General features: G+C 59.0%; 53 protein-coding genes, 4 tRNA genes and 1 pseudogene (2 of these 58 running past the window's edge). 32 read left to right on the plus strand and 26 right to left on the minus strand.

Annotated features, from left to right (window positions below):
* The 6 genes from msrQ to AB4N44_RS12655 form a co-directional block, all read right to left on the minus strand.
* A protein-coding gene (msrQ, locus tag AB4N44_RS12630) for a protein-methionine-sulfoxide reductase heme-binding subunit MsrQ (RefSeq protein ID WP_460108773.1) crosses the window boundary here: on the minus strand, positions 1-594 show its 5' portion. It extends 30 nt beyond the left edge of the window; only the first 594 of its 624 coding nucleotides appear in the window; the start codon lies at positions 592-594; its stop codon lies beyond the left edge, outside the window.
* A complete protein-coding gene (gene msrP, locus AB4N44_RS12635; RefSeq protein WP_460108772.1) occupies positions 594-1,607 on the minus strand; it encodes a protein-methionine-sulfoxide reductase catalytic subunit MsrP in 1,014 nt (337 codons plus the stop codon). Before msrP ends, msrQ begins: the two co-directional genes overlap by 1 nt.
* Before the next feature lie 64 nt (positions 1,608-1,671).
* Positions 1,672-2,529 carry a CDP-diacylglycerol--serine O-phosphatidyltransferase gene (pssA, locus tag AB4N44_RS12640; RefSeq protein WP_016983477.1) on the minus strand — a complete coding sequence of 286 codons (858 nt, stop codon included), beginning with the start codon at positions 2,527-2,529 and terminating at the stop codon, positions 1,672-1,674.
* Between the two features lie 147 nt (positions 2,530-2,676).
* Positions 2,677-3,693 (minus strand): ketol-acid reductoisomerase, encoded by a 1,017-nt coding sequence (gene ilvC, locus AB4N44_RS12645; RefSeq protein WP_007909969.1) that lies wholly within the window; start codon positions 3,691-3,693, stop codon positions 2,677-2,679.
* 48 nt (positions 3,694-3,741) lie between these two features.
* Positions 3,742-4,233, minus strand: coding sequence for an acetolactate synthase small subunit (gene ilvN / locus AB4N44_RS12650; RefSeq protein ID WP_003176102.1), 492 nt, complete (start codon positions 4,231-4,233; stop codon positions 3,742-3,744).
* Between the two features lie 2 nt (positions 4,234-4,235).
* A complete protein-coding gene (locus AB4N44_RS12655; RefSeq protein ID WP_093434972.1) occupies positions 4,236-5,960 on the minus strand; it encodes an acetolactate synthase 3 large subunit in 1,725 nt (574 codons plus the stop codon).
* Positions 5,961-6,359: 399 nt separating this feature from the next.
* On the opposite strand from AB4N44_RS12655, the gene AB4N44_RS12660 reads away from it, so the two are divergent.
* Positions 6,360-6,776 (plus strand): DUF4124 domain-containing protein, encoded by a 417-nt coding sequence (locus tag AB4N44_RS12660; RefSeq protein ID WP_127929789.1) that lies wholly within the window; start codon positions 6,360-6,362, stop codon positions 6,774-6,776.
* A gap of 108 nt (positions 6,777-6,884) precedes the next feature.
* Here AB4N44_RS12660 and AB4N44_RS12665 read toward each other — a convergent pair whose 3' ends face one another.
* From AB4N44_RS12665 to mrcB, 3 genes are read right to left on the minus strand one after another with little or no spacing between them, the layout of a single operon-like run.
* Positions 6,885-7,220 (minus strand): YqcC family protein, encoded by a 336-nt coding sequence (locus AB4N44_RS12665; protein WP_127929790.1) that lies wholly within the window; start codon positions 7,218-7,220, stop codon positions 6,885-6,887.
* Positions 7,220-7,969: a tetratricopeptide repeat protein gene (locus AB4N44_RS12670; RefSeq protein WP_127929791.1), complete on the minus strand. Its 750-nt coding sequence runs from the start codon at positions 7,967-7,969 to the stop codon at positions 7,220-7,222. The genes AB4N44_RS12665 and AB4N44_RS12670 overlap by 1 nt, the downstream gene beginning before the upstream one ends.
* A 16-nt stretch (positions 7,970-7,985) precedes the next feature.
* Positions 7,986-10,310, minus strand: coding sequence for a penicillin-binding protein 1B (gene mrcB, locus AB4N44_RS12675; RefSeq protein ID WP_127929792.1), 2,325 nt, complete (start codon positions 10,308-10,310; stop codon positions 7,986-7,988).
* 118 nt (positions 10,311-10,428) lie between these two features.
* Here mrcB and AB4N44_RS12680 point away from each other — a divergent pair, with 118 nt between their 5' ends.
* From AB4N44_RS12680 to AB4N44_RS12695, 4 genes are all read left to right on the plus strand, one after another.
* Complete coding sequence (locus tag AB4N44_RS12680) at positions 10,429-11,985, plus strand: bifunctional aminoglycoside phosphotransferase/ATP-binding protein (protein WP_095121812.1); 1,557 nt, start codon at positions 10,429-10,431, stop codon at positions 11,983-11,985.
* Positions 11,986-12,075: 90 nt separating this feature from the next.
* A complete protein-coding gene (locus tag AB4N44_RS12685; RefSeq protein WP_127929793.1) occupies positions 12,076-12,420 on the plus strand; it encodes a pentapeptide repeat-containing protein in 345 nt (114 codons plus the stop codon).
* Between the two features lie 266 nt (positions 12,421-12,686).
* Positions 12,687-12,959, plus strand: coding sequence for a TfoX/Sxy family protein (locus tag AB4N44_RS12690; RefSeq protein WP_003228231.1), 273 nt, complete (start codon positions 12,687-12,689; stop codon positions 12,957-12,959).
* 16 nt (positions 12,960-12,975) lie between these two features.
* Complete coding sequence (locus AB4N44_RS12695) at positions 12,976-13,770, plus strand: Crp/Fnr family transcriptional regulator (protein ID WP_127929794.1); 795 nt, start codon at positions 12,976-12,978, stop codon at positions 13,768-13,770.
* Positions 13,771-14,003: 233 nt separating this feature from the next.
* Here AB4N44_RS12695 and AB4N44_RS12700 read toward each other — a convergent pair whose 3' ends face one another.
* From AB4N44_RS12700 to AB4N44_RS12715, 4 genes are read right to left on the minus strand one after another with little or no spacing between them, the layout of a single operon-like run.
* Positions 14,004-14,855 carry a ChaN family lipoprotein gene (locus tag AB4N44_RS12700; RefSeq protein WP_150751679.1) on the minus strand — a complete coding sequence of 284 codons (852 nt, stop codon included), beginning with the start codon at positions 14,853-14,855 and terminating at the stop codon, positions 14,004-14,006.
* A gap of 20 nt (positions 14,856-14,875) precedes the next feature.
* Positions 14,876-15,643, minus strand: a complete 768-nt coding sequence (locus tag AB4N44_RS12705) for a heme ABC transporter ATP-binding protein (RefSeq protein ID WP_460108769.1) — start codon at positions 15,641-15,643, stop codon at positions 14,876-14,878.
* A complete protein-coding gene (locus tag AB4N44_RS12710) occupies positions 15,643-16,626 on the minus strand; it encodes a FecCD family ABC transporter permease (RefSeq protein ID WP_177413920.1) in 984 nt (327 codons plus the stop codon). The genes AB4N44_RS12705 and AB4N44_RS12710 overlap by 1 nt, the downstream gene beginning before the upstream one ends.
* A 50-nt stretch (positions 16,627-16,676) precedes the next feature.
* Positions 16,677-17,549, minus strand: a complete 873-nt coding sequence (locus AB4N44_RS12715) for a heme/hemin ABC transporter substrate-binding protein (RefSeq protein WP_460108767.1) — start codon at positions 17,547-17,549, stop codon at positions 16,677-16,679.
* 165 nt (positions 17,550-17,714) lie between these two features.
* On the opposite strand from AB4N44_RS12715, the gene AB4N44_RS12720 reads away from it, so the two are divergent.
* Positions 17,715-18,032 (plus strand): Rieske (2Fe-2S) protein, encoded by a 318-nt coding sequence (locus AB4N44_RS12720; protein ID WP_127929798.1) that lies wholly within the window; start codon positions 17,715-17,717, stop codon positions 18,030-18,032.
* On the opposite strand, the gene sfsA is transcribed toward AB4N44_RS12720, so the two are convergent.
* Both sfsA and AB4N44_RS12730 read right to left on the minus strand, forming a co-directional pair.
* A complete protein-coding gene (gene sfsA / locus AB4N44_RS12725) occupies positions 18,029-18,742 on the minus strand; it encodes a DNA/RNA nuclease SfsA (protein WP_150751682.1) in 714 nt (237 codons plus the stop codon). The genes AB4N44_RS12720 and sfsA overlap by 4 nt on opposite strands.
* Positions 18,742-19,914, minus strand: a complete 1,173-nt coding sequence (locus tag AB4N44_RS12730; protein WP_150751683.1) for a pyridoxal phosphate-dependent aminotransferase — start codon at positions 19,912-19,914, stop codon at positions 18,742-18,744. The genes sfsA and AB4N44_RS12730 overlap by 1 nt, the downstream gene beginning before the upstream one ends.
* A 334-nt stretch (positions 19,915-20,248) precedes the next feature.
* Here AB4N44_RS12730 and dksA point away from each other — a divergent pair, with 334 nt between their 5' ends.
* The 16 genes from dksA (at position 20,249) to AB4N44_RS12810 (ending at position 41,307) form a co-directional block, all read left to right on the plus strand.
* Positions 20,249-20,692 carry an RNA polymerase-binding protein DksA gene (gene dksA / locus AB4N44_RS12735; protein ID WP_064118688.1) on the plus strand — a complete coding sequence of 148 codons (444 nt, stop codon included), beginning with the start codon at positions 20,249-20,251 and terminating at the stop codon, positions 20,690-20,692.
* Between the two features lie 199 nt (positions 20,693-20,891).
* On the plus strand, positions 20,892-21,788 hold the full coding sequence (gluQRS, locus tag AB4N44_RS12740) for a tRNA glutamyl-Q(34) synthetase GluQRS (RefSeq protein WP_150751684.1): 897 nt from the start codon (positions 20,892-20,894) through the stop codon (positions 21,786-21,788).
* Between the two features lie 77 nt (positions 21,789-21,865).
* The gene (locus AB4N44_RS12745) at positions 21,866-22,042 is read left to right on the plus strand and encodes a hypothetical protein (protein WP_003176118.1); all 177 of its coding nucleotides are present in this window, start codon (positions 21,866-21,868) and stop codon (positions 22,040-22,042) included.
* On the plus strand, positions 22,026-24,980 hold the full coding sequence (locus AB4N44_RS12750; protein WP_162483053.1) for a sensor histidine kinase: 2,955 nt from the start codon (positions 22,026-22,028) through the stop codon (positions 24,978-24,980). Before AB4N44_RS12745 ends, AB4N44_RS12750 begins: the two co-directional genes overlap by 17 nt.
* A gap of 22 nt (positions 24,981-25,002) precedes the next feature.
* Positions 25,003-26,439, plus strand: a complete 1,437-nt coding sequence (locus AB4N44_RS12755; protein ID WP_127929802.1) for a sigma-54-dependent transcriptional regulator — start codon at positions 25,003-25,005, stop codon at positions 26,437-26,439.
* A gap of 734 nt (positions 26,440-27,173) precedes the next feature.
* Positions 27,174-28,577 (plus strand): polynucleotide adenylyltransferase PcnB, encoded by a 1,404-nt coding sequence (locus AB4N44_RS12760; protein ID WP_038369032.1) that lies wholly within the window; start codon positions 27,174-27,176, stop codon positions 28,575-28,577.
* Positions 28,578-28,581: 4 nt separating this feature from the next.
* Complete coding sequence (folK, locus tag AB4N44_RS12765; protein WP_150774954.1) at positions 28,582-29,067, plus strand: 2-amino-4-hydroxy-6-hydroxymethyldihydropteridine diphosphokinase; 486 nt, start codon at positions 28,582-28,584, stop codon at positions 29,065-29,067.
* Between the two features lie 398 nt (positions 29,068-29,465).
* Positions 29,466-30,266: a 3-methyl-2-oxobutanoate hydroxymethyltransferase gene (gene panB, locus AB4N44_RS12770; protein WP_122599704.1), complete on the plus strand. Its 801-nt coding sequence runs from the start codon at positions 29,466-29,468 to the stop codon at positions 30,264-30,266.
* Positions 30,263-31,123: a pantoate--beta-alanine ligase gene (gene panC / locus AB4N44_RS12775; RefSeq protein WP_460108763.1), complete on the plus strand. Its 861-nt coding sequence runs from the start codon at positions 30,263-30,265 to the stop codon at positions 31,121-31,123. Before panB ends, panC begins: the two co-directional genes overlap by 4 nt.
* 211 nt (positions 31,124-31,334) lie before the next feature.
* Entirely contained in the window at positions 31,335-31,715 is a 381-nt protein-coding gene (gene panD, locus AB4N44_RS12780; RefSeq protein WP_003205654.1) for an aspartate 1-decarboxylase, read from the plus strand.
* A 228-nt stretch (positions 31,716-31,943) separates the two neighbouring features.
* Positions 31,944-33,608, plus strand: coding sequence for a glucose-6-phosphate isomerase (gene pgi / locus AB4N44_RS12785; RefSeq protein ID WP_150751688.1), 1,665 nt, complete (start codon positions 31,944-31,946; stop codon positions 33,606-33,608).
* Positions 33,609-33,822: 214 nt separating this feature from the next.
* The gene (acs, locus tag AB4N44_RS12790) at positions 33,823-35,760 is read left to right on the plus strand and encodes an acetate--CoA ligase (protein ID WP_160041860.1); all 1,938 of its coding nucleotides are present in this window, start codon (positions 33,823-33,825) and stop codon (positions 35,758-35,760) included.
* Positions 35,761-35,811: 51 nt separating this feature from the next.
* Positions 35,812-36,684 carry an oxygenase MpaB family protein gene (locus AB4N44_RS12795; protein WP_150774957.1) on the plus strand — a complete coding sequence of 291 codons (873 nt, stop codon included), beginning with the start codon at positions 35,812-35,814 and terminating at the stop codon, positions 36,682-36,684.
* 138 nt (positions 36,685-36,822) lie between these two features.
* Positions 36,823-37,839, plus strand: coding sequence for a class I SAM-dependent rRNA methyltransferase (locus tag AB4N44_RS12800; RefSeq protein ID WP_460108762.1), 1,017 nt, complete (start codon positions 36,823-36,825; stop codon positions 37,837-37,839).
* Positions 37,840-38,059: 220 nt separating this feature from the next.
* A complete protein-coding gene (locus AB4N44_RS12805) occupies positions 38,060-41,011 on the plus strand; it encodes a DUF748 domain-containing protein (protein WP_460108761.1) in 2,952 nt (983 codons plus the stop codon).
* Entirely contained in the window at positions 41,011-41,307 is a 297-nt protein-coding gene (locus AB4N44_RS12810; RefSeq protein ID WP_150751693.1) for a DUF2845 domain-containing protein, read from the plus strand. Before AB4N44_RS12805 ends, AB4N44_RS12810 begins: the two co-directional genes overlap by 1 nt.
* A 270-nt stretch (positions 41,308-41,577) precedes the next feature.
* Here the strand turns inward: AB4N44_RS12810 and AB4N44_RS12815 are convergent, their stop codons facing one another.
* Both AB4N44_RS12815 and AB4N44_RS12820 read right to left on the minus strand, forming a co-directional pair.
* Positions 41,578-41,934, minus strand: a complete 357-nt coding sequence (locus AB4N44_RS12815; RefSeq protein ID WP_127929814.1) for a BON domain-containing protein — start codon at positions 41,932-41,934, stop codon at positions 41,578-41,580.
* Positions 41,935-42,232: 298 nt separating this feature from the next.
* Positions 42,233-42,664, minus strand: a complete 432-nt coding sequence (locus AB4N44_RS12820; RefSeq protein ID WP_034153877.1) for a pilin — start codon at positions 42,662-42,664, stop codon at positions 42,233-42,235.
* A 226-nt stretch (positions 42,665-42,890) separates the two neighbouring features.
* On the opposite strand from AB4N44_RS12820, the gene pilB reads away from it, so the two are divergent.
* From pilB to yacG, 5 genes are read left to right on the plus strand one after another with little or no spacing between them, the layout of a single operon-like run.
* Positions 42,891-44,591 carry a type IV-A pilus assembly ATPase PilB gene (pilB, locus tag AB4N44_RS12825; RefSeq protein ID WP_160041868.1) on the plus strand — a complete coding sequence of 567 codons (1,701 nt, stop codon included), beginning with the start codon at positions 42,891-42,893 and terminating at the stop codon, positions 44,589-44,591.
* A 2-nt stretch (positions 44,592-44,593) separates the two neighbouring features.
* Positions 44,594-45,811: a type II secretion system F family protein gene (locus AB4N44_RS12830; RefSeq protein ID WP_127929816.1), complete on the plus strand. Its 1,218-nt coding sequence runs from the start codon at positions 44,594-44,596 to the stop codon at positions 45,809-45,811.
* A gap of 1 nt (position 45,812) precedes the next feature.
* The gene (locus AB4N44_RS12835) at positions 45,813-46,685 is read left to right on the plus strand and encodes a prepilin peptidase (protein WP_460108758.1); all 873 of its coding nucleotides are present in this window, start codon (positions 45,813-45,815) and stop codon (positions 46,683-46,685) included.
* Complete coding sequence (gene coaE, locus AB4N44_RS12840) at positions 46,682-47,305, plus strand: dephospho-CoA kinase (protein ID WP_122607921.1); 624 nt, start codon at positions 46,682-46,684, stop codon at positions 47,303-47,305. The genes AB4N44_RS12835 and coaE overlap by 4 nt, the downstream gene beginning before the upstream one ends.
* On the plus strand, positions 47,302-47,502 hold the full coding sequence (gene yacG, locus AB4N44_RS12845; RefSeq protein ID WP_007909902.1) for a DNA gyrase inhibitor YacG: 201 nt from the start codon (positions 47,302-47,304) through the stop codon (positions 47,500-47,502). The genes coaE and yacG overlap by 4 nt, the downstream gene beginning before the upstream one ends.
* Before the next feature lie 6 nt (positions 47,503-47,508).
* On the opposite strand, the gene AB4N44_RS12850 is transcribed toward yacG, so the two are convergent.
* Positions 47,509-47,724, minus strand: coding sequence for a hypothetical protein (locus tag AB4N44_RS12850; RefSeq protein ID WP_007909901.1), 216 nt, complete (start codon positions 47,722-47,724; stop codon positions 47,509-47,511).
* A 65-nt stretch (positions 47,725-47,789) separates the two neighbouring features.
* Positions 47,790-48,479, minus strand: a complete 690-nt coding sequence (locus tag AB4N44_RS12855) for an energy-coupling factor ABC transporter permease (protein ID WP_460108755.1) — start codon at positions 48,477-48,479, stop codon at positions 47,790-47,792.
* Between the two features lie 175 nt (positions 48,480-48,654).
* Between AB4N44_RS12855 and AB4N44_RS12860 the strand changes: the two genes are divergently transcribed.
* The 5 genes from AB4N44_RS12860 to AB4N44_RS12880 all read left to right on the plus strand — a co-directional run bounded on the left by AB4N44_RS12860 (position 48,655) and on the right by AB4N44_RS12880 (position 52,086).
* Complete coding sequence (locus AB4N44_RS12860; protein ID WP_127929820.1) at positions 48,655-49,281, plus strand: DUF1780 domain-containing protein; 627 nt, start codon at positions 48,655-48,657, stop codon at positions 49,279-49,281.
* On the plus strand, positions 49,278-49,805 hold the full coding sequence (locus AB4N44_RS12865; protein ID WP_460108754.1) for an MOSC domain-containing protein: 528 nt from the start codon (positions 49,278-49,280) through the stop codon (positions 49,803-49,805). Before AB4N44_RS12860 ends, AB4N44_RS12865 begins: the two co-directional genes overlap by 4 nt.
* A gap of 51 nt (positions 49,806-49,856) precedes the next feature.
* Positions 49,857-50,030, plus strand: a complete 174-nt coding sequence (locus tag AB4N44_RS12870; protein WP_007909875.1) for a DUF3094 domain-containing protein — start codon at positions 49,857-49,859, stop codon at positions 50,028-50,030.
* A 63-nt stretch (positions 50,031-50,093) separates the two neighbouring features.
* Positions 50,094-51,392 (plus strand): NAD(P)/FAD-dependent oxidoreductase, encoded by a 1,299-nt coding sequence (locus AB4N44_RS12875; protein ID WP_127929822.1) that lies wholly within the window; start codon positions 50,094-50,096, stop codon positions 51,390-51,392.
* 286 nt (positions 51,393-51,678) lie between these two features.
* Entirely contained in the window at positions 51,679-52,086 is a 408-nt protein-coding gene (locus tag AB4N44_RS12880; protein WP_127929823.1) for an HvfA family oxazolone/thioamide-modified RiPP metallophore, read from the plus strand.
* Positions 52,087-52,149: 63 nt separating this feature from the next.
* On the opposite strand, the gene AB4N44_RS12885 is transcribed toward AB4N44_RS12880, so the two are convergent.
* From AB4N44_RS12885 to clpB, 7 genes and pseudogenes are all read right to left on the minus strand, one after another.
* Entirely contained in the window at positions 52,150-53,013 is an 864-nt protein-coding gene (locus AB4N44_RS12885; protein WP_460111707.1) for a methyl-accepting chemotaxis protein, read from the minus strand.
* A 39-nt stretch (positions 53,014-53,052) separates the two neighbouring features.
* A pseudogene (locus tag AB4N44_RS12890) lies at positions 53,053-53,775 on the minus strand (MCP four helix bundle domain-containing protein); the annotation flags it as partial.
* A 164-nt stretch (positions 53,776-53,939) separates the two neighbouring features.
* Positions 53,940-54,016, minus strand: a tRNA-Pro gene (locus tag AB4N44_RS12895).
* Positions 54,017-54,113: 97 nt separating this feature from the next.
* A tRNA-Lys gene (locus AB4N44_RS12900) sits at positions 54,114-54,189 on the minus strand.
* Positions 54,190-54,194: 5 nt separating this feature from the next.
* Positions 54,195-54,271 (minus strand) — tRNA-Pro (locus AB4N44_RS12905).
* A gap of 9 nt (positions 54,272-54,280) precedes the next feature.
* Positions 54,281-54,356, minus strand: a tRNA-Asn gene (locus AB4N44_RS12910).
* Between the two features lie 296 nt (positions 54,357-54,652).
* On the minus strand, positions 54,653-56,862 hold the 3' portion of the coding sequence (gene clpB, locus AB4N44_RS12915) for an ATP-dependent chaperone ClpB (protein ID WP_127929824.1). Its footprint extends 355 nt past the window's final position; the window shows 2,210 of its 2,565 coding nt (coding positions 356-2,565); the start codon falls outside the window, past its right edge — the gene reads right to left on this strand; it ends in the stop codon at positions 54,653-54,655.

Genomic DNA, 56,862 nt, shown 5'->3' on the forward strand with positions numbered 1-56,862 from the left:
TTTAGCCAGCAAACGCGGGATCCGCCGCATCACTGGCGGAATGCGCAGCACCAGAAGCACTACACCTATAAAGGCATAGATCGCCCACTCCTCGAGATCAGCACGCACGATCCACAGCATATGCAGCAAACCCAGACCCAGAATCACGTACACCAACCGATGCAACTTCTTCCAGCGCGAACCCAAACGACGTTGACTGTAGCGATTGGACGTCACCGCCAACGCCAACAGACCCAGGAAACCCAACGCCCCCACTATTATGTAGGGCCGCTTACGCAACTCGACTGCCAGCTGCGACCAATCGAAACCCAGAATAAATGCCATATAGCTGCACAGGTGCAAAACCACATAGGCAAAACACCAAAGCCCCAATTGCCGGCGTACAGCAATCCACCCCGCCCAGCCGGTGAGCTTCTGCATAGGCGTCATGCTCAAGGTGATCAGCAGCAGCACCAATGTTCCCAGCCCCAACCGATCCACCAACACCTTGCCAGGATCAGGTCCAAGCGAATCCTCGAGAGCCTGATAAAACCACAGCATCGGCCAGATAGCCGCCGCAATGAAAACGCCTATACGCCATAACGGAAATCGCATCAGTAGTTCTTCCGCAGATCGATCCCTGTATATAAAGAAGCGACTTCATCCGAGTAGCCGTTGAACATTTGCGTATCCCGCACATTTGGCTTGAACAGACTGTTCGGCAGACGCCGCTCGCGCGCCTGCGTCCAGCGCGGGTGATCAACTGTCGGGTTCACATTTGCATAGAAGCCGTACTCATCTGCCGCAATGCTCTGCCAGGTCGTCTTCGGCTGCTCGCTGACCAGACTGATACGCACGATGGATTTGACGCTCTTGAAGCCATACTTCCACGGCACCACCAAACGCAGCGGCGCGCCATTCTGGTTCGGCAACTCACGGCCATACATGCCTACCGCCAGAATCGCCAAGGGATTCATCGCCTCATCCAGTCGCAGACCTTCTACATAAGGCCAATCGATCAAGGCAAAACCAGAACGCTGGCCAGGCATGGTTTTGGGATCCTGCAAGGTTTCAAAGCGTATGTATTTGGCTTTGGACGTTGGCTCGACCTGCTTGAGCAGCGCCGAGATCGGAAAGCCAATCCACGGAATAACCATCGACCACGCCTCGACACAGCGCAAACGATAGATACGCTCCTCCAACTGGTAAGGCTTCATGAAGTCTTCCAGCGCATAGCGCCCTGGCTTACCCACCTCCCCGTCGATCACTACGCTCCATGGTTCGGTTTTCAGTGAGCCGGCATTAGCTGCCGGATCACCCTTGTCGGTTCCGAACTCATAGAAGTTGTTGTAATGGGTGGCGTCTTTATAAGGCGTGATCGCCTCATCCTTAACGTTGACCGCTCCCCATTTAGTAGAGGACAGCTTGTCGTTAAACCATGCAGGTGCCTTGCCCGGCTCGACATCGGCATACCGCGCCGCATCGTCGGCATTGGCCCAACGCGGCAGGCTGCTGACGGCGATACCGGCAGCAGTGGCCCCCAACAATTGGCGGCGAGAGAGATAAATGGCTTCAGGCGTGACATCCGACTCGTGGCAGTCGGACGCTTTGGGGACTTTGATCAACATGGCAACTCCGCAGGCTTTGGAGGACTGATGCACCCATAGACTGCGGAGTATGCGGGAAATTACATCACTCGGCTTTTTTGTGCCGACGAAGATGCAACAGGTACTGCACCGGGCCAGAAGCGGCGTAGGCGAGGAACACCAGCAGCAGAATGCGCGGTGGATCGCTGAAGACCACGGCGAACACCAGCACCACCGCAAGGATCGCCACGAACGGCACGCGACCTTTCAGATCCAGCTCCTTAAAGCTGTTGTACTTGATATTACTGACCATCAGCATGCCGGCCGCCGCAACCATCAGTGCGACCAGGAACGACATCTTCGAACCTTGAATGCCGTAATCGCTGAACGCCCAGACAATACCTGCAACCACACCGGCAGCCGCCGGACTGGCCAGACCGATGAAGTAGCGCTTGTCAGCCGTACCCACCTGAGTATTGAAGCGCGCCAGACGCAACGCCGCGCCCGCAACATAAATGAAGGCGACCATCCAGCCGACCTTGCCCATGTCACCCAGCGCCCAACCGAATGCCAGCAACGCCGGTGCAACGCCGAAAGCGACCATGTCCGACAGCGAGTCGTACTCGGCGCCGAAGGCACTTTGCGTATTGGTCATGCGCGCCACGCGACCGTCGAGGCCGTCGAGCACCATGGCGACGAATATCGCGATCGCGGCGAACGCGAAATACTTGCTCGCATTGGCTGAGTCGCCAGCGCTTAGAGCAGCCTGAGCGCTCATGGAGTTGATGATGGAATAAAACCCTGCGAACAGGTTCGCAGTGGTGAACAGATTCGGCAGCAGATAGATACCACGATGCCGGACTTTACGACCTTCTGCGTCGTGCCCTTCTTCGATGTGTTCATCGATGGGCAGCAGGCTTTCGGCGTCAGAAGCCTTGTTCGGCTCTTCGGGACGTTCGCTCATGGACATTACCTTGCAACGGTTTGGAGAAATTTCGACAGGTGCTTGAGGACGACAGTTCGGCCACAAACGCTGCAGCTTTATACCAGAACCACACGCTCAAACGAAAAAACGCGGCCGAGGCCGCGTTTTCCGTACAAGAAGGACGACTTAGTTTTTGGCTTTGTCGACGATCTTGTTGGCACCGATCCACGGCATCATGGAGCGCAGTTGCTCGCCGATGACTTCGATACCGTGAGCGGCGTTGTTACGACGCTTGGCGGTCATCGAAGGGTAGCCGGTTGCGCCTTCGCTGATGAACATTTTGGCGTATTCGCCATCCTGAATACGTTTCAGGGCGTTGCGCATGGCCTGACGGGACTCGGCGTTGATCACTTCCGGGCCAGTCACGTACTCGCCGTATTCGGCGTTGTTGGAGATCGAGTAGTTCATGTTGGCGATACCGCCTTCGTACATGAGGTCAACGATCAGCTTCAGTTCGTGCAGGCACTCGAAGTAGGCCATTTCCGGCGCGTAGCCAGCTTCAACCAGGGTTTCGAAACCGGCTTTTACCAGTTCAACGGTACCGCCGCACAGTACGGCTTGTTCGCCGAACAGGTCGGTTTCGGTCTCGTCCTTGAAAGTGGTTTCGATGATGCCGGTACGACCGCCACCAACACCTGCCGCGTAGGACAGTGCAACGTTTTTGGCGTTGCCCGAGGCGTCCTGGTAGATCGCGATCAGGTCAGGGATACCGCCACCCTTCACGAACTCGGAACGTACGGTGTGACCCGGAGCTTTCGGCGCGATCATGATCACGTCGAGGTCGGCACGCGGAACAACCTGGTTGTAATGGATCGCGAAGCCGTGGGAGAAGGCCAGGGTGGCGCCTTTCTTGATGTTCGGCTCGATTTCGTTTTTGTACAGGGAGGACTGGAACTCGTCCGGGGTCAGGATCATGACCAGGTCGGCAGCCGCAACAGCGGAAGCAACGTCGGTCACTTTCAGGCCGTGAGCTTCAGCTTTGGCAACGGTGGCCGAACCTTTACGCAGACCAACGGTAACGTCGACACCGGAGTCTTTCAGGTTGCACGCTTGGGCGTGGCCCTGGGAACCGTAACCGATGATGGCAACTTTCTTGCCCTGGATGATCGACAGGTCGCAGTCTTTATCGTAGAAAACTTTCATGAATTTCCCCTTTATATCCAGGCCGTTCAGGCCATTCGCTAATTTGGTTTAGATGCTGAGTACTTTGTCGCCGCGGGCAATGCCGGTCACGCCGCTACGGACGGTTTCCAGAATCGATGCGGTGCCGATGGACTGAATGAAGCTGTCGAGCTTGTCGCTGGTACCGGTCAATTGAACGGTATACACGCTGGCACTGACATCGACGATCTGTCCACGGTAAATATCGGTGGTGCGTTTGATCTCGGCGCGCTGGGCGCCAGTGGCCTTGACCTTGACCAGCATCAGCTCGCGCTCGATGTGAGCGCTTTCCGACAGGTCCACCAGCTTGACCACTTCGATCAGCTTGTTCAGGTTTTTGGTGATCTGCTCGATGACTTCATCGTGGCCCACAGTGGTCAGCGTCAGACGCGACAGGGTCGGGTCTTCGGTCGGGGCCACGGTCAGGCTTTCGATGTTGTAGTTGCGCTGCGAGAACAGGCCGACTACGCGAGACAAAGCGCCGGGTTCGTTTTCCAGAAGCAAGGAAATAATGTGCCGCATGATTAAGTACGCTCCGTCTTGCTCAGCCACATATCGCGCATCGAGCCGTCTTTGATCTGCATCGGATAGACGTGCTCGCTGGTGTCGACCGAAATATCGATCACGACCAGGCGATCCTTCATGGCGAACGCTTCTGCCATCTTCGACTTCAAATCTTTCGATTCGGTGATGCGTACGCCGACGTGGCCGTAGGCTTCAGCCAGCTTGACGAAGTCAGGCAGCGATTCCATGTAGGAGTGCGAGTGACGGCTGCCGTAGCTCATGTCCTGCCACTGACGCACCATCCCCAGAACACCGTTGTTCAGGATGACGATTTTGACTGGCAAGCCATACTGCAGGCAGGTCGACAGTTCCTGGATGTTCATCTGGATACTGCCTTCGCCGGTGACGCAGGCAACGTCGTCATCCGGGAAGCTCAACTTGATGCCCATGGCCGCCGGGAAACCGAAGCCCATGGTGCCCAGACCGCCGGAGTTGATCCAGCGATTCGGCTTGTTGAATGTGTAGTACTGCGCAGCGAACATCTGATGCTGACCCACGTCGGAGGTGATAAAGGCATCGCCCTTGGTCACTTCGCAAAGGGTTTCGATCACGGTCTGCGGCTTGATCAGGCTGCCGTCGCCCTTTTCATAAGGGAACAGGCCGCGATCACCGCGCCATTCATCCACCTGCTTCCACCAACTGGCCACGGACTCCTTGTTCGGGGTCTCGCCGATTTCCTTGAGGATCGCGACCATTTCGGTCAGGACGCTCTCGACCGGACCCACGATTGGCACGTCGGCCTTGATGGTCTTGGAAATCGAAGCCGGGTCGATGTCGATGTGGATGATCTTGGCGTTCGGGCAGAACTTCGCCGCGCCGTTGATCACGCGATCGTCGAAACGCGCGCCGACCGCGAGGATCACGTCAGCGTGGTGCATCGCCAGATTGGCGGTGTAGCTGCCGTGCATGCCGAGCATGCCGATGAACTGACGATCAGTCCCCGGGAAACCACCCAGGCCCATCAAGGTGTTGGTCACGGGCAGGTTAAGCATTTTCGCCAGTTCGGTCAGCGGTGCGGAACCGTTGCCGAGAATCACGCCGCCACCGGAGTACATGACCGGACGCTTGGCCGCCAGGAGCATTTCTGCTGCCTTGCGGATTTGCCCGGAGTGACCGCGAACGGCCGGGCTGTAGGAACGCAGCTTGGCTTTCTTCGGGAAGATGTATTCGAACTTCTCGGCCGGGTTGGTCATGTCTTTCGGGATATCGACCACGACCGGGCCCGGACGACCGGATTGCGCCAGGTAGAAGGCCTTCTTCATGACTTCCGGGATTTCCGAAGCGTGCTTGATCATGAAGCTGTGCTTCACGATCGGCCGGGAGATACCGATCATGTCGGTTTCCTGGAACGCGTCGGTGCCGACCATAGTGCTTGGCACCTGACCGGAAATGATCACCATTGGAATCGAGTCCATATAGGCGGTCGCGATACCGGTAATGGCGTTTGTGGCGCCAGGACCGGACGTCACCAATACCACGCCGGCTTTACCGGTGGCACGGGCATAACCGTCAGCCATATGGGTTGCGGCTTGTTCGTGACGAACCAGAATGTGAGTCACTTCCGGTTCTTTGAACAGGGCATCGTAAACATGCAGGAGAGCACCACCCGGGTACCCGTAGATATATTTGACGCCTTCGTCACGCAAAAAGCGGACGAGCATCTCACCGCCAGATAAAAGCTCCACGTTGTTCACCTCTAAAACGCCAGAATACCGTCCACAAAAAAGGGGCGGGTCTTAATAGGTTTACTTCTCGGCAGAGCATGAGCGACGGTGGTCGCCGACTACGTCAGCACTGACTGAGCAAGTATTGGGATCGTCCCAAGTGTTGCGGGCCTTTCCCACCCAGCGCGAGGTAACGCGTTGCGGGTGTAACAGGTCGGCGCGGATGTGCGCCTCATGATCTACCGAGTGGGTCTGCTTCTGGCAGTCCCTCTACAGCGGACTTTGGATTCTTCTGTTTCGCCCTCTCCAAGTCAAGTCGTCTATGTGGTTAATTGTGGGTAAGCACATGAGAACGCAAGAAAAAACCTGAAAACCGCTACTCTGTTAGTGTCAATTGCGCATTTTTGCCAAGGAATCAGCATGCGAACGCTCCTCCTTACTCTGCTGATCGGCCTCAGCCCGTGGTGCATGGCCGCTCAAATCTATAAATGGGTCGATGCTCAAGGCGTCACGCACTTTGATGCGCAGCCGCCGCAGGGTCAGCCATCGACGACAATGCAGACGCCCTCCTCGCCTCCGCCGAAACCGGCGGCAATGCCGGGCAGTGGCGTGCTTGGTGATCAGAAGGCGATTGATGACAAGGTGAAGAAACAGGTCGCCGACCAACAGGCACAGCTCAAGCAGTTTTGCGAGCAAGCACGCACGAATCTGGCGCAATTGCAGAACAATCCACGATTGAGGGAGGAAGTGGAGGGACAGTTGCGGAGGCTGAATGATGCGCAGCGGCAGGAGCGCATTGTCGAGGCGCAGAAGCAAATCGCGCAGAATTGTGAATAGACACCTGTAGGAGCTGCCGCAGGCTGCGATCTCTTGATTTTGCTTTCAAAAACAAGATCAAAAGATCGCAGCCTGCGGCAGCTCCTACCTATCCGGTGTCAGTCTGGCTCAGCGCGAGGCAGTGATCAGCAGGTCAAACTCTTTGAGCAGCACCTGCAACCGACGATCCTTGCCACCCAGGTTGCGCTGGGCGAAGACCATTTCAGCCATTTCCTGAATCCCCGAGGCATTCGGCAACGGCAGATCCTGCTCGAGGATCATCTTCATGCGAGGCAGGAAGATCCATTGCAGCCATTGCTCGAAGTCCAGCGTATCGACCGAAAACGGCTCGACACTGCTCAACGCTTCGGCCGACGGCGAAACTTCGTCCCACCAACCCTGAGTGCGCAGTTCACGCTCGATCAGCAATAGCTGATCGGCGATTTTCGGGAAACGAGCATCCATCACAGTGAAACCTTGGCCTTCTGACGGGCCAGAGCAGCACCGGCCGAGTCGCCTTGTTTCTCACGGGACTGGGCAATGATTTCCCACAGGTTGGCTTGCAGGTCCGGGCGACCGTTGGCCATGGTCAGCGCGCGGCGGGCAAACTGCTCGGCTTGCGGCGCATCACCTTGAGCCATGCGCACCTGCGCCAGGCGATAAAGCACTTGCGGCTCACGCGGCGCAACGCGCTGTGCACGTTCAAGGCTGGAAGACGCACCGTTGAGGTCGCCGCCGGCCTGCTGCTGTTGCGCGGTGGTCAGCAAAGCGAGAACCGGGCCGTCAAGTTGCTCATCGGCCGACAAGCCGCCACCACTGCTGGCGGAAGGAATCCCGCTTGGCGTGGATGGCATGCTGTAGCTGCCCGTGTTGACCGGCGCCGAGTCAACCGCTGAAGGGTTGTACGGGCCCGCCGTGATACCACCGGATGCAGGGCCCGGCACGATCGGCGAAGAGCTGATCGGCGCGGACGTTGTTGCGCCGCCACCCGGCACCATGACCACCACGCCGGTATCGCCTTGCGGAATCGCTTGAGTTTGCGCTTGCGCAGGACGCTTTACGGTTGTTTGACGGAAACCGCCATTGGCCGAAATGCGCTCGCTGTTGGACACCGCAGTACCGGAATCGACCACCGGAATCGAACCACGCTGTACGGTAGAGCAGCCGCTGAGCAAAGCCACGGCGGTCACCGCTGGAATCAACCACTTGTTCACTTGAAACCCTCTTTGCTTAATTCATCCAGCCCTTGACCCAATCCATCACCGACTCGCCGGAAGCAGGCGTTTCGCTTGCACAGGCAGCGCCGGGTGGCGGTTCGCTGCCGCGAATATACGGCATCTGTACCGCCCCCGGGCAGTTGGCATCGGAGCCCTGCCCGGTACGCGAATCGACCCATGCCTGCACGACGTTGTCCGGTTGCGGCATGTCCAGCGGCAGCGGATCGGCCTTGCGCATGAAACTGGTCCAGACCTGCAGCGCACCAGTGGCACCGGTGAACGGCGTCTTGCCATTGTCATCGCGGCCCAGCCAGACCACTGCCAGCAAGTCCTGACTGAAACCGGCGAACCAGCTGTCACGGGAATCGTTACTGGTACCGGTTTTGCCGGCCAGTGTCAGAGTCTTGGGCAGCACGTTATAAACCGAGCTGCCGGTACCTTCACGCATCACGCGCTGCATGGCGTTCTGGATCAGATAGATGGACGCCGGATCGAAACGCTGTTCGATCTGGAAAGGATAACGCTTGAGCGGTTCGCCCTCAGCGGTCAGCACGCTGCGAATCCCGCGCATCGGCGTATTGAAACCACCGTTGGCCAGCGTCTGGTACATGGTCGCGACTTCGATCGGGGTCATGCCACCGGCGCCCAGCAACATCGACGGGAATGCCGGGAACTCACGCGTCACGCCCAGACGACCCAAGGTCTTGAGCACGTTAGGCACGCCGACTTCCAGACCCAGACGCGAGGTCGACAGGTTGTAGGAATGCGCCAGGCCTTGATAGAGGAACACGGTACCGTGGGAGCGGCGGTCATAGTTCTGCGGTTTCCACACCTGACCGTTCGCGCCTTTGACCGACAACGGATCGTCGGACAGCCAACTGGTCAGTGTGTACTGGCTCGGTTTTTCCAGCGCGGTCAGATAAACCGCCGGTTTGATCAACGAACCGATCGGCCGCACCGCGTCCAGTGCGCGGTTGAAACCGGCATAACTGGCCTGACGGCTGCCGATCATCGCCTGGACTTCACCGGTTTCCGGATTGGTCACGACCATCGCCGCTTCGACATCATCGGAGCCTTTACGCCCGGACAGACGCTTAAAGGTGTCGTTGACCGACGCCTCGGCTTTCATCTGCAGGATCGGGTCGAAGCTGGTGAAGATGCGCAGGCCTTCTTCGGTCAAGTCTTCGTCGCGGTAGTCTTCACGCAACTGGCGCTTGACCAGATCGATGAAGCCGGGGAACGAGCTGTCGGCGAGCTTGCCGCGCGTGGTCACACCCAGTGGCATTTTCTTCGCCGCTTCGACCTGTTCGGCCGTCGCCACGCCTTGCTGCTCAAGCACATCGAGCACCAGGTTACGCCGCTCCAGCGCGCGCTCAGGATTGCGACGCGGGTTGTAGTAGGACGGACCTTTGACCATGCCGACCAGCATCGCCACCTGATGCAGCTTCAGCTCGGACAATGGCTGGCCAAAGAAGAACTGGCTGGCCAGACCGAAGCCGTGCACCGCACGTTGACCGTCCTGGCCGACAAAGACTTCATTGAGGTAGGCCTCAAGGATTTCCTTTTTGTCGTAATGCAGTTCCAGCAGCATCGCCATCATCGCTTCGGTGAGCTTGCGGCTCAGGCTGCGTTCGTTGGTCAGGTAGAAGTTTTTCACCAACTGCTGGGTCAGCGTACTGCCGCCCTGCGTCATCTTGCCGCCAGAGGTATTAACCCAGACTGCGCGGGCAATCGACTTCGGCGACACGCCCCAGTGGCTATAAAAGTCGCGGTCTTCGACAGCGATCAGGGTTTCGAGCAGATACGGCGGCACCTGATCGAGTTTGATCAGAATGCGGTCTTCGAGATTTTTCGGATAAATGCCGCCGATCATCAGCGGTTCAAGGCGCACCACGGACAGCTTCGACCCGTTGGTCGCCGACAGCTCAGCGACGTAATCACCAGAGAAACGCACGCGCACCGGCTGCGGTTTTTCCAGGCCTTCATAGAACTGGAAGCCACGGGTATTCAGATCGACCGTATTGCCACTGACGGCTGCGGCGCCGGGGCCATTGCTCACGGCTTCGCGGCGATAGCCGAGGGCATCGAGTTCGGTAAGGAAGTCGTCCTTGCTGAGCTTTTGTCCGACGAACAGCTCGAGCGGCCGCGCGTAAACCTTGGCCGGGATGGTCCAGCGCTTGCCGGAGAACTTCTCCTGCACCACGGCATCGAGGTAAACGGCGAAGCCGGCCAGCACCACAAGGCCGACCAGACTGAGTTTAATGGCCCAGCTCAACCATGGGCTGAGGCCCTTGGAGGGTGGTTTTTTCTTGGTACGGGGGGATCGAGTTCGAGTCATGGCGGCGGATTATACGCACTTTATTCATACTCAACAGGAGCGCTCCGAGGTTTGCGTCAGGCTGGCGAGCGGCCATAATGGCGACCTCGAATTTCCCCCAGTCTCTGAAGGATCGCCCGTGAGCCAGTCACTGATCGCTGCCCTGCAAAACCCGGCCCTCTACCCGCACCCTGTCGAAGGGTTTCAGGTCATCGAAACGCATATCTCGTGGGTGATCCTCACCGGTCCCTTCGCTTATAAAGTGAAAAAACCGGTTAACTTCGGCTTCCTCGACTTCACCGGCCTCGAATCACGCGCACATTTCTGCGCTGAAGAGCTGCGTCTGAACCAGCGCCTGACTGATGATTTGTATCTGGAAGTGTTGCCGGTAACTGGCAGCGTTGAAGCACCGCAACTGGGCGGCGACGGCCCGGCCATCGAATATGTGCTGAAAATGCGCCAGTTTCCGCAGACCGGTTTGCTCAGCACCCTGCAAGCCAACGGCGAGCTGACCACCCAGCACATCGACGAGATGGCGCAGCAGATCGCTCACTTCCACCTCACGGCGCCAAAAGTCCCCGCCGAACACGACGCAGGCACCCCGGACAGTGTGATGGCGCCGGTCTCGCAAAACTTCGAGCAGATCCTGCCGTTCCTCAGCGACAAAAACGATCTGCTGCAACTCGATGCACTGAAAGCCTGGGCCGAAAGCAGCTTCGAGCGTCTCAAGCCACTGTTCGCGCAACGCAAGGCCGAAGGTTTCACCCGTGAGTGCCACGGCGATATCCACCTGGGCAACGCCACGGTCATTGACGGCAAAGTGGTGATCTTCGACTGCATCGAGTTCAACGAACCGTTCCGCTTCACCGACGTCTGGGCCGATACCGGTTTCCTCGCGATGGACCTGGAAGACCGTGGCCTGAAATCCCTGGCTCGCCGCTTCATCAGCCAATACCTGGAGCAGACCGGCGATTATCAAGGTCTGGAAGTGCTGAACTTCTATAAAGCCTACCGCGCACTGGTTCGCGCCAAGGTTGCACTGTTCAGCATGCCGGCGGACGCGTCCCCGGTGCAGCGCGCCACCACCCTGCGCCAATACCGCAACTACGCCAACCTGGCCGAAAGCTACAGCACCATTCCTTCGCGTTTCATGGCGATCACTCACGGCGTTTCCGCTGTCGGCAAGAGCCACGTGGCCATGCGCCTGGTCGAAGCGCTGGGCGCGATTCGTCTGCGTTCGGACGTAGAACGCAAGCGTCTGTTCGGTGAGCAGACTGTTGCCAATGATGTGCAGGCCGGCATTTACAGCGCCGACGCCAGCGCCGCCACTTATGCGCGTCTGCATGAGATCGCGGAAGTGATCCTGCACGCCGGTTTCCCGGTGGTGATCGACGCGACTTACCTCAAACGCGAACAACGCGACAACGCGGCGAAGATCGCCGAAGCCACCGGCACGCCGTTCCTGATCCTCGACTGCAACGCGCCGCAAGCGGTGATCGAGAGCTGGCTGGCGATTCGTCAGGCGGACAAACAGGATCCGTCCGACGCCACACTGGCCGTGATCGAAGCGCAGCAGGCCAACCGCGAAGCGCTGACACCAGAAGAAATTCTGCGCAGCAAACGCGTGCAGACCAATGAATCCGGAACCCTGGACACCGTGGTCGCGCAGATCCGTCAGCGCTTGCCGGGCCTGTAAGAAACTATTTCGGCCGTGAAGCCCTCGCTTGCTTCACGGCCGTCAAATAGTGGCACTATACTGGCGTCATAAAACCAACGGTGATATGACATGAGCCAGCCGAAACTTCTCGACACCCCGCTGTATGCCTTGCTGCACAAAGACGACATCACAGGCTTCAACAAGGAGCGTGCACAGGACGGCCCGATCGATATGGTCGGTGGCGATTTCCGTGGTCTCGATCTGCGTGAACTGAATGCCGATGGCGTGGATTTCCGGGACGCGTACTTCCGATCCGCCGATTTGCGCGGCATCGATTTCCGTAACGCATCGCTGGAAGGTGCAAGCCTGGCCCATGCGCAGATTTCCGGGGCGTACTTCCCGCCGGAGCTGAGTGCCGACGAGATTCTGATGTCGATGAATTTCGGTACGCGGTTGCGTTATCGCACCCGCTGATATAACCATCTAGCGCCTGCCCCTGTAGGAGTGAGCCTGCTCGCGATAGCGGTTTAACATTCAACACATTTGTGCCTGGCAGTCCGCTATCGCGAGCAGGCTCACTCCTACATTGATATGTGTGTTTCCCCCTCCTTTCTGCGTTCGCAGCCCTTTTCTTAGAAGCGTTTGCGTTGAATCCGACCAAACAACCACGCTTTTCCTACTGATGGCTACACTCCTGAGAAGCTCGCCCACGCACCATTCGGCCGTCGCAAGGAGGCTTGATGAATGATGAACTGCAACACCTGAAGAATCTTGGCAAGACGTCGGCGCAATGGCTGCATGCCGTGGGCATCCACAGCGCCTCCGACTTGCGTCGCCTGGGCGCGGTGGACGCCTACCGGGCCGTGCGTACCCGCGGGTTTCGCGCATCGAAGGTGTTGTTGTATGCGATCGAAGGCGCGCTGATGGATGTGCACTGGAACGACATCCCCGCCGAACGCAAGGACGCCCTGAACAAACAGCTTGAAGCCATCTCCTCGCGCCACAAGAACTGAACGGGCATAGACCGTCATGTATTTACTGGGGGAACAATCGGCTCACGTCGATGCCTTGATCAACCGTTTGCAGAGCTTGCCCGCGCTGTGGCTGCGCGATCTGTTGCCTTGCGGGCCGGTTCTGCAACTTGAAGCGACGGACGATCTGATACCGCAGTTACCCGCTGATCAGTTGTTTCTGCTCAATGACGGTGTGATCAATGGCTGCATCGGAACCCGGCCACTGTTTTATTGGCAGGAGGGCGATGTGATCGGCCTTCAGCAGGGAGACGACTGGACGGATTGCCGCTTATGCAGTGAGGGCACGTTACGTTTGACGCCCTATCGACGTCCGGAAGTCTTCCAGCATTTATTTGCTGACTCTCGTCGGGCAGAACAGTTTCTCGAGTATCTGCTGGGGCAAGTGGCGATCCTTGCCCATGCTGTCGCGGAACTGAAGCCGCGAGAGTTTCGCAGTACCAACGGTTTTAAACGGGTTGAGGCGGGGGAAACACTGATCAACCAGGGTGACGCTGCTGACCATGTGTTTGTGATCATCGATGGGCATGCCGAGGCGTTTGTGGACGGACTTAAGGTGGGAGACGTGGCCAAGGACGAGATTTTCGGGGCCATGGCCGTGTTTACCGGCGAGCTGCGCAATGCCACGGTCATTGCCCGGGAGCCAAGTACGGTGATGCTGATTCCCGGTGAGCAATTCTTGAGCATGACCCGCACCAATCCAAAGATCGCACACAGCCTGATCGAGAGCATGGCCCGACGAATCGGCCAACTGAACAAGCAAGTCACCCAATTGAGCGCAAACAAAAGCTAAGGCCACGCCCCTTGTTTTCGAGCCATTGCGGCCATTTCCAAGTCTAATTCAAAGAAATGAGAAAACAGTTGTTGACGCGGTAATGAGAATCGCTATGATTATCACAACTGGTCGCGAGATCAGTCGATATTCTGAAAAGCCCTTGGTTCGGACTCTCAGATTATCTCCTCATCAGGCTAATCACGGTTATTTGACCCGGTTTTTACCGGGTCTTTTTTTTGCCTGTAGAAAAGTCATTTGCCGAACTGTTTGCGCATCTGCTCGCAGTAATCCTGCTTTGGTGTAGCAGGCGTATACCAAACGTAATCAGCCATCACCGCGGTCACTTCGCCGCCCTGCTCTGCCAGCATCAGCACTGTCGGTGACTCAGTGGCGCCCAAATCCACAACGTGCAGCGGCACGCCAACATCCTTGCGCGCATGCCACGCACCGGCCAGCAACAGAGCAGGTTTCGGTGCAGCCAACATGCGTTCGGCCATCCGCCGATCACGCTGTTGCTGAACGGCGAGCATCGCCGGCATCTGTGATTCAGGCAGTAAACCGCAGTGAGATTCTGCGATCTGTTCCAGCAGCGTTTCTTTCACCGACGGCACGTTACTGTACGCACCGTTCAGAACGGGTGGATTGCGGTAAAAGGCGCGGATTTCGCTGCTTTCAAGATTGGCCGCCAGCAGCGGATAAGTTTGCGTAAGGGCGAAACGAATGATCGGGCCATAAAGGTTCCAGTCCCAGCCATCCTGCCAAGCCAATGCGCCAGGGAGGTCAGCGGGTGGCGTTGTCGCCTGGCGCACTAGATCAACGCGAGGCTGCTGATCCGGCGTGAGCATTTCCAGTAGCAGACTGCCCTGCGGCCGCTGCTCACCGAGTGAGCGCAACAACCACAATTGCGCGGCGTGATGGTCGGCATTGTCATGCTGCTCGCCGATGATCAACCGCTCAGGCGCAGCCAAGCGCTTCAACAACTGCTGCGCCGTCAGCACCTCACCGCTGTGCAGATCGCGAATCTCGCCACTGACCGGCGGTGGCGGCACAGCATGCTGACACCCCGCAAGCAACACCACCGCCAACAGCCACAACACACGCATGCCATCACCTCGATGTTCAGTCAGCGGGCGATAATCAGCGGATGCCCACGCTCCGGGTGCGGCTGCACCAACACTTCGAGACCAAATACGGCCTGGAGCGTGTCCGGTCGCAAAACCTGCTGCGGTGTATCCAACGCCACCGGGCGACCGCCTTCGAGCAGCAGAATGCGATCACAATAACGCGCCGCCAGATTCAGATCATGCAGGATCACCAACACCGCCGCGCCACGATCGGCAAACTCGCGCACAGCCTGCAGCGTAGTGTGCTGATGCAGCGGATCAAGCATTGACGTCGGCTCATCCAACAGCAACGTCTGCCCGGCCTGACCCGGCCACAATTGCGCCAGCACCCGCGCCAGATGCACACGCTGCCGTTCGCCACCGGACAGCGCCAGATAACTGCGCCCGCTCAAGTGTCCGGCATCCGCCGCGGCCAAAGCCGCCGCGATGATTTCGTCGTCACGCACCCGACCGCTTTGATAAGGCAAGCGGCCCATGCCGACCACTTCTTCAACGCGAAAGGCGAAATCCAGGGTCGACACTTGTGGCAACACCGCCAATCGTTGCGCACGCTGCGGGCCAGACCATTGACTCAATGCCTGCCCGTCGAGCGAAACCTCGCCCGCACTCGCCGCCAACTCACCGCACAAGGCGCCCAGCAAGGTACTTTTGCCAGCGCCGTTCGGCCCAAGCACACCGAGCACTTCGCCCGGTTCAAGTTGCAGCGTTACATCGCTGAGCACTGCCTTGCGCCCACGCTGGATGTGCAAATTTTGCGCACGCAACATCAGGCGCGTCCTCGCAGCAGCAGATAAAGGAAGAACGGCGCACCGATAAACGCGGTGACAATACCGATCGGCAACTCCGCCGGCGCCAGCGCCAAACGCGCGACCAGATCAGCCAACAGCAACAGGCTTGCACCCGCCAGCACCGAAGCCGGCAGCAGCACTTTGTGATCCGGCCCCGCCAGCAACCGCACCAGGTGCGGCACCACCAGCCCGACAAAACCGATCATGCCCGCTGCTGCCACCGCTGCGCCAACACCCAGCGCCGTGCAGAACACCAGTTCACGCTTGAGCCGCTCGACATCAATGCCCAAATGCCCAGCCTCGGACTCCCCGAGCAGCAAGGCATTCAGCGCTTTGGCGCGACGTGGCAACCACAACGCCACGCCGGCGCTGATGATCAGCAAGGGCCACAGCCGCGCGTAACTGGCGCCGTTGAGACTGCCGAGGTTCCAGAACGTCAGCGTGCGCAGGGTCGCGTCATCCGCCAGATAAGTGAACAGGCCGACCGCCGAACCGGCCAGCGCGGTCAGGGCAATACCCGCAAGCAACATGGTCGCCACATTGGTCTGACCGTTACGGCGACCGAGGCGATAAACCAGCGCCGTCACCCCGAGGCCGCCGAGGAACGCGCAGGCCGACAGCAGATACGGCCCGAACCACTCCGGCAAGCCACCAAAAAACGAACCACCGACAATCGCAATCGCCGCACCCAGCGCTGCGCCGCTGGAAACCCCCACCAGCCCTGGATCCGCCAGTGGATTACGGAACAAACCCTGCATCGCCACACCGGACAGCGCCAGCACACCGCCAACCGCCAACCCGAGCAAGGTTCGCGGCAGACGAATCTGCCCGAGGATCAGCTCAGCCTGCTCCAGACCGTCCGGCGCCAGCGGCACGCCGAGCATGCGCAACGCTGCGCGCAACGTATCGAACAGCGGCAGGCTCACCGGCCCCAGCGCCAATGACAGCCAGATCGCCAGCAGACAGAGAAGCGTCAGGCCAATGAACAAGCCACGGGGTTTGACCAATGTGGTCATTGGCCGCTCTTGGTCGGGTAGAAACCGTCAGACAGGGTTTTCAGCGCTGCCGGCAAGCGTGGTCCAAGACCACCAACCAACAGGGTCGGGTCCAGTTCCAGCACTCGGCCGGCTTTGGCCGCGCGACTTGAATTGAGAATCGGGTTTTCCTTGAACAGCGCCGCTTTCGCCGCGTCTCCGGTCAATGCACGGTCGGCGAATACCAACACTTCAGGATCGAGACTGGCGAGGGATTCCACGGAAAACGGTTTGTAACCGGTATGCGTCGCCAGGTTATGCCCGCCCGCCTGCTGCAGCAGCCAGTCGGCAGCGGTGTTCTTGCCGGCGATCAATGGCTTGCCACCGGCATGCCCGAGCAACAACAGCACACCCGGCGTTTTTTGTTTGGTTTGCACCTGAACCACCCGTGCCTTCTGCGCATCGAGTTGCTGTTGATAACTTTGCAGTAGCTGCTTTGCCTGGGCTTCTGTGCCGAGCAACTGGCCCAGATGGGTGACGTTTTTCTCCAGTGTCGGCAGATCCGGCTGAGCCGAGAACAACTCCACCTGAACCTTGGCGGCCTTGACCTGTGACAGCACCGGCGGCGGGCCCATTTCTTCGGTACCGATAAGAATGTCCGGGCGCAGACTGAGAATGCCCTCAGCGGAAAGGCTGCGCTGATAACCAATGCTCGGCAGCGCCTTCAACGACTCCGGATGCTGGCTGGTGGTATCAACGCCGACCAGCTTCGACTCGCCGCCCAACGCACTGACCCATTCCGACAGCGCACCGCCGGCGCTGACCCAACGTTGCGGCAAATCGGCCGCGGCAGCCTGATGGCTGACGAACAGTCCGGCACACAGCACAACAACGCGAGTACTCAGGCGCATACACAGCTTCCTTGAAAGACGTTTTTCCCGGGCATCCGGATGGCAGGCCAAGTATCCTCGCCCCTGCCAGCCGCCCTGCGGACGAAGGCCGCCATTTGATAATTGTTTGCATTTAAACGTCAAGCTCGGACATATCCAGACACGAGCGGACATTAGAGGATAGCCATGAAGTTTCTCTGCACGGGCACTGAACTCGCCGAAGCGGCCAGCCGTGGCTTTGAAGTCGACGGGAACAAGCTGTTCGCCGTGCGCCGCAATGGGCAAGCGTACGTTTATCTCAATCGCTGCCCGCACCGGGGCGTTGGTCTTGAATGGCATCCCGACCAATTTCTCGACCCAAGCAACAGCCTGATCCAGTGCGCCACCCACGGCGCACTGTTTCTGATCGAGGACGGTGAATGCGTCGCCGGGCCTTGCGCCGGGCAATCACTCACCGCCATTGCGTGCCGGGAAGACGCGCAAGGCTTGTGGATCGATGTTTAACCGTTGAGCAGCACGTCGAGACGCCGGTCGATGACCATCTCTTCATGGTTCAAGCGAACGCCGTAAGCCAGCACTTCAACACCACACGCCACCGCTTCACGCAGCGCCTCGGCGTAGGCCGAGTCGATCTCCTCGGCCGGTCGCACCGCTTCAATTGCGCTCAGATTGACGCAATACAACTGCACCGCCCGGATCCCGTCCCGAGCCAGATGTGCCAACTCCCGCAGATGCTTGGCACCACGCTGGGTCACGGCATCGGGAAACGCCGCTACTGCCGTTCCGTCGAAGCCCAGGGTGACGCTTTTCACTTCCACATACGCCGGGCCGCTTGGGTATTCGAGGCGAAAATCGATGCGGCTTTTTTCCTGCCCGTAGGCCACTTCGCGCTTCAACGCGGTAAAGCCGTTCAACTCAGTGATAACGCCAGCCTGCAACGCCTCCTCAACCAAACCGTTGGCCCGGGCGGTATTCACGCAAAACAAGCGGCCCTGCGGGGTTTCACCAATTTCCCAAGTGCCCGGTAATTTGCGTTTCGGGTCATTGGAGCGGCTGAACCAGACCTGTCCGCCCTCGACCTGACAATTGAGCATCGAACCGGTGTTCGGGCAGTGAATGGTCAGCAACTCGCCGCCAACGGTTTCGATATCGGCGAGAAAACGCTTGTAACGACGGATCAATCGCGCCTCTTCCAGAGGGGGATAAAAGCGCATCAGCCTTGCCAGCTCTTCAAGCCACGTGCGATGCGCTCCACCGCCTCCTGTAGGCGAGGGAGGTTTTGCGTGTAGGCAAAACGCACATGGTGACCGGCCTGATAGCGACCGAAATCCAGCCCCGGCGTGAACGCGACATGTTCGGTTTCGAGGAAATGTCGGCAGAACGCGAAGGCATCGCCGCCGAACTGGCTGATATCGGCGTACAAATAGAACGCGCCCTCAGGCTCCACGGCGATGTTGAAACCCAACTCGCGCAGGGCCGGCAGGAGGAAATCCCGACGACGGCCGAATTCCGCGCGGCGCTCTTCCAGAATCAAGAGGGTGTCCGGCTCGAAACAGGCCAACGCCGCGTACTGCGCCATGCTCGGCGCGCTGATGTAGAGGTTCTGCGCCAGTTTTTCCAACTCGCTGACCGCCGCATCCGGTGCTACCAGCCAGCCCAGGCGCCACCCGGTCATGCCGAAATACTTGGAGAAACTGTTCAACACAAAAGCGTTGTCATCGACTTCCAGCACGCTGGCGGCATCGGTGCCGTACGTCAGGCCGTGATAGATCTCGTCCACCACCAGATGTCCATGCTTAGCCTTGATGGCTGTGGATAACCCGGCCAGTTCATCGCGAGTCAGAATCGTGCCAGTCGGGTTGGCTGGCGAGGCGACCAGTGCGCCGACGCTGTCGTGATCCCAATGGCGCTCGACCAGATCCGGGGTCAGCTGATAGCGCACGTCCGGACCTACAGGAACGAGCTGCGCCGCGCCTTCGACCAAACGCAGGAAGTGCCGGTTGCACGGGTAGCCCGGATCCGCCAGCAGCCAGTGTTTGCCGGGATCGACCAGCAGCGCGCTAGCCAACAGCAATGCACCGGAGCCACCCGGCGTGATCAGAATCCGTCGTGGATCGATGTTCAAGCCATAACGCGATTGATAAAACCCGGCAATCGCCTCGCGCAGCTCCGGAATGCCGCGCGCGGCGGTGTAGCGCGTCTTGCCTGCCGTCAGTGCCGCTTGCCCGGCACGGATGATCGGCTCGGCGGTGGTGAAGTCCGGCTCGCCGATCTCCAGATGGATCACATCGTGGCCTTCAGCCTGCAATTCATTGGCCCGCGCCAGCAGCGCCATCACATGAAACGGTTCGATCGCACGACTGCGCGCACTGTAGGGCTGAGCCATTGGTTTTCCTTCGGCAGGGAAAAAGAGACGATTCTACCCATCTGCCGGAACGAGCGAGAACCCGCAGCGGTCACAGCCTCAAGAACGCTGGACTGTAACGATATGAGCGTACGCTCCAGGATTGACTAAAATCAGTGATTGAACAGGTCTTCAACACCACCAGACACGGCTTGCCAAACATTTGCAAGCGCCACCCGCCGGGGCCTCGACATCCGGGAGTAGCGCAGGCCGATTTGATCTGGTAAGTTCGCCCGCTTGCAGCCGCAGGGCCGGCAGGTGTCGGTGATGGAGCAATCCTGCGCAATGGATTACAAGAGTAGAGGCGGTCCATTTCATGCCCACCCAAGCAAAGCAACAGCAGCAAACGACGATCAGCGGTTTCGAACCTTACGTTCCGAAAGCCGGTGAAGAGTACATGGGCGCCCCGATGCGTGCGCACTTCACCAAGATCCTGAACAAGTGGAAACAGGACTTGATGCAGGAAGTCGACCGTACTGTTGATCACATGAAGGATGAAGCGGCCAACTTCCCTGACCCGGCCGACCGTGCCAGTCAGGAAGAAGAATTCGCCCTCGAGCTGCGCGCCCGCGACCGCGAGCGCAAGTTGATCAAGAAGATCGACAAGACGCTTGAACTGATCCAGGACGAAGAATACGGCTGGTGCGAATCCTGCGGCATCGAGATCGGCGTCAAGCGCCTCGAAGCCCGTCCTACTGCGGATCTGTGCATCGACTGCAAGACCCTGGCGGAAATCAAGGAAAAGCAGGTCGGCAAGTAATCTCGACCTGAACGAAAAACGGAGCGTGCGAACGCTCCGTTTTTGTTTCTGCCTTTTGCCTTTTGCCTTTTGTAGGAGTGAGCCTGCTCGCGATAGCGGTGGGTCGGTCAATATCGGTGTTGAATGTCACACCGCTATCGCGAGCAGGCTCACTCCTACAGGTTGACCTGCATATAGCCTGAAAAGTAGTTTCGTTTCCATGACTGCCAAGACACCCCCCGCCTACATCGGCCGCTTCGCCCCAACCCCCAGTGGCCACTTGCACTTCGGTTCGCTGGTTGCCGCCCTCGCCTCGTATCTCGACGCCCGTTCGGTCGGCGGTCGCTGGCTGGTGCGCATGGAAGATCTCGATCCGCCCCGCGAAGAACCCGGTGCGCAGACGGCGATCCTCAAGGCGCTGGAAAGCTACGGCTTTGAATGGGACGGCGAGATGGTGCGCCAGAGCGATCGGCACGATGCCTACGCCGAAGTGCTCAATAGCCTGTTCAATCACGGTCTGGCGTACGCCTGCACCTGTTCGCGTAAACAGCTCGAACCTTACAACGGCATCTATCCGGGCCTGTGCCGCAATGCCGGCCACGACCAGCAGAATGCGGCCATCCGCCTGCGTGTGCCTGAACTGGAATATCACTTCATCGACCGCGTCCAGGGCGAGTACCGCCAGCATCTGGGGCGCGACGTCGGCGATTTCGTGATCCGTCGCCGCGACGGCCTCTACGCCTACCAATTGGCCGTGGTGCTCGACGATGCCTGGCAAGGTATCACCGACATCGTCCGCGGTGCCGACCTGCTCGACTCGACACCGCGCCAGCTCTATCTGCAGGAATTGCTGGGAATGCGCCAGCCGCGTTACTTGCACCTGCCGCTGATTACCCAACCGGACGGCAACAAGCTCGGCAAGTCCTACCGCTCGCCGCCGCTTGAAGCGGATCAAGCCACGCCATTGTTACTGCGAGCCCTGCGCGCCTTGGGGCAAAACCCCGGCGCCGAACTGGCCCACGCTTCGCCGCAAGAGTTACTCAAGTGGGGCAGCGCACACTGGGATGCCAGCAAGATCCCGCGCACACTGACCCTGCCCGAGGCGCAACTGCTATGACGACACTTGCAGTCGTGCGCCCATCCGTTACCATCGCCGCACGTTTTCGGGCACGCGCATAAAAAAGAGAGGCCGGGATGTACATCTATCGCTTGGTCCTGCTTTTAGTCGTGGGGATCTATCTGTTTTCCCCCGCCATCATGGATTGGTGGATCGACGCTACGGGCGCCTGGTATCGCCCCTATCTGCTTTGGCTGATCCTGATTGTCGTGACCTTCATCCTGCAGAGCCAAAAAGATGCCGATGAGCTTTAGCCTGACCCAGATGATCCTGATCAGCGCCGCGTACCTGGCGGTGCTGTTCGGCGTTGCCTGGATCAGCGAACGGGGCATGATCCCGCGCGCGATCATTCGCCACCCGTTGACCTACACCTTGTCGCTGGGGGTTTACGCCAGTGCGTGGGCGTTCTACGGCACGGTCGGCCTGGCTTATCAGTATGGCTACGGCTTTCTGTCCAGTTACCTCGGGGTATCCGGCGCATTTCTGCTGGCGCCAGTGCTGCTCTATCCGATTCTGAAGATCACCCGCACTTATCAATTATCGTCGCTGGCCGATCTGTTCGCGTTTCGCTTTCGCAGCACCTGGGCCGGCGCGCTGACCACGATCTTTATGTTGATCGGCGTGCTGCCCTTGCTGGCGCTGCAGATTCAGGCCGTGGCCGACTCCATTGGCATCCTCACCGGCGAACCGATCCAGAGCCGCGTCGCGCTGGCGTTTTGTGCGCTGATCATTCTGTTCACGATTTTCTTCGGCTCCCGGCATATCGCTACGCGCGAGAAGCACGAAGGTTTGGTGTTCGCGATAGCCTTTGAGTCGGTGATCAAACTGATCGCCCTCGGCGGCGTCGGTCTGTATGCGCTGTACGGTGTGTTCGACGGCCCGCAACAACTGGAACTGTGGCTGCTGCAAAACCAGACCGCCCTCGCCGCGCTGCACACGCCATTGCAGGAAGGCCCGTGGCGTACGTTGTTGCTGGTGTTTTTCGCCTCGGCAATCGTGATGCCGCACATGTATCACATGACTTTTACCGAGAACCTCAATCCGCGCTCACTGGTCAGTGCGAGCTGGGGTTTACCGCTGTTCCTGCTGCTGATGAGCCTGGCGGTGCCGCTGATCCTTTGGGCCGGCCTGAAACTCGGCGCCACGACCAATCCGGAATACTTCACTCTCGGCATCGGCATAGCCGCCAACAGCAAACCGCTGGCATTGCTCGCCTATGTCGGCGGTCTGTCGGCGGCCAGCGGATTGATCATTGTGACCACGCTCGCGCTGTCGGGCATGGCACTGAACCACTTGGTGTTACCGCTCTATCAGCCGCCGGCCGAAGGCAATATCTACCGCTGGTTGAAGTGGACTCGCCGGGCGCTGATCGTCGCGATCATCATGGCCGGTTTCGGTTTCTACCTGATGCTCGGCGCCGAGCAGGATCTGGCCAACCTCGGTATCGTCGCGTTTGTCGCGACCCTGCAATTCCTGCCCGGCGTGTTGTCGGTGCTGTACTGGCCGACCGCCAACCGTCGGGGTTTTATCGCCGGTCTGCTGGCAGGGATTCTGGTTTGGGTGGTGACGATGTTGTTGCCGCTGGTCGGCAATCTGCAGGGCTTCTACATCCCGCTGCTGAACATGATTTACGTGCTCGACGACACCAGTTGGCACATGGCAGCCATCGCCTCGCTCGCCGCCAACGTATTAATGTTCACCCTGATCTCGCTGTTCACCAACGCCAGCCCCGAAGAAGCCAGCGCCGCCGAAGCCTGCGCTGTGGATAACGTCCGTCGCCCGCAACGGCGTGAGCTGCACGCGGCCTCGCCACAGGAATTCGCCACACAACTGGCGAAACCGTTAGGCGCCAAGGCTGCGCAGAAAGAAGTCGAGCAGGCCCTGCGCGATCTTTATTTGCCATTCGACGAACGCCGCCCGTACGCCTTGCGCCGTTTGCGCGATCGCATCGAAGCCAACCTCTCCGGCCTGATGGGCCCGAGCGTGGCGCAGGACATGGTGGAAACCTTCCTGCCTTATAAGGCCGGCGGCGAAAACTATGTGACCGAAGACATCCACTTCATCGAAAGCCGCCTCGAGGATTACCACTCGCGCCTCACCGGTTTGGCTGCCGAGCTCGATGCGCTGCGCCGATACCACCGCCAGACCTTGCAGGAACTGCCGATGGGCGTCTGCTCGCTGGCCAAGGATCAAGAGATCCTGATGTGGAACAAGGCCATGGAAGAACTCACCGGGATCGCCGCACAACGCGTGGTCGGTTCACGTCTGAGCACCATTGGTGAGCCGTGGAAAGAATTGCTGCAGGGTTTCATCAACCTGCCCGACGAGCATTTGCACAAACAGCATCTGGCCCTCGACGGTCAGACTCGCTGGCTGAACCTGCACAAAGCGGCGATCGATGAGCCGTTGGCACCGGGTAACAGCGGACTGGTGTTACTGGTCGAAGATTTGACCGAAACGCAGATGCTCGAAGACAAACTGGTGCACTCCGAGCGCCTGGCCAGCATTGGTCGCCTGGCGGCCGGTGTGGCCCACGAAATCGGCAACCCGATCACCGGCATCGCTTGTCTGGCGCAAAACCTGCGCGAAGAACGCGAAGACGACGGCGAACTGACGGAAATCAGCGGGCAGATTCTCGAACAGACCAAACGCGTCTCGCGCATCGTGCAGTCGCTGATGAGCTTCGCCCACGCCGGCAGCCATCAGCACAGCGACGAGCCCGTTTGTCTGGCCGAAGTCGCCCAGGATGCAATTGGCCTGCTGGCGCTGAACCGACGCAATTTCGAAGTGCAGTTCTACAACCTGTGCGATCCCGATCACTGGGTCGAAGGCGATCCGCAGCGACTCGCCCAGGTCTTGATCAATCTGCTCTCCAACGCCCGCGACGCCTCGCCGCCGCACAGCGCGGTACGGGTCAAGAGCGAAGCCGGCGAACACACGGTCGATCTGATCGTCGAAGACGAAGGCAGCGGTATTCCGAAGAACATCATGGATAGATTGTTCGAACCCTTCTTCACCACCAAGGATCCTGGCGAAGGCACCGGTCTGGGCCTTGCACTGGTCTATTCCATCGTTGAAGAGCATTATGGACAAATCACCATCGACAGCCCGGCTGATGTACAAAGCCAACGCGGCACCCGTATCCGGGTGACCTTACCGCGTCATGTCGAAGCGACGTCCGCTGTGAACTGAGACCGTCGAGAGTATCGAATCAATGCCGCACATTTTGATCGTCGAAGACGAAACAATTATCCGCTCCGCCTTGCGCCGCCTGCTGGAACGCAACCAGTATCAGGTCAGCGAAGCCGGTTCAGTGCAGGAAGCACAAGAACGCTTCACCATTCCTACGTTCGATCTGATCGTCAGCGATCTGCGTCTGCCGGGCGCGCCGGGCACCGAGCTGATCAAGCTCGGCCAGGGCACACCGGTGCTGATCATGACCAGTTACGCCAGCCTGCGCTCGGCGGTTGACTCGATGAAGATGGGCGCGGTGGACTACATCGCCAAGCCTTTCGACCACGACGAAATGCTCCAGGCTGTCGCGCGGATCCTGCGTGATCGCCAATCGGCCCCTGCTGCCGGCGAGCCCGTTGCCGTGAAAACGACCAACGGCAGCGGCAAATCCGCGGTCGACAACAGCAACGGCGAGATCGGCATCATCGGCTCCTGCCCGCCGATGCAGGATCTGTACAGCAAGATCCGCAAGGTCGCGCCGACCGATTCCAATGTGTTGATCCAGGGCGAATCCGGCACCGGTAAAGAACTGGTGGCCCGCGCCCTGCACAACCTGTCGAAACGTGCCAAGGCACCGATGATTTCGGTGAACTGCGCGGCCATTCCGGAAAGCCTGATCGAGTCCGAATTGTTCGGCCACGAAAAAGGCGCGTTCACTGGCGCCAGCGCCGGGCGTGCCGGTCTGGTCGAAGCGGCGGACGGCGGCACGTTGTTCCTCGACGAAATCGGCGAACTGCCGCTGGAAGCTCAGGCTCGCCTGCTGCGTGTGTTGCAGGAAGGTGAAATTCGCCGTGTTGGCTCGGTGCAGTCGCAGAAGGTCGATGTACGCCTGATCGCGGCCACTCACCGGGATCTCAAGAGTCTGGCGAAAATCGGCCAGTTCCGCGAAGACCTTTATTACCGCCTGCACGTGATCGCCCTGAAATTGCCGGCCCTGCGTGAGCGCGGCGCCGACGTCAACGAAATCGCCAACGCCTTCCTTGCTCGCCAGAGTGCGCGCATCAACCGTACCGACCTGAAGTTTGCCGCGGATGCCGAACAGGCCATTCGTCACTACTCCTGGCCGGGTAACGTGCGAGAGCTGGAGAACGCAGTCGAGCGCGCAGTGATTCTGAGCGAAAGCCCGGAAATCTCGGCCGACCTGCTGGGCATCGACATCGAGCTGAGCGATCTGGAAGACGACGAGTTCATCGGCCTGCCGCCACAAACGGCGGGTAACGCCAGCAACAGCAGCCATGAGCCGACCGAAGACCTGTCGCTGGAAGACTACTTCCAGCACTTCGTCCTCGAGCATCAGGACCATATGACCGAGACCGAACTGGCGCGCAAACTGGGCGTCAGCCGTAAATGCCTGTGGGAACGCCGTCAGCGTCTGGGCATTCCACGGCGCAAGACCGGGGTCGCCAGCGAGAGCTGAACGTTACCTGTCGAGTGTGCGGGTAACGCTTGAGGATGTGAAAAAACTGTTACCTCAGTCCTTTCACGTAACAGAAGCCGGGGTTATCGGTAACGAAACCCCGGCTTTTTTTCGCCCCGACAAAACGGTTATATCGACCTAACCCCTTGTTTTATTGGGTTTCGCAAAAGTTGGCACGCCCCCTGCTATATGTTTAGTACAAGAACAATAACAAGCAATGCACAAGACAATAAAAATAAGACGAATCGACTCACGCACAATAAAAACAAGACGGCGAGAGGCGCAGCTAACTGATTCTTTTGGAGAGGCGTTGTATTTGGGGCTTGCCCCACGACCAGGCCGAGAACAATAAAAACTGTCCTAAGACAGAGCCTGTACTGGTTGGATCGAGAGATCACTGCAATTCAGCGACCAAAGCAATCCGTTTGCTCTTGGCTCCCGATTGGGAGGGTCACGAAGGAAACACTTCGTGGCGAGGGCACTCAACAAAAACAAGAAGCCCGAATCAATAATAAAAAGAGCACGCAACTACTTCTTGGGGAGCTTCGGCTCCCCTTGTAGTTTCTCCCCCCCGGCAAAATCCTCCATTTTTATCGCCCGCGATGCCTGTAGCCTGCGGCTTGCAGCTCAAATCGGCCGTGTCCTACACCATCCCCCGACTAAATGCTAGAATCTGCGCCCATCATGCGGTCATTCTTTGGTATGGCCGAACATTCCTTCAAACAGTGCATCCCATGCTGAAGAAGTTGTTCCAGTCATTCCGAACTCCCGTGCGTCGTACGCAACACATCCGCAGCACCCCTGAAGTGCTCAACAGCGGTCAACATTCGCTGCAGAAAACGCAGTTCAGCCGCTATGCGGTGAATATCGTCGAACGCCTGCAAGGTGCCGGTTACCAGGCTTATCTGGTCGGCGGTTGCGTGCGTGACATGCTGCTGGGCATCACGCCCAAGGATTTCGACGTCGCCACCAGCGCCACCCCCGAGCAAGTCCGTGCCGAATTCCGCAATGCGCGGATCATCGGTCGCCGCTTCAAACTGGTGCATATCCATTTCGGTCGCGAAATCATTGAAGTCGCGACTTTCCGCGCCAATCACCCGGTCAACGAAGACGACGAAGACAGCAACCAGTCTTCGCGTAATGAGAGCGGGCGGATTCTGCGCGACAACGTTTACGGCACCCTGGAAGAAGACGCGCAACGCCGCGACTTCACCATCAATGCCCTGTATTACGATCCGGTCAGCGAGCGCATTCTCGACTACGCCAACGGCGTACACGACATCCGCAATCACCTGATCCGTCTGATCGGCGATCCGAAGCAGCGCTACCAGGAAGACCCGGTGCGTATGCTGCGTGCCGTGCGTTTTGCCGCCAAGCTCAACTTCGGCATCGAGAAGCACACCGTGCAGCCGATCCGTGAACTGGCACCGATGCTGCGCGAGATCCCCTCGGCACGCCTGTTCGAAGAAGTGCTCAAGCTATTCCTCTCGGGCCACGGCGCGATCACCTTCGAAATGCTGGTCGATCTGCAACTGTTCGCCCCGCTGTTCCCGGCCAGTGCCGATGCGCTGGAACACAACCCGGAATACACTCACACGCTGATCAGCGAAGCGCTGACCAACACCGACCTGCGCATCAAGCAGAACAAACCGGTAACCCCGGCGTTCCTGTTTGCCGCGCTGCTGTGGCCTGCCCTGCCGGCCCGCGTGCTGCGCCTGCAAGAACGTGGCATGCCGCCGATTCCGGCGATGCAGGAAGGCGCCCACGAGTTGATCGCCGAACAGTGCCAGCGCATCGCGATTCCGAAACGTTTCACCATGCCGATCCGCGAGATCTGGGACATGCAGGAACGCCTGCCACGTCGCAGCGGCAAACGTGCCGATCTGTTGCTGGACAACCCGCGCTTCCGCGCTGGCTACGACTTCCTGCTGCTGCGTGAAAGCGCGGGCGAGGAGACCGATGGCCTGGGCGAGTGGTGGACCGACTATCAGGACGCCAACGACAGCGAGCGCCGCGACATGATTCGCGACCTCAGCGGTAAAGGTGATGACGCCAGCGGTGCTCCGCGCAAACGTCGCCGCAGCAGCGGTTCCAAACGCAAACGCGCCGGCGCACCGAGCGCCTCGACCGGCGAGTAAAGGCATGGAACGCATCTACGTCGGCATGGGCAGCAACCTCGCTGACCCGGCCGAACAGTTGCGCAGCGCCGTTGAGGCGCTGGGGCAATTGCCGCAGACCCTGCTCGCTGGCGTTTCTGCCTTTTATCAAAGCGATTCATTGCTGCCGGGCCAACCGCGATATACCAACGCGGTAGCAGCGCTCGACAGCTCACTTGCACCACTGGAACTGCTCGACGCCTTGCAAGCTATCGAGAACGATCAGGGCCGTGAACGTCTGGAACGTTGGGGCCCACGCACACTGGATCTGGACATTCTGCTGTTCGGTGATCGACTGATCGACGAACCGCGCCTGAAAATCCCGCATTACCAGATTCAGGAACGCGCGTTCGTGCTCTATCCCCTCGCTGAACTGGCCCCACAAGATTTGCGTCTTGCCGATGGCCGCAGCCTGTCCGATCTGCTCACCGCCTGCCCGTTCGTCGGCCTGGAACGCCTCTCGACAGATTGATTGCAATCCCCTGTGGGAGCGAGCCTGCTCGCGAAAGCGGTGTGTCATTCAACACTGTGTTGACTGATTCGCCGCCTTCGCGAGCAGGCTCGCTCCCACATTGGTTTATTCCACACCCAGGATTTTTGTCGGACAAAAAATCGCCGAATCAGCCCTGCCGCGCCGCTGAATCGCATCAGTAACGCCGGTAACACTCCCCTCGTAACAACGCGGTAACACACGCAATTGACTTCCTGTTGGCTCATCACGACTATAGGCGTCCCGCTGCCGCCAACCCGGCACATACGGGCGCAATCCAGGCCTTATAAGCACGACAAAAGAGCGTGCGCCTGAGTAGATGACGAATCACGCGCGTTACTCGCAGTAGTTTCCAGAGCGCCTGAACGAGGATTTTTTACATGCCAGCCATCACCCTGACCACGCTCCAGAGCCTCAAGCAGAAAGGTGAAAAGATCACCATGCTGACCTGCTATGACGCGACCTTCGCCCACGCCTGCAACGAGGCCGGTGTCGAAGTGCTGCTGGTGGGCGACTCCCTCGGCATGGTCCTGCAAGGTCACGACAGCACCCTGCCGGTGACCACCGCAGAAATGGCCTACCACACCGCGTGCGTCAAACGCGGCAACACTGATGCCCTGATCCTCGCCGACCTGCCGTTCATGGCCAACGCCACCCTTGAACAAACCATGACTAACAGCGCCATGCTGATGCAGGCTGGTGCGCACATGATCAAGGTGGAAGGTCAGTTGTGGCTGGCCGAGTCGATCCGTCTGCTTGCCGAGCGCGGTGTACCGGTTTGCGCGCACATGGGGCTGACCCCACAAGCGGTGAACATTCTCGGCGGCTATAAAGTGCAGGGTCGCAACGAAAACCAGGCGCGGCAGATGCGTGCTGATGCGATTTCGCTGGAACAGGCCGGCGCGGCGATGCTGCTGCTCGAATGCGTACCGAGCGAACTGGCCGCTGAAATCAGCCAGGCCGTGAAGATTCCGGTGATCGGCATCGGCGCCGGTAACGCCACCGACGGCCAGGTTCTGGTACTGCACGACATGCTCGGCCTGTCGATCACTGGCCGTGTGCCAAAATTCGTCAAGAACTTCATGCACGGTCAGGACAGCATTCAGTCCGCGCTGAAGGCTTACGTCAGTGAAGTCAAAGCCACCACGTTCCCTGGCATCGAACACGGATTCTCTGCATGAACACCGTTAAAACCGTACGCGAACTGCGCGCCGCCGTAGCCCGCGCCCGCAGCGAAGGCAAGCGCATCGGCTTCGTGCCGACCATGGGCAACCTGCACAGCGGTCACGTTGCACTGATCACCAAAGCCACCCAACGTGTGGACTTCGTGGTCGCGAGCATTTTCGTCAACCCGCTGCAGTTCGGCGCCGGCGAAGACCTCGATAAGTACCCGCGCACGTTGGCAGCGGACCAGGAAAAACTGCTCGAAGCCGGTTGTTCCCTGCTCTTCGCTCCGACTGTCGAGGAAATGTACCCCGACGGCATGGCCGGACAGACTCGGGTCAGCGTGCCGCAATTGTCCGAAGGCCTGTGCGGCGCCAGCCGTCCGGGGCACTTTGAAGGCGTGGCGACCGTGGTCAGCAAGCTGTTCAACATGGTCCAGCCGGATCTGGCGATTTTCGGTCAAAAGGACTACCAGCAACTGGCGGTGATCCGTGCGCTGGTGCATGACCTGAACATGCCGATCCAGATCATTGGCGAGCCGACCGTGCGCGCCGCCGATGGCTTGGCGTTATCGTCGCGCAACGGTTTCCTCAGCGAAGAACAACGCGCGGTGGCGCCGGTGGTTTATCGCAGCCTCAGCAACATTGCCGAGTCGATCAAGCAAGGTGAACGCGACTTCCCGGCGCTGATCGCTGCCCAGTTGCAGCAGCTTGAAGCCGCAGGTCTGCGCCCGGACTACCTGGAAATCCGCCACGCCTTGACCTTGCGCCAGGCAACGGCAGAAGACCGTGACCTGGTGATTCTGGTGGCCGCGTTCCTCGGCACCACGCGGTTGATCGATAACCTGCACCTGAATCTCGATACCCCGGTTTAAAGACACCGCAATACCCCCTGTAGGAGTGAGCCTGCTCGCGATAGCGGTGTGTCAGTCAGCATTAGTGTTGAATGACACACCGCTATCGCGAGCAGGCTCACTCCTACAGGGGTTTTCAGTGTTCTGAAATTTGCATTTCAAGCCTTATTGCCGCCCTCAAAGCCTTCGGGCACACTGCCCGCCGTTCGATTCCAACCCGGGAAAAACCCTCATGCACGCGATCATGCTCAAGGCCAAACTGCACCGCGCCGAAGTCACTCATGCGGTGCTCGATTACGAAGGTTCGTGCGCCATCGATGGCGAGTGGCTGGACTTGTCCGGCATTCGTGAATACGAGCAGATCCAGATTTATAACGTCGACAACGGCGAGCGTTTCACCACCTATGCGATTCGTGGCGAAGAAGGCTCGCGGATGATCTCGGTCAATGGCGCCGCTGCGCACAAGGCCAAGGTCGGCGACCGCGTAATCATTTGTGCCTACGCCCATTACAGCGAAGCGGAGCTGGTCAATTTCAAGCCGCGCATGCTCTACATGGCGCCGGGCAATGAACTGAGCCACACCAGCAACGCCATCCCGGTTCAGCTCGCCTGATCCCGATTTCGCCCCGCCCCCTCCGTTTGTCGGCCAGTTCCCGGTCTCGATGTTAAAAAAGTACAGGGATCTGGTCAGACAAAGTCAAGACAGAACGCAGCGCGAGGTTTACTGTATTCGCCCTGTGTCCGGAAATCGTGTCGACGCAGTTGATCCCATGCCCAAACATGGCGTGCCGGGTCTGTTCAGTGTTCAAAGGCCGTTCAAGTAAAAAGGAAAACCGCAGCGATGGCGTATTACCTCACTCCTCAAGACGTTACCGCTCTGCCCGCCTGGCAAGCGTTGAAAGACCACCGCCAAGCCATGCAGGATTTCAGCATGCGCGAAGCCTTCAACGCCGATCCGCAGCGCTTCAATCAGTTCACCCTCAGCAGCTGTGGACTGTTTCTCGATTATTCGAAGAATTTGATCAACGCCCAGACCCGCAACCTGCTGGTCGGTCTGGCCAATGAAGTCGATCTCAAAGGCGCCATCAAAGCGCTGTTTGAAGGCGAAATCGTCAACACTTCCGAAGGCCGCCCGGCGCTGCACACCGCCCTGCGTCGCCCGGTGGGCGACAAGCTGTCGGTCAATGGCGTCAACGTGATGCCGGAAGTCCACAAGGTTTTGAACCAGATCACCGATCTGGTCGGCCGCATTCACGACGGTCTGTGGCGTGGTTATACCGAGAAGCCGATCACCGACGTGGTCAACATTGGTATCGGTGGCTCGTTCCTCGGCCCTGAGCTGGTGTCCGAAGCGCTGCTGTCCTACGCGCAGAAAGGCGTGCGTTGCCATTATCTGGCGAACATCGATGGCAGCGAATTCCACGAGCTGACGCAGAAACTGCGCGCCGAGACCACACTGTTCATTGTTTCGTCGAAGTCGTTCAACACCCTCGAAACCCTGAAGAACGCTCAGGCCGCACGTGCCTGGTACCTGGCGCAGGGCGGTTCGGAAGCCGAGCTGTATCGCCACTTCATCGCCGTATCGAGCAACAACGCAGCGGCCGTTGCGTTCGGTATCCGCGAAGAAAACATCTTCCCGATGTGGGATTGGGTCGGCGGTCGTTATTCGCTGTGGTCGGCCATCGGTTTGCCGATTGCCCTGGCCATCGGCATGTCCAACTTCAAGGAACTGCTGTCCGGTGCCTACACCATGGACCAGCATTTCCAGACCGCGCCGTTCGAACAGAACATGCCGGTGCTGCTGGCCCTGCTCGGTGTGTGGTACGGCAACTTCTGGGGCGCGCAAAGCCACGCGATCCTGCCGTACGACCATTACCTGCGCAACATCACCAAGCACTTGCAACAACTGGACATGGAATCCAACGGCAAGAGCGTGCGTCAGGATGGCACGCCGGTGTCGACCGATACCGGTCCGGTGATCTGGGGCGGCGTCGGCTGCAACGGTCAGCACGCTTACCACCAGTTGCTGCATCAAGGTTCGCAGTTGATCCCGGCCGATTTCATCGTGCCGATCGTCAGCTTCAACCCGGTTTCCGACCACCATCAGTGGCTGTACGCCAACTGCCTGTCGCAGAGCCAGGCGCTGATGCTCGGCAAAACCCTGGCGGAAGCCGAGCAAGAACTGCGCGACAAGGGCATGAGCGAAGAAGAAGTGCACAAACTCGCACCGCACAAGGTGATCCCGGGCAACCGTCCGAGCAACACCATTGTGGTTGAACGCATCAGCCCGCGCCGTCTCGGCGCACTGGTGGCGATGTATGAACACAAAGTGTTCGTGCAAAGCGTGGTCTGGGGCATCAACGCCTTTGACCAGTGGGGCGTTGAGTTGGGCAAGGAATTGGGTAAAGGCGTTTACAACCGTCTGGTCGGCAGCGATGAAACCACTGCTGATGATCCGTCTACCCAAGGCCTGATCAACTACTTCCGCGGTCGTCACCGCGGTTGATGTGAATGGGTTGCCCACAATTCCAGTGGGCAACCTATTTCCAATGTGGGAGCGAGCCTGCTCGCGAATGCGGTGTGTCATTCAGCCTCTTTGTTGACTGACTCACCGCATTCGCGAGCAAGCTCGCTCCCACAGTTGTTTTACACATGACTTGAACCTCTGCATCGCTCGGCGCATCTTTATTCCTGTCGCACCACAAGAATAAGGAACCGTCATGTTCGATATCAGCACGTTCCCCAAAGCCGATGCCGTCCGCCGGGCTGCGCAGTTGAGTCAGGAAGACTATCGGCGCCTGTACCGCGAATCCATTGAACACCCCAATACCTTCTGGGCCGAGCAGGCCACGCAGTTCCTCGACTGGAGCACGCCGTGGCAGACCGTCCAGCGCTATGACCTGAAAACCGGTGAAGCCGCCTGGTTTTCCGGGGCCAAACTGAATGTCAGTTACAACTGCATTGACCGCCACCTGGAAAAGCGCGGCGAGCAGACCGCCCTGCTCTGGGAAGGCGACGACCCGGCGGAATCGGCACAAATCACTTACAAAAAACTCCATCACCATGTCTGCCGCCTGGCCAACGTGCTGAAAAGCCGTGGCGTGAAGAAAGGCGACCGGGTGTGCATCTACATGCCGATGATCCCCGAAGCCGCTTACGCCATGCTCGCGTGTTCGCGGATCGGCGCTATCCATTCGGTGGTGTTCGGCGGTTTCTCCCCCGATTCCCTGCGTGACCGCATTCTCGATGCCGATTGCCGCACGGTGATCACGGCGGATGAAGGCGTGCGCGGCGGCAAGTTCGTGCCACTGAAACAGAACGTCGACAAAGCCCTGCAGAGTTGCCCGGACGTCAGCACCGTCGTGGTGGTCGAGCGCACCCAAGGCAAAGTCGATTGGGTTGAGGGCCGTGACCTCTGGTATCACCAGGCTGTGCGCGACGTCAGCGACGATTGCCCGCCGGAACCAATGGACGCCGAAGATCCGCTGTTCATCCTCTACACCTCCGGCAGCACCGGCAAACCCAAAGGCGTGTTGCACACCACCGGCGGTTACCTGCTGCAAGCGGCGATGACCTTCAAATACGTGCTCGATTACCGCGACGGCGAAGTGTTCTGGTGCACCGCCGATGTCGGCTGGGTCACCGGCCACAGTTACATCGTCTACGGCCCATTGGCCAATGGCGCAACCACGCTGATGTTCGAAGGCGTGCCGAGCTACCCGAGCAGCTCACGATTCTGGCAGGTCATCGATAAACACAAGGTCAACATTTTCTACACTGCTCCCACAGCTCTGCGCGCGTTGATGCGCGAAGGTGCCGAACCGTTGCAGGAAACGTCGCGCGCCAGCCTCAGATTGCTCGGCAGCGTCGGTGAGCCGATCAACCCGGAGGCGTGGGAATGGTATTTCAATGTCGTAGGAGAACAGCGCTGCCCCATCGTCGACACCTGGTGGCAGACCGAAACCGGCGGCATCATGCTCAGCCCGCTGGTCAGCGCACAACGGATCAAACCGGGCTGCGCCACGCAGCCGATGTTCGGCGTGCAACCGGTGTTGCTCGATGAGCACGGCAAGGAAATCAAAGGCGCCGGCAGCGGCGTGCTGGCGATCAAATCGAGTTGGCCGGCGCAGATCCGCAGCGTCTATGGCGACCCGCAACGCATGGTCGACACCTATTTCAAACCCTACCCCGGCTACTATTTCACTGGCGACGGCGCACGCCGCGACGAGGACGGCGATTACTGGATCACCGGGCGCATCGACGACGTGATCAACGTTTCCGGCCACCGTATCGGTACGGCTGAAGTGGAAAGCGCACTGGTGTTGCACGACAGCATCGCCGAGGCTGCCGTGGTCGGTTACCCGCACGACGTCAAAGGTCAGGGCATCTACGCCTTCGTCACCCCGATGAACGGCACCGAGCCGAATGATGAATTGAAGAAAGAACTGCTCGCCCACGTCAGCAAGGAAATCGGCAGCTTCGCCAAACCGGACCTGATCCAGTGGGCGCCGGCCTTGCCGAAAACCCGTTCAGGCAAGATCATGCGGCGCATCCTGCGCAAGATCGCCTGCAACGAACTCGACAGCCTCGGCGACACCTCTACCCTGGCCGACCCGAGCGTGGTGCAAGGCCTGATCGACAAGCGCCTCAATCAGTAACACTACGGGCGCGGTCAACCGGTCGCGCCCGCTCTTCTTCACTGAGTAGTCATGGAATTCATCCGTAGTCGTATCGAAAACCAACTGATGAGCCTGACCGGGCTGTCACTCGGCCAACTCGACCTGGAAAACCCCAAGGGCGATCCCGGCCTGTTCGGCCCCGACTCGGTCAGTTGGCAAGTGCACGGCGATTTCAGCAGCATGTTGATCGGCGGCATCAGCGCGTTGTTGCTGCAAGCCTTGCATCCACTGGCATTGGCCGGGGTTTGGGATCATTCGAATTTCCGTGAAGACATGCTCGGACGCTTGCGGCGCACCAGTCAGTTTGTTTCCGGCACCACCTTCGGTTCGCGGCGGGATGCCGACTGGCTGATCGAGAAGGTGCGCACCATTCACCTGCAAGTGGTCGGCACTGCGCCGGATGGCCGGCCCTATGCGGCAAGTGATCCAGACTTGCTGACGTGGGTGCATGTGGCCGAGGTCAGCAACTTTCTCGCGGCACATTTGCGTTATCGCAATCCGCAGTTGTCGGGGGCGGATCAGGATCGTTATTACGCGGAAATCGCCGTGATTGCCGAACGACTCGGTGCTCAGGATGTGCCGAAATCGCGTCAGGCCGTAGCCGATTATCTGCAACGCATGCGCCCGCAGTTGCTGTGCGATGAGCGCAGCCGAGAAGTATTGCGCCTATTGCTGGCCGCACCGGCGCCCAGTGTTCTGGCGCGACCGTTTGGCGATTTGATGATGAAGGCCGGTATTGATCTGCTGCCGGACTGGGCCAGCGATATGCTCGATGTCCGCCAGAGTTCGCTGCAACGCCAGTTGATTCGCGCCAGCGTCAGACGCAGCGCGCCGATGCTGCGCTGGGCGATGCGCAATGGTTCGGTGCAACGAGCCAAACGCAGGATGGGTTTGCTGACCTGAAAACTTCGCGAGCAGGCTCGCTCCCACATTTGGAATGCATTCCCATGTGGGAGCGAGCCTGCTCGCGAAGGTCGCAACTCGATTGCTCGCCAAACTGCTAAACTCCCGCGCCCCCATTCTCTCCAGCAAGGCGCCCGCATGTCTTCCTTGAATCAGGCGCTGCGCGCCGCCCTCGATCAACGCCAGGACTTGCTCGCCGAGTTGCACCGCCAGGGCACCGATTGTTATCGGCTGTTCCACGGCAGCCAGGAAGGCGCTGGCGGTCTGACCATCGACCGCTACGGCCCGCAACTGCTGGTGCAGAGCTTCCACCAGACCCTCGAGCGCGATGACCTGCTGCAACTGCACGCCATGGTCAATCAAACATTGGGCCTGGAAACGTTGCTGGTTTACAACGACCGCTCCCGTGGCAATTCGCGTATTGATCGTGAAGACAGCGTCTACAAAGCCGAAGACGCCGCGCTGGCCGATCTGGTCGGTCACGAATGGGGTCTGAACTACCGTGTGCGCGGGCGTCATGCCGGGCAGGACCCGCTGCTGTTCCTCGACCTGCGCAACACCCGTGGCTGGGTCAAGGATCACGCCAAAGGCAAATCCGTGCTCAACCTGTTCGCTTACACCTGCGGCGTCGGCCTCAGCGCAGCCGCCGGTGGCGCGCGTGAAGTGTGCAACCTGGATTTCGCCGAAGGCAATCTGGCGGTCGGCCGCGAAAACGGTCTGCTCAACCCGCAGTTGCCGCAGATGCAGTTCATCCAGTCGGACTACTTCCCGGCCATCCGCCAACTCGCCGGGCTGCCGATCAGCCAGCGCCGGGGGCAGAAACTGCCGAGCTACCAGCGCCTCGATCAGCGCCAATATGACCTGGTCCTGCTCGATCCACCGGCCTGGGCCAAGAGTGCATTCGGCACCGTCGACCTGCTGCGCGACTACCAGAGCCTGCTCAAACCGGCCCTGCTGACCACCGCCGACAACGGCGTGCTGATCTGCTGCAACAACCTGGCGAAAGTCAGCATGGACGACTGGCGCGAGCAGGTGCTGCGCTGTGCCGAGAAGGCCGGGCGACCGGTACGTGAGTGGAGCGTGATGACACCGGGCGCCGACTTCCCGTCCCTGGACCAGCAACCGCCGCTGAAAACCCTGATCCTGCAGCTCTGAACCGCTCGCGCGGCTGACAACTATCTAATGTGGGAGCGAGCCTGCTCGCGAAAGCGGTGTATCAGCCAACGAAGAGAGCGACTGATATGACGCCTTCGCGAGCAGGCTCGCTCCCACATGGAAAACGTTCCTACAGAGGAATCTGAACAATCCTGCTCCATGCGAGGTACTTCGGAACCAGAATCGCGTGCCATACTCCAAGGCACTCCGATTCAGACAGATGAAGCCGCACATGCCCAAAGGATTGATTCGCGCGATTGGCGCCTTGTTGACTGCTCTGGCCCTTTACAGCCTGCTGGGGTTTCTGATTTTGCCGGGCATCGCCCTGCGTGTGGCCAATCAACAACTGGCCAATTACGCAACGGTGCCTGCGCATATCCAGCGTATCGAGCTCAACCCGTTCAGCCTTGAAGTCACCCTGTGGGGACTGGTCATCGGCGAGCCGGGCAAGGAACAGGTCGGCTTCGATCGCCTGTACGCCGACCTGCAAATCGACAGCCTGTGGACCAAAGCCCTGCATCTGGCCAACATCGAGCTGGACAAACCGAAGACCGAAATCCTGTTCGCCAAAGACGGCAAGCTCAACCTGCTCGGCCTGTTCAATGTGCCGGCCAGTGAGCCGACACCAGCCGACCCGGACGCCAAACCGTTCCCGCTGCGCATCGACAACATCAAACTGGCCGGCGGCGTCGTGCACTTTGAAGACGTGCGCCCGAGCGAGCCCATCGAGTTTCTCTACGACGACCTCAGCTTCGAACTGAAAAACCTCAGCACCCTGCCCGAAGACAGCGCCGACATGACCCTGGTCGCCATCGGCCCGGCCGGTGGGCGGATCGACTGGAGTGGCAATTTCAGCCTGATCCCGTTCACTTCCGAAGGCACCCTGAAAGTCACCGACGGCAAGATGAAAGCGTTCTGGCCCTACGTGCGTGATTCGGTGCCGCTGGTGCTGGAAGACGGTGTAATCAGCCTCAGCAGCGAATACAAACTCAATCTGTCGAAAGAAACCGAGCTGCAACTGAACAACGTGGCGGTGAGCATCGCGCCGTTCGCCATCAAGGCTCCGGATGGACGGCCACTGGCGAAACTCGAACGCCTGGACGTCAGCGAAACCTCGGTGGATCTGGCCAAGCAACAAGTCGTGGTCGGCAAGATCCGCAGCAACAAACTGGAAACCTGGGCTGCCCTTGAAGCCGACGGCCAGCTGGACTGGCAGAAACTGTTCGCCAGCCAACCGTCCAAACCTGCCGCCAAAGCCGCCGCAGAACCGGCGAACACGCCAGCCGCTGCCGACTCGCCGAAAGCTGAACCGACTGCGCCGAGCAAGCCATGGCAAGTGCTGCTCAAAGACGTGCAATTGCGCAACTACACCGTGCACCTTGCCGACCGCTCGGCAACACCTGCGGTGGCACTGGACATCACCCCGCTGAACGTCGACCTGCAGGATTTCGACAGCCTCAACGGTTCGCCCTTCAAGCTCAAGCTCGACAGCGGCGTGGGCAAGCAAGGCAAGATCACGGCCGACGGCACCGTCAATCTCGCCCCGGTCAATGCCCAGCTCAATGTGAAAACCCAGGACATCGACCTGCGTGTCGCGCAGTCCTACATCAACCCGTTCATTCGTCTGGAACTGCGCAGCGGCATGCTCGGCAGTGATCTGAAGGTCAATCTCAAGAGCACCGGACCACTGGCACTCAGCGTCACCGGTCGCGCACAAATCGATCAACTGCACACCCTCGACACCCTGAAAACCCGCGACTTCCTCAAATGGCAGCAAGTGGTGGTCGAAGGCCTGAACTATCAGCACGGCGACAGTCTGTCGATCGACAAGGTCAACCTGTTCCAGCCTTATGTGCGGTTCATGATCAACGACGATCGCACCACCAACATCGACGACCTGCTGATCCCGCAACCAGCCGACAGCGGCGCGAAAACCACGACAGCGAAACCGGCCAGCAACGAGAAACCGTTGGGCATTCACATCGGTGGCATCGCGATCAATGACGGCTCGGCCAACTTTGCCGACTTCAGCCTGACGCCGAACTTCGCCACCGCCGTGCAGCAGCTCAACGGCCAGATCGGCACCATCGACAGCCGTCAGGCGAAACCGGCCAGCGTCGATATCAAAGGCAAGGTCGACCGCTACGCACCGGTGACCATCAAGGGCGCGGTCAATCCTTTCGACCCGATGGCCAGCCTCGACATCGCCACCAGTTTCAAACGCGTCGAGCTGACGACACTGACGCCCTACTCCGGCAAATTCGCCGGCTACCGTATCCGCAAGGGCCGGCTCAACCTTGACCTGCATTACCTGATCACCAAGGGCCAGCTCAAAGCCGAAAACAAAGTGGTGGTCGAGCAATTGCAGCTCGGCGAAAAAGTCGACAGCCCGGATGCCGTGAGCCTGCCATTGAAACTGGCAATTGCCCTGCTCAAGGACGTTGACGGCAAAATCTCCATCGAATTGCCGGTAACCGGCGACTTGAACAACCCGCAATTCAGCGTAATGCCGATTGTCTGGCAGACCCTGCGCAACCTGATCGTCAAAGCCGCTGCCGCACCGTTCAAAATGATTGGCGGGCTGATCAGTGGCGGCGGTTCGCAAGACCTCGGCACCGTGTCGTTTGCGCCAGGTTCCAGCGACTTGAGCAAGGATGCCGAAGCGGCGCTGATCAAACTGTCCCAAGCACTGAAGGAGCGTCCGGCACTGCGCCTGGAAATCGAAGGCACGGCCGCCAAAAGCAGTGACGGTCCGTTGCTCGCCGAGCAGCGTCTGGAGCGTGAATACCAGTACAACTACTACAAGATGCTCCAGCGGCGCGGCGATAAAGTCCCGGCGCAAGCGTCGCTGCTGCAAGTGCCAGAGGGCGAGAAAGGCCCACTGCTCGAAGGCATCTACCGCACCCGTCTGAAAACCCAGCCACCGGCCGAATGGAAGGATCTGGGCAAGGAAGAACGCACAGCGAAGATGCGCGACGGCGTGATCAAGTTCTGGAGTGGCAGCGACGTGCTGCTGCGTCAGTTGGGTCAGGACCGTGCCAGCAGCATCAAGGATTATCTGGTCGATAAAGGCCAGCTGGCGGACGACCGTGTGTACTTCATCGACGCCAATCTCGGTGAAGCCGAGAGCGATGGCCGCGTGGTGACGCAAATGCATCTGGATGCAGAGTGATGAAACTGCAGTGGCTGGCCTTGCTCGCAATGACGTTCGCGGCCAGTCACGCCTCGGCGTCCGATACCCTGCGCTGCGGCAGTCAGTTGATCAGTCTCGGAGACCGGTCAAGCGAAGTCCTGCAAAAGTGCGGTGAGCCGGTCAGCCGTGATGTGCTCGGCTACAAGCGCAGCGCCAATCGTCGCGAAGAGTTTCAGGTCGAGGAATGGACCTACGGCCCGAGCAACGGCATGTACCAGTACCTGCGCTTCGAAGGTAATCGCCTGCGGCAGATCAACAGCAAACGCGGCAACTGACCCGACACCGATTCCCCTGTAGGAGTGAGCCTGCTCGCGATAGCGGTCTGTCAGCTAATCAAATTGCTGACTGACACACCGCTATCGCGAGCAGGCTCACTCCTACATTTGTTTTGTGTTGTCTCTGAAATAGAACAAGCCCCGACACAAGTGGCGGGGCCTGTAATGGTCACATCCGTGTGACCGTTCGCATGAACTCTAAAGTTGCGGCAGACGTATTGCTCGGCCCGTCTGTCGCGCCTTCTCCCGGTCCAGGCGAGAAGTCATGCCTTACTCGGCTTTCAGGCCGTCAGCGGAGACCGCTTTAACACCTTTGATTTTCTTGGTAATAGCGACAGCGGTAGCTTTCTGAGCATCAGTTACCGCAACAGTCGACGACAGGGAAACCACGCCTTTGTTGGTTTCTACTTTGATGTCGGTACCTGGAATGCCTTTTTCGGTGACCAGGTCAGCTTTGACTTTAGTGGTGATCCAGGTGTCGGAAGTAGCTTCTTTAGCCTGGGTGACTTCACCGGCAGCCAGAGTCATTGGAGCCTGGGTAGCCTGGGTGGATTGTGCGAATGCACCGGAAGCCATGGTCAGGGTCAGCGCGGTAGCAGCAGCGGCAGTGATAGCGAACTTCTTCATACGAGTAACTCCTGTTTTTCTGGAAAGTCTGCTGGTTGTCTTGTCAGCAGGGTTACCAAGGTAGTTGCGAACGCTGTGCCAACTTTTGAAAAGCGATAATTTCCTTATAAATCAATAAGTTATTAATTAGCAAAATTTTCGAAATCATGCAATTTGCATGACCTTCGAATTATCGACATGCAAGTTACGGTTTTTCGGAAAGTTCCTAAGGCGCTGAAATTATTGAAGCTTTTGTGAAGTGCCGCGCAATGAAAAATGCCCCGCAGTGCGGGGCATTTTCGAGTACATCACTGACCGCTTATGTACCGCTGGCGGTGCAGCCTTTAGGGGAATAATCCGGAGCAACGGTGGTACCGCAGGTCCATACACCCGCGCCGGTACCTGAAGAACGAGTCAGGGTGATGGTCTTGCTCAGCACCGGACCCGGGGCATTGAGCAGTGTGCAAGTGATGGTTCCGGCACCGGTGGATGCAGTACCGGATGCGGCGAGTGTGCAGTTGGATGTCGCCGCCGTCGCACTACCCGCAACCAATGTCAGCGTTGGATCGGTGCCTTGATTGATGGTGTCTTCAAACGGCACCTTCAGCGCACTGATCTCCGCCAGCCCCGCCGTTACCTTCGACCGCGCCTGATACTTGGAATACTGCGGCAAGGCGATGGTCGCCAGAATCCCGATGATGGCCACCACGATCAGCAGTTCGATCAGAGTAAAACCTTGTTGTTTTTTCATAGACACGCTCCATGCATGAGTCGAAATCTCATGATCTGAAAGGGAAGCAGCATAGGCCATGCCAATGCCTTCGAAGCCCCGCCCCTTGGGCGCGAACCACATACATCGCCATTTCCTACAACCCGCAACCGCACTATCTGACACTTTTTGTCACCTGCACTGGCCGTGTTTGGCGCTGTCACTTGACTAGGCTATAAGTCATGAACTGCAAGCGTGCGGAATCCCCATGAATGACATCGCTCTGAGCGGTCTGGCCAAGCAATTGGTGCAGGCCGAACTGCTCACGGAAAAAAGCGCCCAGCAAGCCTCGCAACAGGCCCAGCGTAATCGCTTGTCGCTGGTCAGCTATCTGGTGCAGAACAAACTGGTCAAGAGCTCACAGGTCGCCGAAATCGCCTCCGAGCATTTCGGCATGGCCTTGCTTGATCTCAATTGCCTGGACAAGGAAACCCAGCCCAAAGGCCTGGTCAGCGAAAAACTGGTGCGCCAGCATCACGCCCTGCCCCTGTGGCGACGTGGCAACAAGCTGTTCGTAGGCATTTCCGACCCGAGCAATCATCAAGCGATCAACGACATTCAGTTCAGCACCGGGCTGAGCACCGAAGCCATTCTGGTCGAGGACGACAAGCTCAGCGATGCCATCGAAAAATTCTTCGACACCAACGCCAGCGGTCTGGAGGACATGGCCGATGTCGATCTCGATGGCCTCGATGTCGAATCCATCGACGACAGCAAACAGGACGCCATCGCAGGCCTCGACGCCGACGATGCACCGGTGGTGCGCTTCGTGCACAAGATGCTGCTCGACGCGATCAAAAGCGGCTCATCCGACTTGCACTTCGAACCTTACGAGAAGAACTACCGGGTGCGGGTGCGCACCGACGGCATCCTGCGCGAGGTGGCCAAGCCACCAATTCAACTGGCCGGGCGCATCGCCGCACGCCTGAAAGTCATGGCCAGCCTCGATATTTCGGAACGGCGCAAACCGCAGGACGGGCGGATCAAGATGCGCCTGTCGAAAAGCAGGTCGATCGATTTTCGGGTCAACACGCTGCCGACCCTGTGGGGCGAAAAAGTGGTGATCCGGATCCTCGATCCGTCCAGCGCACAGATCGGCATCGACGCGCTCGGTTACGAACCCGCGCAGAAAGAACTGTACATGGCCGCGCTCAAGCAGCCCCAAGGCATGATTCTGGTCACTGGCCCCACCGGCTCGGGGAAAACCGTGTCGCTGTACACCGGCCTGAATATCCTCAACACCGTCGACATCAATATCTCCACCGCCGAAGACCCGGTGGAAATCAACATGGAAGGCATCAACCAGGTCAACGTCAATCCCAAACAAGGGCTCGACTTTGCCCAGGCACTGCGCTCGTTTCTGCGTCAGGATCCGGACGTGATCATGGTCGGCGAGATCCGCGATCTGGAAACCGCCGAGATCGCGATCAAAGCCGCGCAGACCGGTCACCTGGTGCTCTCGACCCTGCACACCAACAGCGCCGCGGAAACCCTGACGCGCCTGCACAACATGGGCATTCCCGGCTTCAACATTGCCACCTCGGTCAGCCTGATCATCGCCCAGCGCCTGGCACGCAAGCTCTGTAGCCATTGCAAGAAAGCCATCGAGATCCCCCGCGAAACCTTGATCAAGGAAGGCTTCCCCGAGGAACGCATCGGCCATTTCACGATCTACGAGCCGGTCGGTTGCGATCACTGCAACGGCGGCTACAAAGGACGCGTGGGGATTTATGAAGTGGTAAAGAACACACCAGAGCTGCAACGTTTGATCATGGCCGAAGGCAACTCGCTGGAAATCGACCTGCAGATGCGCCGCGACGGCTTCGACGACCTGCGCACCTCCGGGCTGCACAAGGCCATGCAAGGCATCACCAGCCTTGAAGAAATCAACCGGGTCACCAAGGACTGAACATGGCGGTCAAGGCAGCGAAAATCAGTATTTATGCCTGGGAAGGTACGGACAGGAAAGGCAGCAAAGTCACCGGTGAACTCAGTGGACAGAATCCGGCACTGATCAAGGCCCAACTGCGTAAACAGGGGATCAGTCCCGGCAAGGTACGCAAAAAATCCGCGTCGTTGTTGAGTTTTGGCAAACGCATCAAGGCCCAGGACATCGCCCTGTTCACCCGGCAGATGGCGACCATGATGAAGGCCGGCGTGCCGCTGCTGCAGTCGTTCGACATCATTGGCGAAGGTTTTGAAAACCCGGCCATGCGCAAGCTGGTGGACGAGGTCAAACAGGAGGTCGCGGCCGGTAACAGCTTCGCCACAGCCCTGCGCAAGAAGCCGCAGTATTTCGACGAGTTGTATTGCAACCTGGTCGATGCCGGCGAGCAGTCCGGCGCCCTCGACACGCTGCTGGAACGGGTCGCAACCTATAAGGAAAAAAGCGAACGGCTCAAGGCCAAGATCAAGAAAGCCATGACCTACCCCACCGCCGTCGTACTGGTCGCAGCGGTCGTGACCGGAATTCTGCTGGTTAAAGTGGTGCCGCAGTTTCAGTCGGTTTTTTCCGGTTTCGGCGCTGAGCTGCCGGCCTTCACGCTGATGGTGATCAGCCTTTCGGAATTCATGCAGCAATGGTGGTGGGCGATTCTCGGCGCGCTGGTCGCCGCGATCTTTGGTACTCGCCATGCACTGAAAACATCTCAGGCATTGCGCGATCGCAAAGACACCTGGCTGTTGAAACTGCCCTTGGTCGGCACGCTGATGTACAAGTCAGCGGTAGCCCGCTTCGCTCGAACCCTGTCGACCACGTTTGCTGCCGGTGTGCCATTGGTGGAAGCGCTCGACTCGGTGGCTGGCGCTACCGGCAACGTGGTGTTCAAGCGTGCCGTGCTGCGCATTCGCCAGGACGTGTCCACCGGCATGCAGCTGAATTTTTCGATGCGCAGCACCGGAGTCTTTCCCAACATGGCCGTGCAGATGACCGCGATAGGCGAAGAGTCGGGGGCGCTAGATGAAATGCTCGACAAGGTTGCAGGCTTTTACGAAGAAGAAGTGGATAACATGGTCGATAACCTCACCAGCCTCATGGAGCCGTTCATCATGGTCGTGCTGGGGGTGATCGTCGGCGGGCTGGTGGTGGCCATGTACCTGCCGATTTTCCAACTCGGCTCAGCGATCTGACATGCCTATCGACGAACTGTTCGCCCTGTATCCGCTGGCCTTTGTCTTTACCGCCCTGCTGCTCGGTCTGGTGGTCGGCAGCTTCCTCAATGTGCTGATCTGGCGCCTGCCGAAAATGCTCGAACGCGATTGGCGTCAGCAAGCCCACGACGTGCTCGGTTTGTCCGGCGAAACGCCGCTGCCCACCTACAACCTGATGCTGCCGCACTCCGAATGCCCGCACTGCGCCCACCGGATCCGCGCGTGGGAAAACATTCCGCTGCTCAGTTATCTGTGGCTGCGGGGGCGCTGTTCGGCGTGCGCTGCACCTATCAGCAAACGATATCCACTGACCGAGCTGGCCTGCGGGCTGCTCTCGGCATTCATTGCCTGGCACTTCGGTTTCGGCTGGCCGGCGTGCCTGCTGATCGTCCTCACCTGGGGTTTGCTGGCGATGAGTCTGATCGACACCGAACATCAACTGCTGCCCGATGTGCTGGTGCTGCCGTTGCTGTGGCTGGGGTTGATCGTCAACAGTTTCGGCGTCTTCGTACCGTTGCACGATGCACTGTGGGGCGCGGTGGCCGGTTATATGGCGCTGTGGTCGGTGTTCTGGCTGTTCAAGCTGCTGACCGGCAAGGATGGCATCGGCCACGGTGATTTCAAGCTGTTGGCGCTGCTCGGTGCCTGGGGTGGCTGGCAGATTCTGCCGCTGACGATTCTGTTGTCATCACTGGTCGGCGCCATTATCGGGGTGGTTTTGCTACGCCTGCGCGAACAGAAAACCTCGACGCCGATCCCCTTCGGCCCCTATCTGGCCATTGCCGGCTGGATTGCCTTGCTCTGGGGTGGTCAAATAACCGACTTCTATTGGCAGTTTGTCGGTTTGAAATGAATACCCCTGTGGAAAAACCCTGGATTCTCGGCCTCACCGGCGGCATCGGCAGCGGCAAAAGCGCGGCGGCCCAGCACTTCATCGACCTTGGCATTCATGTGGTTGACGCCGATCACGCGGCGCGCTGGGTGGTTGAGCCGGGGCGCCCGGCGCTGGCAAAAATAGCCGAACACTTCGGGCCTGGCGTTTTGCAGGGCGACGGCACGCTGGATCGCGCCGCCCTGCGCAAACTGATCTTCGAAGTGCCGGAAGAACGCCGCTGGCTCGAAGCCCTGCTGCATCCGTTGATCGCCGAGGAAATCGCTCATCATCTGGCGCTGGCAAAATCGCCTTACGCAATACTGGTTTCGCCGCTGTTGATCGAATCCGGGCAATACGCAATGACCCAGCGCATCCTGGTGATCGACGCTCCGCAACAACTGCAAATCGAACGCACCTTGCAGCGCGACCAGACCAGCGAGCAGCAGGTTCAGGCGATCCTCAAGGCCCAGTCGAGCCGCGAAGACCGTGTGAGCCGTGCCGACGACGTAGTGGTCAACGACCGCGACCTCGCCTGGCTGCACAGTGAGGTCGAGCGCCTGCATCACTTTTACCTGACTTTATCCGGAGGCCAAGCATGAGCCAGATCCCCACCGTTGAATGCCCGACCTGCGGCGCCCCCGTGGAATTCACCGCCGAAAACAAGTTTCGGCCGTTCTGCTCTGATCGCTGCAAGCTGATCGACCTCGGCGCCTGGGCATCGGAAGAACACAAGATTCCGGTCGCACCGGATGCCGAGGATGAACTGTTTTCCGGCGATTTCGATCCGCGTCACTGACCCTGATCAGGGCCGCATAAAGCCGTAGTCCTGATCGTCGTCGAGGTTTTCCGCGAGAAAACGCAACTCGTCGGCCAGGTCTTCGGCGTTGCGCACGGCCTTGCTCTGCTGCACCACCGCACTGAGCAAGGCGCGCAAACTCAACCCCGGGTCAAAGCCCACCTCCTGCGCCATGTCCAGACTCTGCCGGGTTTCCTGCCTCGCCCACTCGTAAACACTCATGCCGCTGCTCCTGAAGGGATTTGCGCGAGCATGAAATTTCCCGCGCATGGCGGGTTTGATATGGATCAAGACTTGGGATCGTCGTCCTTCCACGGCGCCGAAAGGTAGCGCGTGCGATTGAACGTCTCCAGCCATTCCGGGCAGAACACCACCAGCGCGCTGACGACCATGCCGTTGATGAACGCCTCGGGAAACAGCAGCAGCCACAGATAACCGACGAAATCTACCAGCCACTCCGGCATGGCGAAAATACCGTCGTACCACAGCAGCGTCAGGCTCAGGATCAGGCACAACAACGCTGAAAGCGCGGCGGCAAAAAAACCGGAGCAGAAGATATAAACGAACGGATTACGTGGTTGTGCGCGCTCGACGACGATCGCCACACATTCGGTGATCAACACCGGTAACAGAATCAGCAGCGAACCATTGACCCCGACGGCCAGCAGATCCTGACGGCCCAGTAGCACCAGACCGATCTGCGCGACCAGACCACCGACAATCGCCAGCGGCCAGTCCAGCAGCAATGTAACTGCCGTCATGCCGATGAAGTGATAGGACACACCCGTGTCGAAATCCCTGCGCACCAGCCACAACAGAAACAAGGCGAACACGGTGCCAAACAACAGATGCTGACGGCGGCTGTCACTGAACAACTCGACCCACGGCGCACGCACAATCGCCCAGAGCAGCACTGGCACATAAATCAGCCAGCCGAGCGTCAGGCTCGCGGTGGAAAGCAGTTCAGCTCCAATCATTCCCTCACCCTCCATCGACATTCACCTGAGCTGCCGAAGGCTGCGATCTTTTGATTTTTTATTTAACAGCAAGATCAAAAGATCGCAGCCTTCGGCAGCTCCTACAAGGGCAAGGTGAACGGACGGTTCAAGCAAAGCTTTCTGCTTGTCGCATTTGAACGCTAAGCTTGGGCCTATGGATGACTCAGATTATTTACGCCTGCTGACCATCGCGGCCGAGCAGGCCAACGCCTTTCTGTCCAATGCCCGCAAATGGGAGCGTGAGCGTTGGGTCTGCCAGCGCCTGCTGCAAGGCCTGAACATTCCCTACCGCGTCGACGAATTCGCGCCGGCCGGCGAACCGCCGGACGTACTGTTTCGCGATGCCAATTTCGAGGTGTTCTTCGTGCTCGACGAGGGGCGCCGGCTCAACGACGAATGGCGCGATGAATTGCAGCGACGACGCAGCGCCTTTTCCCTCAGCCAACTGGTGCGCCGCGAAGCCAAGCCTAAACGGATCCCGGCCAACGAGTTTTTGCTGCGACTGGCGCCGACCTTGCGCAAGAAAGCGCACAACTACAAGGAACGCGGCATGGATCTGGGCGAACTGGACATCATCGCCTTCGCCAGTCTTAAACGTGAGGTGCTGGATCTGAACAGCCATTTTCCGCCGCCGACCGAATACCTGCGCCAAGGCTGGCGTTCGTTGTCTCTGGTCGGCCCGACCTTTGCCCGCGTGCTGTTCGCCCACCCGGATGCGCCGGATTTTCTGCGCAGCAACCTTGGTCGCAGCATCGTCTTCGATGTCGGGATCAGCCTGTGACGCCGCTGCAGCAATTGATTGCCGATGTGCCACAGACCGGGTGTGTGCGCTGGATCGGCGTGCGTCCCGAATCCCGTGGGCCGATGATCGAACTCGATGCAGTGGAGGCGCGGCTGGAAGCAGGGCTGACTGGCGACCACGCTCGCCCCGGAGTGCGCAACGCACGGCAGGTGACGCTGATTCAGTGGGAACATCTGGCGGTGATCAACGCCTTGATGGGGCGCCCCGACAATCAACCGGTGAAACCTGAAGACCTGCGGCGCAATCTCGTTATCAGCGGTATCAATTTGTTTAGCCTCAAGGGTCGGCGCTTTCGCATCGGTCAGGCAATATTCGAAACCACGGGCTGGTGTCAGCCTTGCGCACGTTTGCAGAACAACCTTGGCCCCGGCACCTTTCAAGCCGTGCGCGGGCATGGCGGAATTACCGCGCGGGTGTTACAAAGCGGGATTATTCGCCTCAAAGACCGGGTCAGCGTCGAGCCGGTTCCGGACAGCGGCTATGCTGCGTTCAACCCCGGATAAAAACCGCTGTAGCTTCTGCCCATTCAGCAACGTCTACCTGACGAGGCAAATATGACCAGCCGCCTGAACCCTGAAGACCAGAAACATGTCGAAGAGTACCTGCAACTGTCCCAACACCGAGTCGAGCGCCGGCCTTTCCGGCCGTGGATGCTCCTCGTGCTGGTGCTGGCAGTGACCATTGGTCTGGGCTTGTTGAGCCGCTTTATCAGTTACCTGACGCTATGAGCAGCTTTGCGCTCGCTTGGGTAACCGCACCGATTTCCTTTAAAAACCTTGCGAGTTATCCCTATGTCCCATCGTATTGTTATTGTCGGCGGCGGCGCCGGCGGTCTGGAGTTGGCTACCCGCCTGGGTAAGACTCTGGGCAAGCGCGGTACAGCCAGTGTGATGCTGGTCGACGCCAACCTGACGCACATCTGGAAACCGCTGTTGCACGAAGTGGCCGCCGGATCGCTGAACTCCTCCGAAGACGAACTCAACTATGTTGCCCAAGCGAAATGGAACCACTTCGAGTTTCAGTTGGGGCGCATGAGCGGGCTTGATCGCGCACAGAAGAAAATCCAGCTGGCAGCGACCTACGACGAAAACGGTGCAGAACTGGTGCCTGCACGCGAAGTGCAATACGACTCGCTGGTGATCAGCGTCGGCAGCACCACCAATGATTTCGGCACGCAGGGCGCGGCGCAGCATTGCCTGTTCCTCGATACCCGCAAACAGGCCGAGCGCTTCCACCAGCAGCTGCTGAATCACTATCTGCGTGCCCACGCCGGGCAAACCGATGTGGTCGAGCAGATCAGCGTGGCGATCGTCGGCGCGGGCGCCACAGGCGTTGAACTGGCGGCCGAACTGCACAACGCCGCCCATGAACTGGCGGCGTATGGCCTGGACCGGATCAAACCGGAAAACATGCACATCACCCTGATCGAAGCCGGGCCACGGGTGTTGCCTGCCCTGCCGGAGCGCATCAGCGGGCCGGTACACAAGACCCTGGAAAAGCTCGGGGTCAATGTGATGACCAACGCTTCGGTCAGCGAAGTGACCGCCGACAGCCTGATCACCGCCGACGGCAACGAGATCAAGGCCAGCCTGAAAGTCTGGGCAGCGGGCATTCGCGCGCCGGGTTTCCTCAAGGACATCGATGGCCTGGAAACCAACCGCATCAATCAACTGCAAGTATTGCCGACCCTGCAAACCACCCGCGACGAGAACATCTTCGCCTTCGGTGACTGCGCCGCGTGCCCGCAACCGGGCACCGATCGCAACGTACCGCCACGTGCACAAGCGGCGCACCAACAGGCGTCGCTGCTGGCCAAATCGCTGAAGCTGCGCATCGAGGGCAAGACCCTGCCGGAGTACAAGTACACCGACTACGGCTCGCTGATCTCGCTGTCGCGTTTTTCGGCTGTGGGTAACTTGATGGGCAACCTGACCGGCAGCGTGATGCTCGAAGGCTGGCTGGCGCGGATGTTTTACGTGTCGCTGTATCGCATGCACCAGATGGCGCTGTACGGGCCGTTCCGCACGGCGATGTTGATGCTGGGCAGCAAGATTGGCCGTGGCACTGAGCCGCGTCTGAAACTGCACTAAAACCTGTGGGAGCGAGCCTGCTCGCGAATGCGTTCTGTCAGTCGTTATTGATGCGACTGATCTGACGCTTTCGCGAGCAGGCTCGCTCCCACATTATTTTGTGTTCATCGAAAGATCTGTTTCGTACTGTATCCCGCCTCGCTTTCCCCACCTTCGCTTACAAACTCCCCCGCTGCGCGACACAGTCGCGATACACCGCCACCGCTTAATGGCCACACCCGAGCAACACCTGCTCAGGCAATCGTCCTTAACGTGTGGTTGCGCAGTGCAGCCCAGGAGAATCCAAATGTCCCGTACTTCGACCCTAGGTAAAAAATCCATTGGCCTGATCGGCGCCGCACTGGCTGGCGGCCTGATGTTGTCCGGTTCGGTGTTTGCCGCTCAACCACTGGCGCAGGGCTACATGGTCGCTTCGGCGGAAACCTCGGTGAAAGCGCCGGAAGGCAAATGCGGTGAAGGCAAATGTGGCGATGCTTCGATGGCCAAGACTGACAGCGATGGTGACGGCAAGGTTTCCCGCGCCGAATTCCTGAAAGTTGCGCCGAAGTCCGATTTCGACAAGATCGACACCAACCATGACGGCTTCATTGACGAGCAAGAGGCCTACGACAACGTGAAGGCCAACTTTGAAGCCAACGGCAAGAAGATGCCAAAAGGCCTGTTCGAACACCTGAAAGATCAAGACGGCGCCTGATCAGCGGAAAAAACCAAGCCGCGCTTCTCCTGAGAGAAACGCGGTTTTTTCACGTCTGCCGTTTTACAACTGAAAGCGCCGCACCATGCCTTGCAAGGCGTTGGCCAGTTGCGACAACTCGTGGCTGGAGGCACTGGTCTGGTCGGCACCGGCGGCCGAGCGTACCGACAAATCCCGAATATTCACCAGGTTGCGATCCACTTCCCGCGCGACTTGCGCTTGTTCTTCCGCAGCGCTGGCAATGACCAGATTGCGCTCATGGATCTCATGCACCGACGCGGTAATGGTCTGCAGCGCCTCACCGGCACGCTCAGCCAACGCCAGGGTGGTCGTCGCACGCGCGGTACTGGCCTGCATCGAATCCAGCGCCAGGCTCGAACCATTGCGCATGCCCTGGACCATCTGCTCGATCTCCTGAGTCGATTGCTGCGTACGATAAGCCAAAGCCCTTACTTCATCGGCCACTACGGCAAAGCCTCGCCCGCTCTCGCCGGCCCGTGCTGCTTCAATCGCTGCGTTGAGCGCCAGCAGGTTGGTCTGCTCGGCAATCGCCCGAATCACGTCGAGCACCTTGCCGATGTCCTGCGACTGGTTGGCCAGTGATTGCACCAACTCGCCGGTCTGTTGCACATCGCTGGCCAGAGCATTGATGGCCGTGGCGGTCTCACTGACACGCACCTGGCCCAGATGCGCCGACTCGCTCGACTGGCGAGTCGCGTCAGACGTCGACACCGCATTGCGTGCGACCTCTTCCACCGCTGCCGTCATCTGGTTGACCGCGGTCGCGGCCTGTTCGATTTCGTTGTTCTGCTGCTGCAGCCCCTGCGTGCTGTCGAGCGTTACCGCGTTAAGCTCATCGGCAGCGGTTGCCAGTTGCGTGGCCGAGCCGCTGATGCCTTGCAGCGTCTCTCGCAGGTTCTGCTGCATGGTCGCCAAGGCTTTGAGCAAACGACTGACTTCATCGTTGCCATGGGTTTCGATTGGCCGGGTCAGATCACCCTGCGCGACACTTTCTGCGGCGCTCACGGCGCTGCTTAGCGGACGAACGATACTGCGCGTGAGCATCATCGCCAGTGCCACCGTGGCCAGTGCGGCCAAGGCAATGAACAAACTGACGATCGTGCGCGAGTTTTCGTAGTGCGCAGCGGACTTCTGACTTTCAGCCGCGACCTGTTTGGCGAACAGATCCGCCAGGTCGTTGAGTTGCTTGCCGGAGCCATCGACCACGGTTTTCATGTCGACCAGCAACAACCTGGTCAGCTCATCACGCTTGCCTTGCTCAGCAAGGGCGAAGGATTGAGCGATGCCACTGCGATAGGCAGCGAAGGTTTTCTTGAACTGGTCGTATAGCTGCTGGCCTTCCGGGGTGTTGACCAGTTTGTCGTAAGCGGCGATTTTCTCGCTCAGCTCTTTGTCGCGGGTGTCCATCTGGCTGCGGTAAGTCGCAATGTTGGCCGGATCCTGATCCAGCGCCATGCGCAGCGAGATGGTGCGGATACGCAGCATGATCTCGCGAATCTCGTCGCCACCACGAATGCTCGGCAACCACTGATTTTCTACCGCGACCTCACTGTCGCGAATACTCGACATCTGCCCCAGCGCAAAAACGCCAAGCAAGGCCACCAACACCGCGATCAGGGCGAACCCCAGGGCCGCCCGGGGAGCAATATTCAACTGACGAAGCAACATGACGAACGCCCTTATTCTTGTATTGGCCAGATTCAAGGGGCGAAGCCATGGCAGTCCCCTCGTGTTAGCGGGCTATCGGCAGGTTGTATGATGACTTGAAGGGGAAATGAGTTTTTGTCGGACAAAAAAAATCCCCGTATCTTTCGATACGAGGATTTTTAATATGGTCGGGGTAAGGGGATTCGAACTCCTGACATCCTGCTCCCAAAGCAGGCGCGCTACCGGACTGCGCTATACCCCGGTAAAAAAAAGGCGACCTTTCAAAGATCGCCTTCTTCGATCAGCGCTTTTGGCCTCTGATCTTAAGATTCGATCCCAGCGTTAACTGGTTTCAAAAATGGTGGGTCGTGTGGGATTCGAACCTACGACCAATTGGTTAAAAGCCAACTGCTCTACCAACTGAGCTAACGACCCAAAAATGGTCGGGGTAAGGGGATTCGAACTCCTGACATCCTGCTCCCAAAGCAGGCGCGCTACCGGACTGCGCTATACCCCGGTTTGAAATTGGCTCCGTGACCAGGACTCGAACCTGGGACCCAATGATTAACAGTCATTTGCTCTACCGACTGAGCTATCACGGAACTACATATTTCAATTTACAACGGTGAAACTTGTTGCTTCCAGTCACTCGTTCGCATCGCTGCGTTCGTGTGTCTGAGGCGCGCTATTCTACAACCTAGAACACCTCTGTCAACCCCCTAAATTGCTTTCAAGTTAATGATTTGCAACTTATTTCAGATTTCAGCTCAGTGAGTTGAAACCGTCTTGGCGACTGACTGCGGGGCGCACTTTACAAGCCTTTTCCTTTGAGTTCAACAGCCTAACGAAAAAAAGGCCCCACAATGTGGGGCCCCCCTTTTTTCATTGGCGTTTGGACTCAGTTGAAAACGATTTCGTCGCTCTCGACCTTGCCGGTCGCCGTGTCGCCTGGCATGAAGTGACCCGAGAGGATCAACTGTGCCAACGGGTTTTCGATCCAGCGCTGAATCGCCCGTTTCAAAGGACGTGCGCCATACACCGGGTCGTAACCCACCGCGATCAGCTTGTCCATCGCTTCCGGGCTGAGCTCCAGCTTCAGCTCGCGCTCGGCCAGACGGCTGCGCAGACGACCCAACTGGATCTCGGTAATGCCCGCGATCTGATCCCGTGCCAAAGGCTCGAAGATCACCACTTCGTCGACCCGGTTGATGAACTCCGGACGGAAGTGCGACGTCAGCGCATCCATGACTGCAGCACGCTGCGCCTCGCGATCACCGACCAGCTCCTGAATCTGCACAGAGCCGAGGTTCGAGGTCATGACGATCACGGTATTGCGGAAGTCCACCGTGCGACCATGGCTGTCGGTCAGGCGACCATCTTCAAGCACTTGCAGCAAGATGTTGAACACATCCGGGTGCGCCTTCTCGACTTCGTCCAGCAGGATCACCGAATAAGGCTTACGACGTACCGCCTCGGTCAGGTAACCGCCCTCTTCGTAACCGACGTATCCCGGTGGCGCACCGATCAGACGCGCCACGGAATGTTTCTCCATGAACTCGGACATGTCGATCCGCACCATTGCCTCTTCAGTATCAAAGAGGAATTCGGCCAGCGCCTTGCACAGCTCGGTTTTACCGACACCGGTCGGGCCGAGGAACATGAACGAGCCGCTCGGACGATTCGGATCGGACAACCCGGCACGTGAACGCCGTACTGCGTTAGCGACGGCGACCACCGCTTCTTCCTGGCCGATAACGCGTTTGTGCAACAGGCTTTCCATCTTCATCAGTTTGTCGCGCTCGCCTTCGAGCATTTTCGACACGGGAATGCCGGTCCACTTCGACACGACTTCAGCGATTTCTTCTTCAGTCACCTTGCTGCGCAGCAACTGGTTTTCGCTCTTGCCGTGCTGATCGACCATTTGCAGGCTGCGTTCCAGATCCGGGATCACCCCGTACTGCAATTCGGCCATACGATTGAGGTCGCCTTTGCGGCGCGCGGCTTCCAGCTCCTGACGCGACTGTTCGATCTTCTGCTGAATCTGCGCAGACCCCTGTACCTCGGCTTTTTCCGAGTTCCAGATTTCTTCCAGATCCGAGTACTCACGCTCGAGACGGACGATTTCTTCCTGGAGTTTTTCCAGACGTTTCATCGCCGCTTCGTCGCTTTCTTTCTTCAGCGCCTGGGATTCCACCTTCAACTGAATCAGGCGACGCTCCAGACGATCGAGCACTTCCGGCTTGGAGTCGATTTCCATGCGGATACGGCTGGCAGCCTCGTCGATCAGATCGATGGCCTTGTCCGGCAGTTGCCGGTCAGTGATATAACGATGACTGAGCTTCGCTGCCGCAATGATCGCACCGTCGGTGATCGCCACCTTGTGGTGAACCTCGTAACGCTCTTTAAGGCCGCGCAGGATCGCGATGGTGTCTTCTTCGCTCGGCTCATCCACCAATACTTTCTGGAAGCGTCGCTCGAGCGCCGCGTCCTTCTCTATATATTGGCGGTACTCGTTGAGCGTGGTCGCGCCAACGCAGTGCAACTCGCCGCGCGCCAGTGCTGGCTTGAGCATGTTGCCGGCGTCCATCGAGCCTTCGCCTTTACCCGCGCCGACCATGGTGTGCAGTTCGTCGATAAACAGAATGATCTGCCCTTCCTGCTTCGACAGCTCGTTGAGCAGCGATTTCAGGCGTTCTTCGAACTCACCGCGATACTTGGCACCGGCAATCAGCGCGCCCATGTCCAGCGAGAGCAGACGCTTGCCTTTAAGGCCGTCCGGCACTTCGCCGTTGATGATGCGCTGGGCCAGACCTTCGGCAATCGCGGTTTTACCCACGCCAGGCTCACCGATCAGCACCGGGTTGTTCTTGGTACGGCGTTGCAGAACCTGAATGGTGCGACGAATTTCGTCGTCCCGACCGATCACCGGATCGAGCTTGCCGTCTTCGGCGCGCTTGGTCAGGTCGACGGTGTATTTATCCAGCGCCTGACGCGACTCTTCGTGGTTGGCGTCGTTTACCGCTTCGCCGCCACGCAGATTGTTGATCGCGTTTTCCAGGGCTTTCTTGCTTACGCCCTGGCCGAGCAGCAACTTGCCGAGCTTGCTGC

This window comes from Pseudomonas sp. S3_C06 (assembly GCF_054667675.1).

Excerpts from the sequence above, each read along its gene's own strand:
- msrP (WP_460108772.1), bottom strand. The coding sequence starts at position 1,607 with ATGTTGATCAAAGTCCCCAAAGCGTCCGACTGCCACGAGTCGGATGTC.
- pssA (WP_016983477.1), bottom strand. The coding sequence starts at position 2,529 with ATGAGCGAACGTCCCGAAGAGCCGAACAAGGCTTCTGACGCCGAAAGC.
- ilvC (WP_007909969.1), bottom strand. The coding sequence starts at position 3,693 with ATGAAAGTTTTCTACGATAAAGACTGCGACCTGTCGATCATCCAGGGC.
- ilvN (WP_003176102.1), bottom strand. The coding sequence starts at position 4,233 with ATGCGGCACATTATTTCCTTGCTTCTGGAAAACGAACCCGGCGCTTTG.
- AB4N44_RS12660 (WP_127929789.1), top strand. The coding sequence starts at position 6,360 with ATGCGAACGCTCCTCCTTACTCTGCTGATCGGCCTCAGCCCGTGGTGC.
- AB4N44_RS12665 (WP_127929790.1), bottom strand. The coding sequence starts at position 7,220 with ATGGATGCTCGTTTCCCGAAAATCGCCGATCAGCTATTGCTGATCGAG.
- mrcB (WP_127929792.1), bottom strand. The coding sequence starts at position 10,310 with ATGACTCGAACTCGATCCCCCCGTACCAAGAAAAAACCACCCTCCAAG.
- AB4N44_RS12685 (WP_127929793.1), top strand. The coding sequence starts at position 12,076 with ATGAGCCAGCCGAAACTTCTCGACACCCCGCTGTATGCCTTGCTGCAC.
- AB4N44_RS12690 (WP_003228231.1), top strand. The coding sequence starts at position 12,687 with ATGAATGATGAACTGCAACACCTGAAGAATCTTGGCAAGACGTCGGCG.
- AB4N44_RS12695 (WP_127929794.1), top strand. The coding sequence starts at position 12,976 with ATGTATTTACTGGGGGAACAATCGGCTCACGTCGATGCCTTGATCAAC.
- AB4N44_RS12700 (WP_150751679.1), bottom strand. The coding sequence starts at position 14,855 with ATGCGTGTGTTGTGGCTGTTGGCGGTGGTGTTGCTTGCGGGGTGTCAG.
- AB4N44_RS12705 (WP_460108769.1), bottom strand. The coding sequence starts at position 15,643 with ATGTTGCGTGCGCAAAATTTGCACATCCAGCGTGGGCGCAAGGCAGTG.
- AB4N44_RS12715 (WP_460108767.1), bottom strand. The coding sequence starts at position 17,549 with ATGCGCCTGAGTACTCGCGTTGTTGTGCTGTGTGCCGGACTGTTCGTC.
- AB4N44_RS12720 (WP_127929798.1), top strand. The coding sequence starts at position 17,715 with ATGAAGTTTCTCTGCACGGGCACTGAACTCGCCGAAGCGGCCAGCCGT.
- sfsA (WP_150751682.1), bottom strand. The coding sequence starts at position 18,742 with ATGCGCTTTTATCCCCCTCTGGAAGAGGCGCGATTGATCCGTCGTTAC.
- AB4N44_RS12730 (WP_150751683.1), bottom strand. The coding sequence starts at position 19,914 with ATGGCTCAGCCCTACAGTGCGCGCAGTCGTGCGATCGAACCGTTTCAT.
- dksA (WP_064118688.1), top strand. The coding sequence starts at position 20,249 with ATGCCCACCCAAGCAAAGCAACAGCAGCAAACGACGATCAGCGGTTTC.
- gluQRS (WP_150751684.1), top strand. The coding sequence starts at position 20,892 with ATGACTGCCAAGACACCCCCCGCCTACATCGGCCGCTTCGCCCCAACC.
- AB4N44_RS12745 (WP_003176118.1), top strand. The coding sequence starts at position 21,866 with ATGTACATCTATCGCTTGGTCCTGCTTTTAGTCGTGGGGATCTATCTG.
- AB4N44_RS12750 (WP_162483053.1), top strand. The coding sequence starts at position 22,026 with ATGCCGATGAGCTTTAGCCTGACCCAGATGATCCTGATCAGCGCCGCG.
- AB4N44_RS12755 (WP_127929802.1), top strand. The coding sequence starts at position 25,003 with ATGCCGCACATTTTGATCGTCGAAGACGAAACAATTATCCGCTCCGCC.
- AB4N44_RS12760 (WP_038369032.1), top strand. The coding sequence starts at position 27,174 with ATGCTGAAGAAGTTGTTCCAGTCATTCCGAACTCCCGTGCGTCGTACG.
- folK (WP_150774954.1), top strand. The coding sequence starts at position 28,582 with ATGGAACGCATCTACGTCGGCATGGGCAGCAACCTCGCTGACCCGGCC.
- panB (WP_122599704.1), top strand. The coding sequence starts at position 29,466 with ATGCCAGCCATCACCCTGACCACGCTCCAGAGCCTCAAGCAGAAAGGT.
- panC (WP_460108763.1), top strand. The coding sequence starts at position 30,263 with ATGAACACCGTTAAAACCGTACGCGAACTGCGCGCCGCCGTAGCCCGC.
- panD (WP_003205654.1), top strand. The coding sequence starts at position 31,335 with ATGCACGCGATCATGCTCAAGGCCAAACTGCACCGCGCCGAAGTCACT.
- pgi (WP_150751688.1), top strand. The coding sequence starts at position 31,944 with ATGGCGTATTACCTCACTCCTCAAGACGTTACCGCTCTGCCCGCCTGG.
- acs (WP_160041860.1), top strand. The coding sequence starts at position 33,823 with ATGTTCGATATCAGCACGTTCCCCAAAGCCGATGCCGTCCGCCGGGCT.
- AB4N44_RS12795 (WP_150774957.1), top strand. The coding sequence starts at position 35,812 with ATGGAATTCATCCGTAGTCGTATCGAAAACCAACTGATGAGCCTGACC.
- AB4N44_RS12800 (WP_460108762.1), top strand. The coding sequence starts at position 36,823 with ATGTCTTCCTTGAATCAGGCGCTGCGCGCCGCCCTCGATCAACGCCAG.
- AB4N44_RS12805 (WP_460108761.1), top strand. The coding sequence starts at position 38,060 with ATGAAGCCGCACATGCCCAAAGGATTGATTCGCGCGATTGGCGCCTTG.
- AB4N44_RS12810 (WP_150751693.1), top strand. The coding sequence starts at position 41,011 with ATGAAACTGCAGTGGCTGGCCTTGCTCGCAATGACGTTCGCGGCCAGT.
- AB4N44_RS12815 (WP_127929814.1), bottom strand. The coding sequence starts at position 41,934 with ATGAAGAAGTTCGCTATCACTGCCGCTGCTGCTACCGCGCTGACCCTG.
- AB4N44_RS12820 (WP_034153877.1), bottom strand. The coding sequence starts at position 42,664 with ATGAAAAAACAACAAGGTTTTACTCTGATCGAACTGCTGATCGTGGTG.
- pilB (WP_160041868.1), top strand. The coding sequence starts at position 42,891 with ATGAATGACATCGCTCTGAGCGGTCTGGCCAAGCAATTGGTGCAGGCC.
- AB4N44_RS12830 (WP_127929816.1), top strand. The coding sequence starts at position 44,594 with ATGGCGGTCAAGGCAGCGAAAATCAGTATTTATGCCTGGGAAGGTACG.
- AB4N44_RS12835 (WP_460108758.1), top strand. The coding sequence starts at position 45,813 with ATGCCTATCGACGAACTGTTCGCCCTGTATCCGCTGGCCTTTGTCTTT.
- coaE (WP_122607921.1), top strand. The coding sequence starts at position 46,682 with ATGAATACCCCTGTGGAAAAACCCTGGATTCTCGGCCTCACCGGCGGC.
- yacG (WP_007909902.1), top strand. The coding sequence starts at position 47,302 with ATGAGCCAGATCCCCACCGTTGAATGCCCGACCTGCGGCGCCCCCGTG.
- AB4N44_RS12850 (WP_007909901.1), bottom strand. The coding sequence starts at position 47,724 with ATGAGTGTTTACGAGTGGGCGAGGCAGGAAACCCGGCAGAGTCTGGAC.
- AB4N44_RS12855 (WP_460108755.1), bottom strand. The coding sequence starts at position 48,479 with ATGATTGGAGCTGAACTGCTTTCCACCGCGAGCCTGACGCTCGGCTGG.
- AB4N44_RS12860 (WP_127929820.1), top strand. The coding sequence starts at position 48,655 with ATGGATGACTCAGATTATTTACGCCTGCTGACCATCGCGGCCGAGCAG.
- AB4N44_RS12870 (WP_007909875.1), top strand. The coding sequence starts at position 49,857 with ATGACCAGCCGCCTGAACCCTGAAGACCAGAAACATGTCGAAGAGTAC.
- AB4N44_RS12875 (WP_127929822.1), top strand. The coding sequence starts at position 50,094 with ATGTCCCATCGTATTGTTATTGTCGGCGGCGGCGCCGGCGGTCTGGAG.
- AB4N44_RS12880 (WP_127929823.1), top strand. The coding sequence starts at position 51,679 with ATGTCCCGTACTTCGACCCTAGGTAAAAAATCCATTGGCCTGATCGGC.
- AB4N44_RS12885 (WP_460111707.1), bottom strand. The coding sequence starts at position 53,013 with ATGCAGCAGAACCTGCGAGAGACGCTGCAAGGCATCAGCGGCTCGGCC.